Source organism: Alcaligenes sp. CHO6, from assembly GCF_037120595.1.
Classification (GTDB): domain Bacteria; phylum Pseudomonadota; class Gammaproteobacteria; order Burkholderiales; family Burkholderiaceae_B; genus Alcaligenes; species Alcaligenes ammonioxydans.
Map to the genome: position 1 here is coordinate 1419140 of NZ_JBANCI010000001.1, position 57671 is coordinate 1476810.

The 57671-nt window shown below is 57.2% G+C and carries 50 protein-coding genes (1 of these 50 cut by a window edge); 27 read left to right on the top strand and 23 right to left on the bottom strand.

Translation table 11 applies throughout. From position 1 onward, the window contains the following. From dapD to V6936_RS06680, 6 genes are all read left to right on the top strand, one after another. Positions 1-664 carry the 3' portion of a 2,3,4,5-tetrahydropyridine-2,6-dicarboxylate N-succinyltransferase gene (dapD, locus tag V6936_RS06655; RefSeq protein ID WP_003801431.1) on the top strand. Its footprint begins 155 nt before the window's first position, so only the last 664 of its 819 coding nucleotides appear in the window; the start codon falls outside the window, past its left edge; it ends in the stop codon at positions 662-664. Between the two features lie 2 nt (positions 665-666). Continuing rightward, a complete protein-coding gene (gene dapE, locus V6936_RS06660) occupies positions 667-1803 on the top strand; it encodes a succinyl-diaminopimelate desuccinylase (RefSeq protein ID WP_003801435.1) in 1137 nt (378 codons plus the stop codon). After that, positions 1797-2720 (top strand): 50S ribosomal protein L3 N(5)-glutamine methyltransferase, encoded by a 924-nt coding sequence (gene prmB / locus V6936_RS06665; RefSeq protein WP_240208809.1) that lies wholly within the window; start codon positions 1797-1799, stop codon positions 2718-2720. The genes dapE and prmB overlap by 7 nt, the downstream gene beginning before the upstream one ends. Beyond that, positions 2717-4645, top strand: coding sequence for an ABC-F family ATP-binding cassette domain-containing protein (locus tag V6936_RS06670; RefSeq protein WP_003801439.1), 1929 nt, complete (start codon positions 2717-2719; stop codon positions 4643-4645). The genes prmB and V6936_RS06670 overlap by 4 nt, the downstream gene beginning before the upstream one ends. Positions 4646-4759: 114 nt before the next feature. Continuing rightward, on the top strand, positions 4760-5146 hold the full coding sequence (locus tag V6936_RS06675) for a hypothetical protein (protein WP_219235940.1): 387 nt from the start codon (positions 4760-4762) through the stop codon (positions 5144-5146). A gap of 198 nt (positions 5147-5344) precedes the next feature. Next, a complete protein-coding gene (locus V6936_RS06680) occupies positions 5345-7291 on the top strand; it encodes an alkaline phosphatase D family protein (RefSeq protein WP_336579619.1) in 1947 nt (648 codons plus the stop codon). Positions 7292-7327: 36 nt separating this feature from the next. Here V6936_RS06680 and sorU read toward each other — a convergent pair whose 3' ends face one another. From sorU to purN, 6 genes are all read right to left on the bottom strand, one after another. Continuing rightward, on the bottom strand, positions 7328-7639 hold the full coding sequence (sorU, locus tag V6936_RS06685; protein ID WP_003801444.1) for a SorU family sulfite dehydrogenase c-type cytochrome subunit: 312 nt from the start codon (positions 7637-7639) through the stop codon (positions 7328-7330). Positions 7640-7692: 53 nt separating this feature from the next. Then, positions 7693-8913, bottom strand: coding sequence for a SorT family sulfite dehydrogenase catalytic subunit (gene sorT, locus V6936_RS06690; RefSeq protein WP_193353490.1), 1221 nt, complete (start codon positions 8911-8913; stop codon positions 7693-7695). Positions 8914-9670: 757 nt separating this feature from the next. Further along, a complete protein-coding gene (locus V6936_RS06695; protein ID WP_336579620.1) occupies positions 9671-11965 on the bottom strand; it encodes a UvrD-helicase domain-containing protein in 2295 nt (764 codons plus the stop codon). Next, a complete protein-coding gene (locus tag V6936_RS06700; RefSeq protein WP_003801447.1) occupies positions 11962-13188 on the bottom strand; it encodes a DesA family fatty acid desaturase in 1227 nt (408 codons plus the stop codon). The genes V6936_RS06695 and V6936_RS06700 overlap by 4 nt, the downstream gene beginning before the upstream one ends. Before the next feature lie 99 nt (positions 13189-13287). Then, a complete protein-coding gene (locus tag V6936_RS06705; protein ID WP_003801449.1) occupies positions 13288-14553 on the bottom strand; it encodes an RsmB/NOP family class I SAM-dependent RNA methyltransferase in 1266 nt (421 codons plus the stop codon). Positions 14554-14727: 174 nt separating this feature from the next. Continuing rightward, positions 14728-15384 carry a phosphoribosylglycinamide formyltransferase gene (gene purN / locus V6936_RS06710; RefSeq protein ID WP_003801450.1) on the bottom strand — a complete coding sequence of 219 codons (657 nt, stop codon included), beginning with the start codon at positions 15382-15384 and terminating at the stop codon, positions 14728-14730. Positions 15385-15433: 49 nt separating this feature from the next. Here purN and V6936_RS06715 point away from each other — a divergent pair, with 49 nt between their 5' ends. The 6 genes from V6936_RS06715 to rlmF all read left to right on the top strand — a co-directional run bounded on the left by V6936_RS06715 (position 15434) and on the right by rlmF (position 22628). Then, positions 15434-16399: a bifunctional riboflavin kinase/FAD synthetase gene (locus tag V6936_RS06715; protein ID WP_003801451.1), complete on the top strand. Its 966-nt coding sequence runs from the start codon at positions 15434-15436 to the stop codon at positions 16397-16399. Further along, the gene (ileS, locus tag V6936_RS06720) at positions 16389-19229 is read left to right on the top strand and encodes an isoleucine--tRNA ligase (RefSeq protein ID WP_336579621.1); all 2841 of its coding nucleotides are present in this window, start codon (positions 16389-16391) and stop codon (positions 19227-19229) included. Before V6936_RS06715 ends, ileS begins: the two co-directional genes overlap by 11 nt. After that, complete coding sequence (gene lspA, locus V6936_RS06725; protein ID WP_003801453.1) at positions 19222-19755, top strand: signal peptidase II; 534 nt, start codon at positions 19222-19224, stop codon at positions 19753-19755. Before ileS ends, lspA begins: the two co-directional genes overlap by 8 nt. 20 nt (positions 19756-19775) lie before the next feature. Then, on the top strand, positions 19776-20960 hold the full coding sequence (gene coaBC, locus V6936_RS06730; RefSeq protein WP_131071561.1) for a bifunctional phosphopantothenoylcysteine decarboxylase/phosphopantothenate--cysteine ligase CoaBC: 1185 nt from the start codon (positions 19776-19778) through the stop codon (positions 20958-20960). A 71-nt stretch (positions 20961-21031) separates the two neighbouring features. Continuing rightward, entirely contained in the window at positions 21032-21493 is a 462-nt protein-coding gene (gene dut, locus V6936_RS06735) for a dUTP diphosphatase (protein WP_003801455.1), read from the top strand. Positions 21494-21632: 139 nt separating this feature from the next. Next, positions 21633-22628, top strand: a complete 996-nt coding sequence (gene rlmF, locus V6936_RS06740) for a 23S rRNA (adenine(1618)-N(6))-methyltransferase RlmF (protein ID WP_336579622.1) — start codon at positions 21633-21635, stop codon at positions 22626-22628. A gap of 193 nt (positions 22629-22821) precedes the next feature. On the opposite strand, the gene V6936_RS06745 is transcribed toward rlmF, so the two are convergent. Together V6936_RS06745 and V6936_RS06750 are read right to left on the bottom strand one after the other, a co-directional pair. Then, positions 22822-24573 carry a diguanylate cyclase gene (locus V6936_RS06745; protein WP_336579623.1) on the bottom strand — a complete coding sequence of 584 codons (1752 nt, stop codon included), beginning with the start codon at positions 24571-24573 and terminating at the stop codon, positions 22822-22824. A 392-nt stretch (positions 24574-24965) separates the two neighbouring features. Further along, positions 24966-25643 (bottom strand): type 1 glutamine amidotransferase domain-containing protein, encoded by a 678-nt coding sequence (locus V6936_RS06750; protein ID WP_336579624.1) that lies wholly within the window; start codon positions 25641-25643, stop codon positions 24966-24968. A gap of 479 nt (positions 25644-26122) precedes the next feature. Here V6936_RS06750 and V6936_RS06755 point away from each other — a divergent pair, with 479 nt between their 5' ends. Both V6936_RS06755 and V6936_RS06760 read left to right on the top strand, forming a co-directional pair. Next, positions 26123-26812 (top strand): VIT1/CCC1 transporter family protein, encoded by a 690-nt coding sequence (locus V6936_RS06755; RefSeq protein ID WP_336579625.1) that lies wholly within the window; start codon positions 26123-26125, stop codon positions 26810-26812. 321 nt (positions 26813-27133) lie between these two features. After that, entirely contained in the window at positions 27134-28837 is a 1704-nt protein-coding gene (locus V6936_RS06760) for a DUF262 domain-containing protein (protein ID WP_336579627.1), read from the top strand. A 181-nt stretch (positions 28838-29018) separates the two neighbouring features. Here the strand turns inward: V6936_RS06760 and V6936_RS06765 are convergent, their stop codons facing one another. The 11 genes from V6936_RS06765 to clpS all read right to left on the bottom strand — a co-directional run bounded on the left by V6936_RS06765 (position 29019) and on the right by clpS (position 44226). Continuing rightward, positions 29019-29756 carry an ABC transporter ATP-binding protein gene (locus V6936_RS06765; protein WP_003801461.1) on the bottom strand — a complete coding sequence of 246 codons (738 nt, stop codon included), beginning with the start codon at positions 29754-29756 and terminating at the stop codon, positions 29019-29021. Next, on the bottom strand, positions 29753-30589 hold the full coding sequence (locus V6936_RS06770; RefSeq protein WP_003801463.1) for an ABC transporter ATP-binding protein: 837 nt from the start codon (positions 30587-30589) through the stop codon (positions 29753-29755). The genes V6936_RS06765 and V6936_RS06770 overlap by 4 nt, the downstream gene beginning before the upstream one ends. Beyond that, complete coding sequence (locus tag V6936_RS06775) at positions 30586-31569, bottom strand: ABC transporter permease subunit (protein WP_230406319.1); 984 nt, start codon at positions 31567-31569, stop codon at positions 30586-30588. Before V6936_RS06775 ends, V6936_RS06770 begins: the two co-directional genes overlap by 4 nt. 119 nt (positions 31570-31688) lie before the next feature. Continuing rightward, positions 31689-32621: a branched-chain amino acid ABC transporter permease gene (locus V6936_RS06780; RefSeq protein ID WP_003801466.1), complete on the bottom strand. Its 933-nt coding sequence runs from the start codon at positions 32619-32621 to the stop codon at positions 31689-31691. 128 nt (positions 32622-32749) lie between these two features. Further along, positions 32750-33895, bottom strand: a complete 1146-nt coding sequence (locus V6936_RS06785; RefSeq protein WP_039943347.1) for a branched-chain amino acid ABC transporter substrate-binding protein — start codon at positions 33893-33895, stop codon at positions 32750-32752. 140 nt (positions 33896-34035) lie between these two features. Further along, positions 34036-37809 (bottom strand): trifunctional transcriptional regulator/proline dehydrogenase/L-glutamate gamma-semialdehyde dehydrogenase, encoded by a 3774-nt coding sequence (gene putA / locus V6936_RS06790; protein WP_336579628.1) that lies wholly within the window; start codon positions 37807-37809, stop codon positions 34036-34038. Between the two features lie 111 nt (positions 37810-37920). Next, a complete protein-coding gene (locus V6936_RS06795) occupies positions 37921-38535 on the bottom strand; it encodes a PqiC family protein (protein WP_219235922.1) in 615 nt (204 codons plus the stop codon). Then, complete coding sequence (locus V6936_RS06800; protein WP_336579629.1) at positions 38532-40184, bottom strand: PqiB family protein; 1653 nt, start codon at positions 40182-40184, stop codon at positions 38532-38534. Before V6936_RS06800 ends, V6936_RS06795 begins: the two co-directional genes overlap by 4 nt. 10 nt (positions 40185-40194) lie before the next feature. Continuing rightward, positions 40195-41484, bottom strand: a complete 1290-nt coding sequence (locus V6936_RS06805) for a paraquat-inducible protein A (RefSeq protein ID WP_278184552.1) — start codon at positions 41482-41484, stop codon at positions 40195-40197. 3 nt (positions 41485-41487) lie between these two features. Next, positions 41488-43809: an ATP-dependent Clp protease ATP-binding subunit ClpA gene (clpA, locus tag V6936_RS06810; protein ID WP_003801478.1), complete on the bottom strand. Its 2322-nt coding sequence runs from the start codon at positions 43807-43809 to the stop codon at positions 41488-41490. Positions 43810-43902: 93 nt separating this feature from the next. Continuing rightward, positions 43903-44226: an ATP-dependent Clp protease adapter ClpS gene (gene clpS, locus V6936_RS06815; RefSeq protein WP_003801481.1), complete on the bottom strand. Its 324-nt coding sequence runs from the start codon at positions 44224-44226 to the stop codon at positions 43903-43905. A 163-nt stretch (positions 44227-44389) separates the two neighbouring features. Between clpS and V6936_RS06820 the strand changes: the two genes are divergently transcribed. Both V6936_RS06820 and V6936_RS06825 read left to right on the top strand, forming a co-directional pair. Beyond that, the gene (locus V6936_RS06820; protein ID WP_003801483.1) at positions 44390-44635 is read left to right on the top strand and encodes a cold-shock protein; all 246 of its coding nucleotides are present in this window, start codon (positions 44390-44392) and stop codon (positions 44633-44635) included. A 46-nt stretch (positions 44636-44681) separates the two neighbouring features. After that, the gene (locus V6936_RS06825; protein WP_003801484.1) at positions 44682-45152 is read left to right on the top strand and encodes a DUF192 domain-containing protein; all 471 of its coding nucleotides are present in this window, start codon (positions 44682-44684) and stop codon (positions 45150-45152) included. A 1-nt stretch (position 45153) separates the two neighbouring features. Here the strand turns inward: V6936_RS06825 and pcaF are convergent, their stop codons facing one another. Further along, a complete protein-coding gene (gene pcaF, locus V6936_RS06830) occupies positions 45154-46359 on the bottom strand; it encodes a 3-oxoadipyl-CoA thiolase (RefSeq protein ID WP_131071552.1) in 1206 nt (401 codons plus the stop codon). 316 nt (positions 46360-46675) lie between these two features. Here pcaF and bfr point away from each other — a divergent pair, with 316 nt between their 5' ends. Next, on the top strand, positions 46676-47140 hold the full coding sequence (bfr, locus tag V6936_RS06835; RefSeq protein WP_003801489.1) for a bacterioferritin: 465 nt from the start codon (positions 46676-46678) through the stop codon (positions 47138-47140). 136 nt (positions 47141-47276) lie between these two features. Here the strand turns inward: bfr and sodB are convergent, their stop codons facing one another. Together sodB and xseA are read right to left on the bottom strand one after the other, a co-directional pair. Beyond that, entirely contained in the window at positions 47277-47855 is a 579-nt protein-coding gene (gene sodB / locus V6936_RS06840; RefSeq protein WP_003801491.1) for a superoxide dismutase [Fe], read from the bottom strand. A gap of 54 nt (positions 47856-47909) precedes the next feature. Then, on the bottom strand, positions 47910-49256 hold the full coding sequence (gene xseA, locus V6936_RS06845; protein WP_039943276.1) for an exodeoxyribonuclease VII large subunit: 1347 nt from the start codon (positions 49254-49256) through the stop codon (positions 47910-47912). 426 nt (positions 49257-49682) lie between these two features. Between xseA and V6936_RS06850 the strand changes: the two genes are divergently transcribed. From V6936_RS06850 to V6936_RS06895, 10 genes are all read left to right on the top strand, one after another. Then, on the top strand, positions 49683-50288 hold the full coding sequence (locus tag V6936_RS06850) for a MotA/TolQ/ExbB proton channel family protein (RefSeq protein ID WP_003801496.1): 606 nt from the start codon (positions 49683-49685) through the stop codon (positions 50286-50288). Beyond that, positions 50288-50692, top strand: a complete 405-nt coding sequence (locus V6936_RS06855; RefSeq protein WP_003801497.1) for an ExbD/TolR family protein — start codon at positions 50288-50290, stop codon at positions 50690-50692. Before V6936_RS06850 ends, V6936_RS06855 begins: the two co-directional genes overlap by 1 nt. Next, complete coding sequence (gene lpxK / locus V6936_RS06860) at positions 50689-51768, top strand: tetraacyldisaccharide 4'-kinase (RefSeq protein WP_059317769.1); 1080 nt, start codon at positions 50689-50691, stop codon at positions 51766-51768. The genes V6936_RS06855 and lpxK overlap by 4 nt, the downstream gene beginning before the upstream one ends. Then, the gene (locus V6936_RS06865; RefSeq protein WP_003801501.1) at positions 51768-51953 is read left to right on the top strand and encodes a Trm112 family protein; all 186 of its coding nucleotides are present in this window, start codon (positions 51768-51770) and stop codon (positions 51951-51953) included. Before lpxK ends, V6936_RS06865 begins: the two co-directional genes overlap by 1 nt. Position 51954: 1 nt before the next feature. Continuing rightward, positions 51955-52719, top strand: coding sequence for a 3-deoxy-manno-octulosonate cytidylyltransferase (gene kdsB / locus V6936_RS06870; RefSeq protein WP_059317770.1), 765 nt, complete (start codon positions 51955-51957; stop codon positions 52717-52719). Between the two features lie 99 nt (positions 52720-52818). Continuing rightward, a complete protein-coding gene (gene adk / locus V6936_RS06875; RefSeq protein ID WP_003801506.1) occupies positions 52819-53475 on the top strand; it encodes an adenylate kinase in 657 nt (218 codons plus the stop codon). Between the two features lie 57 nt (positions 53476-53532). Further along, positions 53533-54297: a 3-hydroxyacyl-CoA dehydrogenase gene (locus V6936_RS06880; RefSeq protein WP_003801508.1), complete on the top strand. Its 765-nt coding sequence runs from the start codon at positions 53533-53535 to the stop codon at positions 54295-54297. A gap of 18 nt (positions 54298-54315) precedes the next feature. Continuing rightward, on the top strand, positions 54316-55869 hold the full coding sequence (gene murJ, locus V6936_RS06885) for a murein biosynthesis integral membrane protein MurJ (RefSeq protein ID WP_336579631.1): 1554 nt from the start codon (positions 54316-54318) through the stop codon (positions 55867-55869). A gap of 56 nt (positions 55870-55925) precedes the next feature. After that, the gene (gene rpsT, locus V6936_RS06890) at positions 55926-56189 is read left to right on the top strand and encodes a 30S ribosomal protein S20 (protein WP_003801510.1); all 264 of its coding nucleotides are present in this window, start codon (positions 55926-55928) and stop codon (positions 56187-56189) included. Between the two features lie 156 nt (positions 56190-56345). Then, entirely contained in the window at positions 56346-57287 is a 942-nt protein-coding gene (locus V6936_RS06895; protein WP_039943280.1) for a 2-hydroxyacid dehydrogenase, read from the top strand. Between the two features lie 58 nt (positions 57288-57345). Here V6936_RS06895 and V6936_RS06900 read toward each other — a convergent pair whose 3' ends face one another. Then, complete coding sequence (locus tag V6936_RS06900) at positions 57346-57660, bottom strand: DUF3579 domain-containing protein (protein ID WP_003801512.1); 315 nt, start codon at positions 57658-57660, stop codon at positions 57346-57348. Between the last annotated feature and the right edge of the window lie 11 nt (positions 57661-57671).

The window sequence follows — 57671 nt, forward strand, 5'->3', positions numbered from 1 at the left end:
ATGGCAGGTCAATGACTGGGTCAAGAAAGCGATTCTCCTGTCTTTCAGAATCAAGGAAAACCGCGTCATGGCTGGCGAGCCCGCTCCCTTCTATGACAAGGTGCCTTTGAAGTTTGAGCAACATGACCAGGCCGCCTTTGCCCAAGCCGGTTTTCGCGCCGTCCCCGGCGCCGTCGTACGCCAAGGTGCCTATATCGCCCCCGACGTAGTGCTGATGCCCTCTTTCGTGAATATCGGCGCCTATGTCGGGGAAGGGACCATGGTCGATACCTGGGCCACCGTCGGCTCCTGCGCCCAGATTGGCAAGCATGTCCATCTGTCAGGGGGCGTAGGGATTGGCGGAGTCCTGGAACCTTTGCAGGCCAATCCCACCATTATCGAGGACAACTGCTTTATCGGCGCCCGCTCTGAAGTGGTGGAAGGCGTAATCGTAGAAGAAAATTCGGTGCTGGCCATGGGCGTATTCCTGTCGCAAAGCACCAAGATCTACGAGCGCGAAACGGGCAAAATTTATCAAGGCCGCGTGCCTGCCGGCTCGGTCGTCGTGCCGGGTTCGCTGCCCTCGCCCGATGGCCTGTACAGCCTGGCCTGCGCCATCATCGTCAAGCGTGTGGATGCCCGTACCCGCGCCAAAACCAGTATTAACGATTTACTTCGCGCCTGAACATGAGCACTGACAATTCTGTACTTGATACCCTTAAAGCCTTGATTGCCCGTCCCTCAGTCACCCCCGAGGACGCACACTGTCAACAATGGCTGGGTGCCCGCCTGGAGCAAGCTGGCTTTAAGCTGGAACATTTGCCCAGCGGCCCGGTCTCGAACCTGTGGGCCCGCCGTGGCACCCAGGCCCCCCTGTTTGTTTTTGCAGGCCACACAGATGTGGTGCCTACCGGGCCGGAAGCGGCCTGGGATTCGCCCCCCTTCGAGCCTACCGTGCGCGATGGTCAGCTGTATGGCCGCGGTGCCGCAGACATGAAGGCCTCAATTGCGGCCTTCCTTCATGCCGTCGAGGAGTTCACCACCGCCCATCCTGCACACAAAGGCTCGATCGCATTGCTGCTGACCTCGGATGAAGAAGGTCCGGCTATCGATGGCACCGTGCATGTTTGCCGTGTTCTCCAAGAGCGCGACGAACAGCTGGACTACTGCATTGTGGGCGAACCCACCTGCTCGCGCCAACTGGGCGACACCATCAAAAATGGCCGTCGCGGCTCGCTGTCAGGCCACCTGATCGTCAAGGGCCGCCAAGGCCATGTGGCCTACCCGCAATTGGCCATCAACCCGCTGCATGTGTTCGCTCCTGCACTGCATGAACTGACCGATCGCATGTGGGACGCTGGCAATATCGATTTCCCCCCCACCAGCTTCCAGATCTCCAACATCCACGCCGGAACTGGCGCCAGCAATGTGATTCCCGGCCAGTTGGATGTCCACTTCAATTTTCGCTTTTCTACTGAGCAGACTCCTGCCGGTCTACAGGCGGAAGTGGAGTCCATCTTGCGCCGTCACGGCGTGGATTTCCAGCTCACCTGGACCTTGGGCGGCGAGCCTTTCCTGACAGAGGCCGGCCCTCTGAGCCAGGCCCTGGCCAAGGCCATTGAAGCTGAAACCGGTCTGGAAACGGATCTGTCCACCACCGGTGGCACCTCAGATGGTCGCTTTATCGCTAAAATCTGCCCTCAAGTGGTCGAATTTGGCCCGCTCAACGCCAGCATTCATCAAATCAACGAGCATGTTGCCATTGCTGATCTTGAGCCTCTTAAAAACATTTATCGCCGTACATTGGAATCCCTGCTTTGTTAAGCCCTTGCATCGATCATTCCTCCCTGCTCCACGCCCAGCAGGAGCTGCGCACCGTGCGCGACTTGTTGCGCTGGTCCGTGAGCCAATTCAACCGCTGTGAACTGGCCTTCGGCCACGGCAGTGACAATGCCTGGGACGAGGCTGCCTATCTGCTGCTGCATACCTTGCACCTGCCGCTGGACACGCTGGACCCCTATCTGGATGCCATTGTTCTGGAGTCCGAGCGCACTGCCTATCTGGCCCTGATCGCCCGTCGCTGCAATGAGCGTGTTCCCGCAGCCTACTTGACGGGTGAGGCCTGGCTGCAAGGTCATCGCTTCCGTGTCACGCCCGACACCATCGTACCGCGCTCTCCGATAGCCGAGTTGCTGGCCGAGCAGCTCCAGCCCTGGATTGCCGACCCCGATGCCATCTACAGCGCCTTGGATTTATGTACCGGTTCGGGTTGCTTGGCTATCTTGACGGCACTGGCATTCCCCCAGGCGCAGGTCGATGCCGTCGATCTGTCCGATGCCGCGCTGGAAGTGGCCCAGTCAAATATTGATGCCTTCGGACTGAACGATCGCATGAGCCTGTTCAAGAGCGATCTGCTCGACCAGGTGCCGCAAACCGCCTATGACCTGATCATTTGCAATCCGCCGTATGTGAATGAGCAGTCCATGCAGAACCTGCCGCAGGAATACCGTCACGAGCCGCAACTGGCCCTGGCGGGAGGCGATGACGGCATGGATCTGGTGCGGCGCATTCTGGAAGCCGCGCCCAATTACCTCTCCCCCGAAGGCGTGCTGGTATTGGAAATTGGCAATGAGTATGACAACTTTGTTGCCGCCTTCCCGGAGCTGGAACCGATCTGGCTAAGCACGGAAACCGCTGAAGACCAGATTCTCCTGTTAAGCCGGGAGCAGTTGGCCCCGTGATACGCGCTACTGGAATTACGCTACGTCGCGGCGTCAAAGTCCTGCTGGACAATACCGATTTCATCGTTAACCCAGGCGAGCGTCTGGGTATCGTGGGCAAGAACGGCGCAGGCAAGTCCTCGCTGTTCGCTTTGCTGCAAGGCGAGCTGGACCTGGACGGGGGCGACCTGAGCATTCCTGAGGTCTGGGAAGTGGCCAGTGTGCGCCAGACCATCCCGGACCGTGACCGCCCCGCCCGCGAATTCGTTATCGATGGTGACGAACGTCTGCGAGCCTTGCAGGAACAGCGTGCCAATACCCCTGACAGCGACGGCCAGACCATTGCTGAGCTGGAAAATGCGCTGATCGAGGCCGATGCCTGGTCGGCTCCCTCGCGTGCCGAGCAACTGCTGGCAGGGCTGGGTTTCCGTCCCGATCAGTGGATGCTGCCGGTACGCGAGTTCTCCGGCGGCTGGCAAATGCGCTTGTCACTGGCACGCGCATTGATGGCCCCCTCGGACCTGCTCTTGCTCGACGAGCCCACCAACCACCTGGATCTGGACGCCATGCTCTGGCTGGAGCGCTGGTTGGGTTCTTATCCCGGCACTGTCTTGCTGATTTCGCATGACACCGAATTTCTGGATGCAGTGGCTCGTTCGATTCTGCACGTAGACCAAGGCAAACTGGTTCGCTACAAGGGTGGCTATAACGACTTTCTGATGCAACGCGCCGAACGCGTACAGCAAAGTCAGATTGCGTACGAACGCCAGACTCGTGAAGCCGCCCGTCTGCAAAGCTTTATTGACCGCTTCAAGGCTCAGGCCACCAAGGCCAAGCAGGCGCAAAGCCGGGTCAAGGCCCTGGCACGCATGCAAACCTTGACACCCTTGCGTGACGACTCCAGCGTATCGATTCGCCTGCCCTCACCGGAGTACACCCCTGACCCACTGCTGACGCTGGATCGGGCCGACCTGGGCTACCCTGGACAAGACAAGCCTATTTTGAGCCAGGTACGTCTGATGGTGCGGGGCGGCGCCCGGGTGGGTATTTTGGGGATGAACGGTGCGGGCAAGTCCACGCTGGTCAAAACCCTGGCCGGCAAGCTGGCTCCCGTCACAGGCGAACGCCTGGAATCCAAGGGGCTCGTGATTGGTTACTTTGCCCAGCACCAGCTCGATTCCATTGATCCCGACTCGACTCCCTTGCAGCATCTGGCGCGGCTGGCACCAGATGTGCGCGAGCAGGAGCTGCGCAACTACCTCGGCTCCTTCGGCTTTAGCGGTGATATGGTCACCAGCCTGACCGCCCCCTTTTCGGGTGGTGAAAAGGCGCGTCTGGCCCTGTCCCTGATTGTTTGGCAAAAACCTAACCTGCTTCTGCTGGACGAGCCCACCAACCACTTGGATGTGGATACTCGTGAAGCCCTGGCGACGGCCTTGGCTGATTACGGTGGCAGCGTGCTGCTGGTATCGCACGATCGCCATTTGTTGCGTTCTACCGTTGATTCTTTCTGGATCGTAGCCGATGGCCAGGTTCAGGAGTTTGATGGCGACCTGGAAGACTACCGCGACTGGCTACTGGCCCGCAGTGCGCAATCACGTTCGGAAGCGCGTCAAGAAGCACGAGCGAACGATAACGGCAATGAGGGCACCGACCGCAAAACCCAACGCAGGCAGGAAGCGGAATTACGCCAACGCCAGGCACAGCAACGCAAACCCTTGGAAAGCCGCTTGAAAAAAGTGGAAGCCGGAATGGAAAAAACCCAGCAACGTCTGCACGAGCTGGATACCTTGATGCAGGACCCGGACTTCTATTCAGACAGCTACAAGGATCAACGCCCCGCCCTGATGAGCGAGCATGGCGAGCTGAGCAAAACGCACCAAGCCCTGGAAGAAGAATGGCTGGAGATTCAGGAAGCCCTGGAGGAAATCGGGCGGCAGGCTTGAGTCGACCTGATCGATAAGAGCTTTGCCCCTGCGACACTGCTGGCGACGCAGACAGAGCCAGCACGCCCCACTACGTACCTTTATCCCCTCAACCGACCACATCAGAACTTGACCATGCACCTTGCAACACAGGATTTTCCCCGTATCTGGATCTCGAACGACTCTCCTTCCAACTGGAAAGAGCAACTGGAAGCCTTGCTGGAACAGGGTCAGCGCTTTGTGCTGCTGACACGCGAGCTTCCGGGAGCTGCGTCAGACGGACCTGACAATGACGCAGAAGCATTTTCTCAATGGATCAAAGACAATCGCGATCGTCTACGCCTGTGCTGTGCGGCCAGCCTGGTGGTCGTGAACAATGCCTTGATGGCCTTTTCCCTGAATGCATTCGTCGCCCCGCTGAGCAAGAAACTGGGTTTTCCTGTTCGTGTCGTACATGAGGATGAGCTCGATTCGCAAGTCACCGCTTATTTGCAGGCCACTCCCGCCCTGGAAAACAGCTAAACCGCCGCGCCGCCAAACCCTACTCATCCTGCCCACAACAGCCCATCAGGCAGATGGTGTCCGCCATCTGCATCTCTGTGCTCAAAAGCCTACATCCGCACCCGATCCTCGCCCCCCGCACACAATGACACCGCCCAACGTGCAACTTTATGCGCATAATGCTGTCCATTGTCCTTTCTGATTCTGGCTGTAACCCGTTTGAATCTCTCCCATTCCTCCTCGAACTTGCCGCCCGTGCTGGCCGGCCCTATTTTGCGTCGTCTCGATGCGCAACGTCTGAATTTGTGGCTGGTTGGCAGCTCAGCCCTGTCGCTGGAACTGCTTCTGGAACCGCAAGGCGCCCCTGCCCATCGCATTGCACTGGATGCCGGGCAATGCCGTATCGTGCCCATTGGCAAGCACGCCTTTATCCACTTCATTGATGTGCAGCTTGCCGACCCGCTGCCCCTGGATACGCTTGTTTTCTACGACCTGATTCTGCACTCAGCGTGTGAGACGGAGCAAAACATCGCAGATTGGGCCCCTCACCTGCTGCATCAAGGCCAAACCCGACCCAGCCTGGTGCTGTCCAGCCGCGCTGACAATCTGATGTTTGGCTCTTGCCGCAAGCCGCATCACGCGTCCCGCGACGGCTTAGCACAAGCCGACCGGGTCTTGAGCGAACATATCAGCCACGCCGATATGCGGCCCGCTTTACTGATGCTGGCTGGCGATCAGATCTATGCCGACGATGTGGCAGGCCCAATGCTGGCAGCCATCCATGCACTGATTGAACGCTTGGGATTGTTCGGGGAATATCTGGAAGGCGCGGTCGTGTCCGACAGCGAATCTCTTTACCGCCACCCTGCCAGCTATTATCGGCGGGCTGATCTGCTGCCTGCCTTCAAGTCCAATGAAGATTTGCGCGAGCGCTTCTTCGGCGGTGTGGAAAAACCCATTTTCACTACCGCCAATGCACACAATCACCTGGTGACATTGGCCGAAGTCCTGGCCATGTACTTGCTGGTCTGGTCCCCCACTGCCTGGCAAATCATTGGCGAGCCCACTCCGCCAGAGCTCTCCGCTGAGCACCATCAGCGCTGGCAACGTGAATCGCGTGCCTTAGAAGGTTTTCGTCAGGACCTGCCCCAAGCGGCACGCTTGCTGGCGCATGTACAGACACTGATGATTTTTGATGACCACGACATTACCGATGACTGGAACCTGTCGGCCAAATGGGAAAGCACGGCCTACGGCCACCCTTTTTCTCGTCAGATCGTGGGCAATGCGCTGGTGGCGTATATGTTGTGTCAGGCCTGGGGCAACCGTCCTGATGTCTTTGAGCCCGTTCTGGACACCGTCAACGCCTGGACACGTTTGCCAGACGAGCATCATCGCATGGACCATGCGACCCAGGACGCCCTGATCAAAGAGCTGCTGGATTTCCGTCAATGGGACTATGTGCTGCGCACTCAGCCTACGCTGATCGTACTGGACACCCGTACACGCCGCTGGCACAACCGCCGCTTGCCCAGCCGTCCTTCCGGCCTGATGGATTGGGAATCCCTGACCGAGCTACAGCACGAGTTGCTGGATGAACGCGCTGCGGTCATTGTCTCGCCCACCCCTATGTTTGGCGTCAAACTGATTGAGGTCATACAAAGAATCTGCACGTACGCCGGTTTTGCGCTGACAGTAGATGCGGAAAACTGGATGGCCCACCGCGGAGCCGCCAACACCATGCTCAATATTTTCCGGCATTCACGCACGCCGGGCAATTACGTCATTTTGTCCGGTGATGTGCATTATTCATTTGTCTACGACGTGCAGGTGCGCCATAGCAAACATATCCCGCATATCTGGCAGGTCACCAGCAGCGGCATTAAAAATGAATTTCCGGAAGGTTTGCTCAACTGGCTGGATCGGCTCAACCGTTGGCTTTACTCGCCCCGCTCGCCGCTGAATTGGTTTACGCAACGGCGTGACTTGAGCATCACACCCCGCCTGCCCGATCAACGCCAGCATGGTGAGCGCGTCTGGAATGGGTCAGGGCTGGGCCAAATCTGGCTGGACGATCAAGGTCGTCCAGCGCGCGTACTCCATCACAATGCCAACAAAAAACCGCCTACCGAATTTCTGCCTCCTGAACAGGAGACTGAAGGGTAAGGCGGCCAGATCTGCCCCAAGGGGCAATCGCAGGTTTTACTGTCCTGCTACGGAACTGACGTAGGTCGCGATGGCGTCGCGCTCTTCGTCGCTCAAGGTCTGCGCGAACGAGGGCATGGCACCCATACCCTCTTTCATGACTTTCAGGATTTGCTCTTTCGAGGGCTGCAACTCATCCAGATCAGGGCCGATGGCACCGGCAGAACCGGCATCGGCCAAGGTATGACAAACCGCACAGGCAATAGGTTTGGCACCGCTGCTAAACAGAACTTTGCCTTGCTCATCTGCATGGGCCTGACCTGCAACAGCAAACAAACAGGCAGCAGCAACAACGAGGTATTTCTTCATGATTTCCTTCCGAACCCACCCCGACGTGTCGGGGTGGCTACAACATTTAATACTTAAACAACGGTGACCGCCAACATGTGGTCACGCCAACTATTATTCAAATAGCCATGGCTGTTAGCCACGCGCTCCTCAGGTTGAACCGTGCCGGCTTCACTGGTCGCGCGGCTGGCGATTTCATATTGACCAGGCTTCAGGTCCATGCCCACCACAAACTGGCGCCAGGCATACTTGCCCAGGTCCGGTCCAACGAACTGGGCCTTGACCCAGTTCTTGCCGCCGTCCACCGTCACTTCCACCTCCTTGGCAGCGGACATGCCGCCAAAGGCCAGGCCCTGAATCTGTACGAGTCCTGCCTTGAGGTCTTCGCCAGGCTCGCCGTTCGGGCTGGTGATCCAAGACTTGACCGGCATTTCCCACACCGATTCCTGATTCACATTGGTCTTTTCGCCCATAGGCGTCATGCGGTAGCTGTTTTGCTGAATGCTGGCAGCCGACTGGTCCTTGCTAAAGGCCAGTTGCTTGATGTATTTGACATTATTGACGCCCGTGTAACCCGGCACGATCAAACGCAATGGGCCACCGTGAGCCAGGGGAATGGGCTGACCATTGATTTCCCAGGCCAAAATAGCGTCATCAATCGCTTCCAGCGGCAGTGAGCGCTCCACCATGATGGTATTGGGGTCCAGGCCTTCTGGAATATCCTCCCCACCGGTACCCGTCATGTACTTAGCGCCGGCGTCCATTCCGCCGGTAGCTTCCAGCACAGCCTTGACAGGTACGCCCGAGAACACGACACAGCCTGCTGCACCCACGGTCCACTTGGTGCCGCTGGGTTTTTCAGGAAAGTAGGCACGGCCGTTACCCGAGCACTGCAGCACCATCGGCACGGCAACCAGACCCAGACGCTTGAGCTGGGCCACGGTCATGTCCTGTGGGTTCTTCACCCCCTTGATGGACAATACCCAGGCATCCGGATCAGCCACGATCTGCTCGGACGGAGGGGCTACATTATTGCGTACGAACAAGCGATCCAGCGGTGTAATCAAACCGGAGCCAAAGGCGCTGCGTTTAGTTTCAATCGTATTGGCGCTATGCACGATCAAACTGTCGGCATGTTTCCAGGACGCATAGGCCGGCAGAGCTTTCGCTTGCGTTTTAGCCTTTTCCTGAGCCAGAGCGGCTGACAAAGGGGTCAGACTTGCGGTACCAGCCAGGGCCATCACCCCGCCTGTCGACAAAAGCATGCGCCGACGTGAAAGATTGCTAGGTTCCATGATCGCCTCCATGTATGTTTGTTACTGTAATTAATTTAGGCTTCGATTTTATGGGGGCACCCATTTTATAACTAGAAAATATAACCCTTATATATAACGCTTGGATTGAGATTTAAGGGCAAGGACGAACGCGCGGAAACCCGCGCTAAACAAGGTTCTTTAGAAAATCGAGCAGTCGTTCATCCGTCCGAGGAAGAAGGCTAGACTTTTATCCATCCGCTTGACGTGGCGCGCTGACAGACACTAAACCGACCAGGATGGGAGTCGTATGCTCGACAAAAATGCACACTATCTGACCGTAATGGCAGAAGGTTCAAGAGTGGTCTGCCTTATCAGCACGTACAAGCTGGGCGTGACGGCTTAAACACGGGGAGCAAAGGCTGAAAATCAGCTCCAGACCCCAAGCACTGGTTCAGGCTGGGGTGAATGCCATGGCCAGGACCTGGGCCAGGCGTCAGAATGGGAGTGGGACTGGGGATGAGATTAAAGTTGCCGTCCCAGATGGGGACCGGCTTAAAGCGCATTCCGGGTTCGGTTTCAGGGTCAGGCCCGGGTTCATCGTCCTGTTCAGATGCAGACGTAGACTCGTACAGGATCAAAAAACCTGCTCATGCCCAAGGCCAAAAGAAAGAAACAAAGACGGAGATAGACTCATAGGCCAAGGTAGAGGAGCTTGCGGTGCTCCAGGCACAGAGCATTAAAAAAGCCCCCGTCATTGCGGGGGCCCCCAGTTTGCTATGGCCTGTCTGGCTCTTGCTTAGCTAACCGTATCCAGCTTGGCGATCGCCAAGGCCAGGGTCTTGCTTCCCACTTCGCGAAACTGGATCAAAGCCTGTGCATCCTCCCCCTGACCGGTCAGGTTGATGATGGTGCCTTCACCAAAACGATTGTGGTGCACGCCCTGCCCGACCCGGAAGGTCTGACCGTTCACCTCCAGAACACTGGTGTGACTACGACCGCCATAGGGCTGAGCCGAGTAGCTCTTGTCCTTGGACTCCCAACTTTGGCCACGACGGAACGCACCCGAACTGGCTTCAGACTGCATGGGCGAACTGGTGTAACGCGCCGACAACCACTTGATGTGTTGTTCCGGCAGCTCCTCCAGAAAACGAGAGCGCATGGCGTAACGCGTTTGTCCATGCAACATGCGGCTTTGCGCCAAGGTAATGTACAAACGCTGACGCGCCCGCGTAATCGCCACGTACATCAGGCGACGCTCCTCCTCGATCCCACCTGGGTCAAACAGGCTGTTTTCATGAGGAAAAAGCCCCTCTTCCAGACCAGTGATAAAGACTGCATCAAACTCCAGTCCTTTTGCTGCATGGATGGTCATCAACTGAATCGCATCCTGACCCGCCTGTGCCTGATTGTCGCCCGCTTCCAGCGAAGCATGGGTCAGGAAGGAGCCCAAGGGCGACATGGGTGCCAGTACAGAGGCTGCCGCTTGCTCCGGATTTTGCATTGCCTGTTCGGACTCACCGGACACAGCTTCAGGAACACGGCCTGCAGGCAGTTCGGCAAATCCTTCCTCACCCACAAACACGGTGGCTGCGTTCACCAGTTCCTGCAAGTTCTCAAGCCGTTCAGCGCCTTCACGGTCAGCCTGATAGTGAGCCAGCAAGGTACTGTAGTGAACCACATGCTCAATCAGCTCGGGCAAGGACAAAATCTGTGCCTGGCTGGCCATATCCTGAATCAGCGTGGCAAAACGCATCAAACTTGTTGCTGCACGCCCTTGCAGATAAGGAATGGCCCGCAGCAAACTCGTACCACGTTCACGCGCCAAATCGGCCAGTTGCTCAACAGAGCGGGCGCCAATTCCGCGCGTGGGAAAATTCACGACACGCAAAAACGCCGTATCGTCATCCGCGTTATCCATCAAACGCAGATACGCCAGCACATGTTTGATCTCCTGGCGCTCGAAGAAGCGATGGCCGCCATACACCTTGTAGGGCAGCCCCTGGGAAAAGAGCCTGTGCTCAATGACCCGCGACTGGGCATTGCTGCGATACAAAATGGCAATCTCGCGGCGCGGCTTGCCCTCGGCAATCAAGGCGCGAACTTCATCCACAATCCATTGCGCTTCCAGAGCATCGGAGGCCAGCTCGCTGATGCGCACCAGCTCGCCTTCGCCACTATCCGTCCACAGATTCTTGCCCAGACGGCCACTGTTATTCTCGATCAGCGCATTGGCCGATTCCAGAATATGACCACAGGAGCGGTAGTTCTGCTCCAGACGAATCACATTGCCACGAGCATAGTCGCGCTCAAAGTCGGCCATATTGCCCACGTTCGCACCACGGAACGCATAGATGGACTGGTCATCATCACCCACGGCGAACAAACTGGCCTGCTCACCCGCCAACAAGCGCAGCCAACGATACTGCAGGACGTTGGTGTCCTGAAACTCATCGACCAGAATGTGCTTGAAACGGCGCTGATAATGCTCGCGAATAGGGGCATTACGAGACAGGAGCTCGTAGGCACGCAACAGCAGCTCGCCAAAGTCTACGACGCCCTCCCGTTCGCATTGATCTTGATACAGCTGATAGAGCTCGATCAGACGGCGACGGTGGGGATCGTGGGCGTCCAGGTCTCCAGGACGCTGGCCGTCTTCCTTGCAAGCATTGATGAATTTCTGGATTTCCTTGGGCGGGAATTTCTCGTCATCAATATTATTGGCCTTGACCAGGCGCTTGATAGAGGCCAGTTGGTCAGCCGTATCCAGAATCTGGAATGTCTGTACCAGCCCGGCATCGCGATAATGCATGCGCAGCAAGCGATTGCACAGACCGTGGAAGGTTCCCACCCACATACCGCGGGTGTCGATGGGCAATAAAGAAGTAAGCCGCGTCAGCATTTCGCGCGCGGCTTTATTGGTGAAGGTAACAGCAGCAAGGCCGTGTGGGCTGACCTGCCCGGTCTGGATTAACCAGGCCATTCGGGAGGTCAGGACACTGGTTTTCCCGCTACCAGCTCCGGCCAGCACCAAGGCATGGCCAGAGGGTAAGGTGACGGCGGCTCGCTGTTCCGGGTTTAAGCGATCCATCATGCCGCGTAGCGGCGCAGACGCAAGGCGAACTGCTCAAGACTGTCAATGCCACTTTGCTGAGCACGCTGGCACCAGGCGCGCAGATCCGCGAGCAACTGCTCGCTCGATGCGCTGGAACTCTCCCAGATGCCGGCCAGCTCACGCTGCATGCGAACCAGAATGGACAGGCGCGAGTTACCCGCTGCCACATTTTCCAGCTCCGCACGCTGCTCAGGGGCCAGAACATCGTCGCCACGACCGATCCAGTCGTTGCAGCTTTCCAACAAGGCCCACGAGCAATTGGGATTGTCTTTGTTCACCTGTGGCTTCAAACGGGCGATCTCTTCCGATGCGGTGGTTTTGATGATGTCCGCATAGCGCGCCAAAATTTCGTAGCGGTGCGTGATCACGCCTTGCAGGGTGGACAGACTGATACTTTCCACGGGGGCATTCGACGGCACACTCGGTTCCAGACGCAGCTTGGGAGCCACCTTCTTGACCTTGGCCAACCCCAGTGCCTTGAACACCGTGATATAGCACCAGCCCAGATCAAACTCGTACCATTTGCTGGAGAACTTGGCCGATGTACCGTAAGCGTGGTGGTTGTTGTGCAGTTCCTCGCCGCCAATGATGATGCCCCACGGGAACACATTGGTGCTGGTATCGGGACTGGCAAAGTTGCGGTAACCGATCGCATGACCCAGACCGTTCACCACACCGGCTGCCCAGAAAGGAATCCAGGCCATCTGGATCGCCCAGACAGTCAGACCCAGCAGGCCGAAGAGGAACAGGTCAATACCCAGCATGATGGTAATACCCAGCATGCTGTACTTGCTGTACAGGTTGCGCTCGAGCCAGTCATCGGGGGTACCGTGACCGAAACGCTTGAGGGTTTCCGGATTGGTGGCTTCCTGGCGGTAAAGCTCTGCGCCACGGAAAAACACCTGGCCCAGGCCAAAGACAACGGGGGAATGAGGATCGCCTTCACGTTCGCATTTGGCGTGGTGCTTGCGGTGAATCGCAACCCATTCCTTCGTGACCATGCCAGTGGTCATCCAAAGCCAGAAACGGAAGAAATGCATCAGCGCTGGATGCAGGTCCAGCCCACGGTGCGCCTGACTGCGGTGAAGAAATACGGTCACTGCCACAATAGTGACATGTGTCATCGCCAAAATAACGAGAATAAGCTGCCACCAAGACAGTTGCAGCCATCCGTCAGCTAGAAAAGAAAGAAACGATTGCATAGACCCTTTTAGACCTGATTTTTGTTAAGGGAAACTGGAAAAGTGTAGCTCACCTAACCCCTTAACAATAACATTATTTAAGGACGAACTTGCTTTAAATCAAGCACTTTCCGTGATTCGTTCAAGTGCCGCACCAAAGAAACAATCTGTCTGGTGACGGTCCGTGCGCAGATTTAAATAAGGCCCCTCTAGCGCAAGGGCCGGACATTTGTCCTTCAATATTTCCCGGGCGTCCAGCAGTCGGAACTCGGGATGTTTGTCCAAGAATGCCTGCACTTGTTGCTCGTTTTCCTCGGGCAAGAAACTGCATGTTGCGTAAACCAAACGACCTCCTGGTGCAACACAAGCGGCGGCTTGTTCCAGAATGTCGGCCTGCATCTGAGTGTACTGCTCCAGAGCCTGCGGGTGTTGACGCCATTTAAGATCAGGATTTCGACGCAAAGTTCCCAATCCGCTGCACGGTGCATCCACCAACACACGGTGAGCCTTGCCATGCAGGCGACGAACACGCTGGTCGCCTTCTTCCTGAATGACCACCGGTACCACATTGGACAGACCGGCGCGGGCAAACCGCGGCTTGGCCTTGTTCAGGCGCGTGGCCGACACGTCAAAGGCGTACAGGCGGCCTGTGGAGCGCATCAGGGCTCCCAGGAGCAGGGATTTGCCACCAGCGCCCGCGCAGTAATCGATGACCATCTCGCCCCGACGGGGCTCAAGCAAGGCGGTCAGCAACTGGCTGCCCTCTTCCTGAATTTCCAGCTCACCTTTTTCATACTGTGGCCATACAGCGACAGAGGGGCGGCCTTCAATTCGGATACCCCAGGGCGAAAAAGGCATGGCAACCGGTTTGAATCGGGCCATGGGACCGTTTTGCAACTGGCGCAGCACGGTGTCGCGCTCGGCTTTCATGGGGTTGACGCGCAGATCCAGCAAAGCCTGCTCGTTCATGGCGGCCATCAGTTTGTAAGAGTCCGGAATCTCTTTCAGACGCTCTTCCAGCCACTCAGGCAGGCTCAGGCGCACGCCAACTGGCAAACCGTCTACGTTCAGGGCACGGATATGGCTCAGCCACTGACGCTCTTCTTGTGTCAGCCCCAGCGCCAGAGATTCCTGCCCCATCGCGGTAGACAGGCCAAGAATGGCCAGACGACGGGTGGACGGGCCCACGCCGCTTTCTGCCCAATTACGGTACTGGCGCAAGTGACGCAATACGTCGAAAACAGCTTCACGAATCTCGGCACGGTCACGCGAGCCCATTTTGGGGCGTGTACGGGCCCAGCGGGTCAAAGCCAGGTCGGCGGGATGCTTCCATTGCAAAACTTCACCCAGGGCACTGGAAACCTGTTCCAGACGACGCTGTGCCATCGCTCCCGGCTCGGGTGGGCCCGAGGGTTTGTCACGGCGTGCTGCATAAGGACGACCGCGCGCTCCAGACTCGTTACGTTGGTCCGTCGAGGAGGGGCGCTTGCGGTCCGAGCGGCCGCGAGATTGTTGGTGATCAGACATGAATATTCAAAAATTCCAAATAACCCGCTTAAATCAGGCGGGGAAATAAAAGCCGCGATGCGCAAGACCGGCCACCTCGACACGGCCATCGGCATGCAAACGCACGCGCCCCTCGATCAGCCAGCGTACGGCCTCGGTATAGACGTGATGTTCAGTGGCCAGAACGCGCTCTGCCAAGGTTTGTGCATCATCGTTGTGCAAGACAGGCACAATGCTCTGGGCAATGATGGGACCATCATCGAGCACAGGGGTCACAAAGTGCACCGAGCAGCCATGAAACTGCACGCCTGCGTCAAGTGCCTGTTGATGGGTATTCAAACCGGGAAAGCTGGGAAGCAAGGATGGGTGTATATTGATGAGCTTGCCTGCATAGTGCTGAACAAAATCGGTGCTCAGGATGCGCATGAATCCTGCCAGTAGAACATAATCTGGCTGGTAGCGGTCAATCACGCGCGCCAAAGCCTGGTCAAAGGCCTCGCGTGTTGCAAATTCGCGATGCGAAACGGTCTGGACAGGCAGCCCTTGACGCTGTGCCCATGCCAATCCGGGCGCATCGGCCTTGTTAGAGATGACCGCCTCGATACGGCCATTTAGGCCCGCTGTCTTGATCAGTTCGCCTATGGCTTGCAAGTTGGAGCCGCGGCCTGAAATAAGCACAACAAGGCGACAAGGTACGGTGGAATCGGTCAAAATCCTGTTTCCCGAGAAATAACGAATCCAAAATTGTAAACTCTCGCTTGTGAAATCTGATCTAAAACTCTATCGCTCTCTGCCACGGCGCAACAGCACGGCCCGCAGCGCGGTCACCATTGGTAATTTTGACGGCGTGCATCTGGGCCACCAGGCCATCTTGCACCGCGTCAATGACGTGGCCCGCCAGCAAGGTCTTAGCTCCTGTGTCATGACCTTCACCCCGCACCCACGCGCCTTTTTCGCGCAGCGCGGCCAACGGCCCGAACTGATACCGACGCAAATCAGCGGCTTGCGGGACAAGGTCGAGGCCCTGCACCAGTGCGGCATTGAACAAATTTATCTGGCCCGTTTCAACCAGGCCATGGCCGACATGTCGGCAGCAACCTTTATTGAAGACATTCTGGTTCAGGGCCTGAATACGGGCTGGCTACTGGTGGGCGAAGACTTCCGCTATGGCCACAAACGCGCCGGCGACATTGAGATGTTGCGCGAAGCGGGCAAACGTCATGGTTTTAGTGTCGAGACCTTGCACGACGTGGCCGATGCCGATGGCCGCCGCATTTCCAGCTCGGAAGTGCGCACCGCCCTGGCCGTCGGTCAACTGGACCGCGCCCGTGCGCTGCTGGGCAAACCTTTTCACATTAGTGGTCATGTCATTCATGGCCAGAAGCTGGGCCGGGATATTGGCTACCCGACACTCAATGTCCGTGTCCCTGAGCACTGTGCCGCCCGCTCGGGCGTGTACGTGGTTCGCGTTCACGGACTGGCCGGGCAGGCTCTGCCCGGCATTGCCTCCCTGGGCGTGCGCCCAACCGTCATCGACCAGGGACGGCTGCTCTTGGAGGTGCATTTACTGGACCAACGCCTGGATGCTTACGGTAAACTTGCCCGTATAGAATTTCTGGAATTTGTCAGGGACGAAGAAAAATTCCCTGACCTCATCACAATGATCGCTGCCATCGACAACGATGCACAACGCGCTCGCGACTACTTTGCTTCAAATGGACTATAAAAACTCTCTCAATTTGCCCGACACGCCTTTTCCCATGCGTGGTGATCTCGCCAAACGTGAGCCGGGCTGGATTAGCCAGTGGGAAGAAAACAAAGTCTATGCAGCAATTCGGCAAGCCAGCGCCGGTCGTCCCAAGTTCATTTTGCACGACGGCCCGCCCTATGCGAACGGTGACATTCACATCGGGCACGCGGTCAACAAGATTTTGAAAGACATCATCGTCAAGAGCCGCAACATGGCTGGCTTTGACGCGCAATATGTGCCTGGCTGGGACTGCCACGGCATGCCCATTGAAGTTCAGATTGAAAAGAAGTACGGCAAGAACCTGCCTGTGGCCGACGTTCAGGCCAAGGCACGTGCCTACGCGCTGGAACAGATCGAGAGCCAGCGCAAGGACTTCAAACGTCTGGGCGTGCTGGCGGACTGGGAGAATCCCTACCTGACCATGAACTTCAGCAACGAAGCCGACGAGCTGCGCGCGCTGTCCAAGATCATGCAAAAGGGTTTCGTCTTTCGTGGCCTGAAACCGGTGAACTGGTGTTTTGACTGTGGCTCGGCCCTGGCAGAAGCCGAGGTTGAATACGCGGATCGCACCGACCCATCCGTGCATGTGGCTTTCCCCTTCGCCCAGAAAGACAAATTGGCGAGCGCTTTTGGCGTAAGCAACGTGGACGATGGCGCCATCGTCATCTGGACCACCACTCCTTGGACCATCCCTGCCAACCAGGCGCTGAACGTCCACCCCGAAATCCGCTACGCCCTGGTCAAACTGGACACGGCACGCGCGACTGGCTCCATGCTGATCGTAGCTGAGGATCTGGTTAAATCCTGTCTGGAACAATGGGGGCTGACCGGCCAGATTGTTGCCACCACGACGGGTGAAGCCCTGAACCTGATCGAATTTGATCACCCGCTGGCCAAGGTGGATGCTGGCTATCAGCGCCGCTCCCCCGTGTACCTGGGCGACTATGTCACCCTGGACAGCGGTACTGGCGTGGTTCACTCGGCCCCTGCCTACGGTATTGAGGACTTTATCTCCTGCAAAGCCCACGGCATGAAGGACGACGATATGCTCAAACCCGTCATGGGCAATGGGCACTACGCTGACAATCTGCCTCTGTTTGGCGGTCAGCTGATCTGGAAGGCCAACCCACAAATCGTGGAAACCTTGCAAAACGCTGGCACTTTGCTCAAGACCGAGCAACACCCACACAGCTATATGCACTGCTGGCGCCACAAAACCCCCATTATCTACCGCGCCACCAGCCAATGGTTTGCCGGCATGGACAAGGAAAACAGCAGTGGCCGCACGCTGCGCGAGATGGCGCTGGAAGCCATTGACAACACCGAGTTCTACCCCTCCTGGGGTCGCGCCCGCCTGCATGCCATGATCGCCAACCGCCCTGACTGGACCTTGTCGCGACAGCGTCAATGGGGTGTACCCATGGCGTTCTTTGTACACAAGGAAACGGGTGAGCTGCATCCGCGCACGCCCGAGCTGATGGAACAAGTCGCTCAACGCATCGAAAAAAACGGTATCGAAGCCTGGCAGAACCTGGACCCGCGTGAGCTCTTGGGCGACGAGGCCGATCTGTACGAGAAAAACCGCGACACGCTGGACGTGTGGTTTGACTCGGGCACCACGCACGCCACCGTTTTGGGCGGCAAGGATCACACCACGCACGGTTCGCACGCCGACAAGCTGCAATGGCCTGCCGATCTGTACCTGGAAGGTTCGGACCAACACCGTGGCTGGTTCCATTCCTCCTTACTGACTGGCTGCATGTTGTACGGTCGCGCACCGTACAAAGCCCTGCTCACTCACGGCTTCGTGGTGGACGGCAATGGCCGCAAGATGAGCAAATCGCTGGGCAACATCATCAAGCCGCAAGAGATTGCCGACAAGATGGGCGCCGAAATCATGCGCCTGTGGGCCGCCTCCACGGACTATTCGGGCGAGCTGTCCATCTCCGATGAAATTCTGAAGCGTGTTGTGGAAGGCTACCGCCGTATCCGCAATACCTTGAAGTTTCTGCTGGGTAACCTGGCCGACTTCGATGTCACCCAACATGCAGTGCCTGTTGATCAATTGATCGAGATCGACCGTTACGCCCTGCAAATGACCGCCGACATGCAGGCCGACCTGCTGGAGAACTACAAGCGCTACGAATTCCATCCTATCGTGGCCCGCTTGCAAACCTTCTGCTCTGAAGATCTGGGGGCTTTCTACCTGGATATTCTGAAAGACCGCCTGTACACCACCGCTAAAGAGGGTCAGCCCCGCCGCTCGGCTCAGACCGCGCTGTATCACTTGACCCAGACACTGCTCAAGCTGATGGCCCCTATCCTGTCCTTCACGGCGGAAGAAGCCTGGCGCGACATGCACGGTGGTTCGGTTCCTAGCGGCACCATCTTCACCGAACTGTTCCATGCCTTGCCCGAGCAAGGCGAGCAGTCGGCACTTAGCGCCAAATGGCAGCGTCTGCGCGCCATCCGTGCCGACGTGATGCGTCGTATTGAAGATGTACGCAGCACCGGCGCCATCGGTTCGTCCCTGGCTGCCGAGATCGACATCTACGCCCAAGATCAGGATCTGGAATTCCTGCGCTCCCTGGGCGAAGACTTGCGCTTCATGCTGATCGTTTCCCGTGCCGACGTGCACGCTGGCGAAGGCGACTTGCGCATTGATGTCACCCCTACCGAACAGGCCAAGTGCGAGCGCTGCTGGCACCATCGCCCTGACGTAGGCCAAAGCGCCGAGCACCCCACCCTGTGTGGTCGTTGCGAGGACAATCTGTTTGGCGAAGGCGAAGTGCGTCACCATGCCTGATCAGGACATGGCCTCTTCTCCCGACCAGGCCCGACTGCCCTCCCGGCAGTTCTGGGCCTGGATTGGTCTGGCCGCCTTGATCGTAGGCCTGGACCAGTGGACCAAGCAGTATTTCGACAGCAACCTGTTCTATCAGGAACGTTGGAACATCCTGCCTTTTTTTGACTTCACCCTGCTCTACAACCCCGGGGCTGCGTTCAGTTTCCTGGCCGGCGGCCAGGGCTGGCAACGCTGGTTCTTTGTCGGCATTGCCGCCATTGCCACGGTGTTTATCGTGACCATGCTGCGTCGATCCGCCAAACAGCCCTTGTTCTGCCTGTCACTGAGCCTGATTCTGGGCGGGGCCGTAGGTAATGTGGTCGATCGTCTGATGCATGGTCACGTTGTGGATTTCCTGCTTTTTTACTGGAATCAGTCCTACTTTCCAGCCTTCAACATTGCCGACGTCGCCATTAGCTGCGGCGCTGCCTTGTTGGTGCTGGATGAGTTTCTGCGCATGCGCCGCAACAAACGACAGCGCTCCTGAGTCTGTAAGGATCATGTCCTATGCTTAGCAATAAAAAACTGGTGTTTGGCATCACCGGCGGCATCGCTGCTTATAAAACCGCCGAACTCTTGCGTCGCAGCCAGGACCTGGGCGCCCGGATTGATGTCGTGATGACCGAATCGGCCACGCGTTTTATCAGCCCGGTCACTTTTCAGGCCTTGTCGGGCCGCACGGTCTATACCGATCTGTGGGATGCACGTGTACCTAATAATATGGCCCACATCCAGCTCAGCCGGGACGCAGACGCCATTCTGATTGCGCCGGCCAGCACCAACTTCATGGCCAAGCTGGCCAATGGCCTGGCCGACGACTTGCTCAGCACCTTGTGCATCGCCCGTGGTCATTGCCCGCTACTGCTGGCCCCGGCCATGAACCGGGAAATGTGGCTGCATCCGGCTACCCAGCGCAATGTGGAACAACTACGCCGCGACGGTGTGCATATTCTGGGCCCCGGCACAGGGGACCAGGCCTGTGGTGAAACCGGCGACGGGCGCATGCTGGAACCGGCCCAACTGCTTGCTGAGCTGACGGCGTTCTTTCAGCCCAAACTGCTGGCGGGCAAACGCGTGCTGATTACCGCTGGCCCTACCAGTGAGCCGATTGACCCGGTGCGCGTCATCAGCAACCGCTCCTCTGGCAAGATGGGCTACGCCATTGCACGGGCGGCTCAGGAGGCTGGTGCACACGTCACGCTGGTCTCAGGGCCGGTTGCACTGGAAACGCCTTACCAGGTGCGTCGCATCAACGTGGAAACGGCCCGCCAAATGCACGCCACCGTCATGTCTCAAGTGGATGATGCCGATATCTTCATCAGCGTTGCAGCGGTGGCCGACTGGTACGTCAGCAATGCCAGCGACATCAAGATTAAAAAGACGTCTGAGCAAGCCACACCAAACCTGCAATTCAGCCCCAATCCCGATATTCTGGCCGAGGTTGCCGCACTGAAGAACGGTCCTTTCTGCGTCGGCTTTGCCGCCGAGACAGACAATTTGATCGAGCACGCCCAGGCCAAGCGCCAGCGTAAAAATGTGCCTTTGCTGGTTGCCAACCTGGCCCAGCGCGCCATGAACGCCGACGACACCGAACTCGTGCTATTTGACGAGCAAGGCCATATGCACTGGCCTGCCCAGGATAAACTGCTGGCTGCACGTCAACTGGTACAAGATATCGCCCAGCGGCTTTAACGCTTTTTCTCTTTTATGATTGCGGGCAGCGCCAAGCGGATGCGCTGCCTCTTTTTTTCAGGATACCGTCTATGCATCGCCGTATTGAAGCTCGCATCGTCAATGATCTGTTGGGCACGACCATTGAAGCCCCCAGCTACGCCACGGACGGCTCTGCTGCCATGGACCTGCGTGCTTGCCTGAGCGAAGCCGTCACCCTGCCCGCAGGCGGCCGCACACTGGTTAAAACCGGACTGGCCATTAATATGATGGACCCTGGTCTGGTTGCCATCGTCGCCTCACGCTCGGGCCTGTCCCTCAAACACGGTGTGCGGGTTGCACAAGGCATTGGCGTGATTGATGCCGACTACCACGGCGAGATCGGGGTGATTCTGGCCAACGACAGCGACCAGGACTATGTCATTCAGCCCGGCGAACGTATCGCTCAGCTCATGTTCCAGCCAGTCGTGCAAGTTGCGCTGCAGTTGGTAAGCGAGTTCTCTACTGAGACAGAACGTGGCACAGGCGGCTTTGGCAGCACAGGCAAGCATTAAGCCTTAAGGCGAGAGAAGGACGCGATGCACACCCGCCTGACCACAACAGCAGGCATCGCTCCTTTACAGCCCTGACACGATGCTCTACACGCGTGCCAGCGCCACGATTCAGACTGACCCAAGCCATTTTCGGACTTCAATGCCCTCTCACAAAACAGGTAGTTCCAACGCTGAACGAGCCACATCAAACAAAACAGCGGCTCAACTCCATCCGCGTAACCGCCATCAGGGCCGTTATGACTTTGACACCCTGATCAAAGAGACACCCGAACTGGCAGCTTTCGTTTTCGTCAATCCCTACGGCGATCAAAGCATCAACTTCGCAGATCCGAATGCCGTCAAAGCCCTGAATCGCGCCCTGCTCAAGAGCTTTTACGGCATAGCACATTGGGATATTCCGGCCAATTACCTGTGCCCTCCTATTCCTGGGCGTGCCGATTACGTGCACTACTTGGCCGATGTGCTAGCCAACAGCAATAAGGGGAGCATTCCCCGCGGTGAAGCAGTGCGTGTCCTTGATATTGGCGTCGGCGCAAATGCCATCTACCCTTTGATTGGTCATGCCGAGTATGGCTGGCAGTTTCTGGGCACGGACATTGACGCAAGTGCCTTAACATCGGCGCGCACGATTATTCATGCCAATCCCGGCCTGTCGGCTGCCATCAAGTTACGTCAACAGAAATCGCCCGCCCATATTTTTAAAGGGGTCCTGGGTGCAAATGACTACATTGACCTGACGCTATGCAACCCGCCCTTTCATTCATCGCTCGATGAGGCCTTAAGCGGCAGCCAGCGCAAATGGCGCGGACTGGGCAAGGCGGTGCCTAAACAACAGGCGCCTGTGCTGAATTTCGGTGGGCAACATGCAGAGCTATGGTGTGAGGGTGGTGAAGCACGCTTTATACGCCGCATGATAGAAGAAAGCACGATTGTAGGCCGGCAAGTGCTATGGTTCAGCAGCTTGGTGTCCAAAGCGTCGAACTTACCTGGAATCTTGTCTGCTTTGAGGAAGGCCAAGGCCTTCAAGATACAGACAGTTGAAATGACGCAAGGTCAAAAGCAAAGTCGGTTTGTAGCCTGGACGTTTCTTGACGCTGGGGAACAAGAGGCTTGGCGCAAGGCGCGTTGGCAGTAGGCTCGTAGCAAACGCTGGACGAGATACAGCCAGATAAACAGCGCTTGCGCTGCTAAGGAAGTCTTAGGTGACACAACGCCAACGAGAACACTAGGTCCACACGGTTTCGACCTACCGTACTCTCACGCGCCGCGCCCTCGGAGGCTGCCCGGCTCAATGACGTCACTCCCCCACCACCCAGCAACTCAAGCCTTCAGGCCGTAGGCTTGCCCCTACCGTCCAAATGGCCAGAATTGTCGAGGAATGCTTGATTGCGACCGCTGACTTTAGCCTTATAGAGCGCCGCGTCAGCACGCGACACAAGTGTGATCTCGGGTTGAGGATCGCGTGTGTCGAGACAGGTGACGCCCGCACTGATTGTGACAAACCCGATGGGTGAGTCCGAATGCGGGATGTCCAAGGATCGCACGGTGGTGCAAACGGCCTTTGCCAGCTCCAGGGCTTTAGCGCATGGAGTTTCAGGCAAAATAATCGCGAACTCTTCACCCCCGTAGCGGGCCACAAAATCGCTCGAGCGTCGGCCCACCCTCTTGAGGGCCTGCGCCACAGCTCGCAGGCAGTCATCACCGGCTTGATGACCATAGCGATCATTGAAATGCTTGAAAAAATCAATGTCCAGCAGGATTAGCGCAAGAGGATGAGAATGACGACGAGCGCGTGCAATTTCTTCCAGCAAGATTTTGTCGAACTGGCGTCGATTGGCTAAACCCGTTAAACCATCTGTGGAGGCGAGCGACTCCAGCTTCCTGTTCGCTTCTGTCAGGTCGGCGGTTCGAGCCAGCACCTGAGACTCAAGCGACTGATTCAGGTCTTGTAGCGCTGTTTTGCGCGTTATCAGCGTATGCGTCATGCCAGCAAGCGACAGGCTCAAGGAGTCGAGTTCGCGGATTCCACTGGATTTAACAGAAAAATTGACGTCCTCTTTGCCCGCGTTGATCTGAGACGCGGTTCTTTCAATGTCTTGCAACGGCCTGCTGAACCGGACAGCGGCCCGGTCAGCCAGCACGACCAGCAGCAGGGAAAGACCGATTCCGAGCCATAGCATCTGCTGGTGCAGGATGCTGACGCTGGCAAGTGCAATCTCGCGTGGCTGGCGCACGACAATCGACCATCCAAGGTCTTCCGAGCCTGGGCCGACGATGGCGGCACGAGCTGAAATGTATTCCTTGAACATGTCCTCAGTTAAGGTGAGGTTGAGTGCACCGCTGGCAGATGAGGTACCGAATAGCTCGACTTCACGCGTTCTTGAAAGTGTGTACAGTACTTGCCCTGCCCGATCGACAAGAAAGACATCAATCTGATGACTGGTATGCTCCTGGCTGACACTTTCCTTGATGACCGCTTCGATCCACGTCCAATGCGCGTGTGTCGCAATGACTCCAATTATTTCGCCTTGGCTGTTGCGGACCGGGGCGGCAAAGTCAATGAAACGCAGAGGCTCAGACGGGGATGCGGAGGGCTGAAGATGACGAGCCAGAAGTAGGGCTTCATGAACGTCGCCCGTAAACAAGCGTTCTTTACCCCTGATGAACCAAGGGCGAGCACTGACATCAACGCCTTCAAGCAGACCGTCGGAGGCCACAATGACACGACCGTTGATGTCGCTTAGCCCCATCCAGGCGTAAGGCCGATAGCCTTGTTTAACGGCATCAATAATGGTCCGTACAGACTCGGTTTGCCAGTCCTCAAGAGTCAGGGTTGGCAAGCGGCTGATAAGATCGATCTCACGGCGGCGTTCTACCAAACTCTGGGACATCACCCTGGCAATTGAGCGAGAGATTTCTTCCAGCTTGTCTTGGCCGAGGGATGTTAAGGTCTGTGTGGCTCTATTCTCGATCACGACGGAGGACACAAGCCCCAACAGCAGCGAAACTCCACCGAAAATCATGATCAGCCGCTGACGCAAGCTGCGTGTCACTCGTCGCATCGCGAAGCGTCCCAGCATATAGATTAGGTTTCAAGAATTTTACATTGTAGCCTCGAGCGACGTTTTCAGCTGCTTTGTCACGCCATTTGGATGCATTGCTGCTCATTGCCCCTCAGTGTCAGGCAAAGGGCATACAACTTGAGTTGCAGGGCCACACACATGGCCGGTCTCATAAGCGTGAGGCTGGCGCAACCACGAGCGCACTGGATATTCAGGCCTGCCGCCGCAACGGCCCGCAGTAGCGCGATCGCCGTGAGCAGTTAAAGGTACAACTGACCACCCAAGCACCGTTAGCTGTCTCAACGTCCAAAAACCATGGCTGCCCGAACAATTGAACGTACCTCGTCCCTACCAGGCGCAAGAACCACCGCAGCAACGATGCTGCGCACAGCATCGTTGGCTAGGCTGGGTCAGCCCAAGAGCTTCAGCAAGGCCTGGGCGGCCGGTTTGGACGAGGCCGGGTTCTGACCAGTGATCAGCAAGCCATCGCTGGCCACATAGGGTTGCCAGTCACCGCCTTTGCTGTAATTACCGCCGTTCTCTTTCAACATGTCTTCCACCAGAAATGGCACAACATCGGTCAGGCCGACAGCCTCTTCCTCGCTATTGGCAAAACCGGTGACGGATTTACCCCGAACCAGCGGCGTGCCATCAGGCGCCTTGACACGACGCAATACGCCGGGTGCATGGCAGACCGCAGCGACCGGCTTGCCGGCGCTCAGCATGGTTTCGATCAGCGCAATGGATAAGGGGTCTTCGGCCAAGTCCCACAATGGCCCATGGCCACCGGGATAAAACACAGCATCAAAGTCGGCGGCGGCAACCTCCTTCAGTTGATGCGTGTTGCCAAGCAAGGCCTGGGCGGCGGGATCTTCCTTGAAACGGCGTGTGTCATCGGTCTGCGCCGCAGGATCGTCGCTCTTGGGGTCCAGTGGCACCTGCCCACCCTGTGGCGACGCGACCGTGATCTGCGCCCCCGCGTCCTTAAAGACGTAATAAGGCGCAGCGAACTCCTCCAGCCAGAAACCCGTTTTTTGACCTGTGTTGCCCAGTTGATCGTGCGAAGTCAGAATCATCAAAATCTTCATGGAGCACCTTCTTTGAATGGAGGACAGAGAAACAAGCAATCGCGCCAGCAGGACCTTACTCACTGGTGATGCCAAGTACCAGCTTACCAAAACCGCTGCCGCTGAGCATGCCAATCATGGCCCGAAGTGGCTGTCACCGACGGTGCTGAGTGATACCCCCGACTCACTCCCCTACCACATTCATTCGCTCGCCCACGCGCTAGCCCACCAACAGGATCATGTCTTGCCGCAGTCTTCACAGACTTGTGTATGCTTTGCTTGTAAATAAGTGGTGCAGGGGGGCATGTAGATTCACCACGGTTTCACGCGAAGAACGGCACGCAGACAACCATACTGGCGTCAATATCGCATGACTGTTGATCCTGATGATGGTTAATTACATGCCGGGACTGACAGCGCGCGCTTCATGCTTCACTTAAACAGGCCATACGTCATACGACCGCCACCGTACGCAACCACACACCAATCTGGTGCTATCTATGAGACATACTGAAAGACACAAGACGCACCGTACAGGCTGGCTTCGAGCCGCTGTTTTAGGGGCGAATGACGGGATTGTCTCGACAGCCAGCTTGGTCTTGGGGGTGGCGGCCACAGGAGCAAGTGCCAAGAGCATTCTTGTTGCAGGCGTTGCCAGCCTGGTCGCTGGTGCCATGTCCATGGCGGCCGGTGAGTATGTATCAGTCAGTTCACAAGCCGATACAGAGAGCGCAGATCTGGCCCGCGAGAAAGCAGAACTGGCGAAGAACCCTGAGCAGGAACATGCCGAACTCACAGCCATTTATATCAATCGGGGCCTGGATGAAAATCTGGCGTCACATGTCGCGACCCAGCTCATGGCCCACGACGCACTCGGGACCCATGCGCGAGACGAGCTTGGCATATCAGAGACCTTGGCGGCCAAACCGGTACAGGCCGCACTGGCCTCGGCTGCGACATTTGCCGCAGGTGCCCTGCTGCCTTTGCTGGTGGTTCTGCTGCTGCCGACGGCTGCACTCATGTGGTATGTCGCAGGCAGCTCGCTGCTCTTTCTTGCCCTTCTAGGCTTGATCGCCGCCAAGGCAGGTGGCGCTCCGCTATTCGTCTCGACCGCCCGCGTGACCTTCTGGGGGGCATTGGCGATGGGGCTAACGGCTGGCGTCGGTGCTTTGTTTGGTGTGGCTGCTTAATTGCAGGACCTTCTTTGACAATGCCAGATGGATATCCCCAGTAGAACGATAGCGTTCAGCTCATCAAGGCTGCTTTCGGCCTTGAGCAGTCGCTGGCCATCCAATGCGGATTGCGTTCATCAAGACAAGAGAGGCCTACTGTATGCCAGATTGATCGCATCTACCCCTAAGGCTGTTGACTACAGCTATTCCTGCCTTACTATCCCATCTTGCTCATGTTTTGTTTTTCTAAAAAGACACTTGTTGGGCAAATTCTCAGGCATTCCAATGTTACGCGACGGAGATGTTGCCAGAAAACAAAGTTAGGCAAGGAGAGGCTAATTGGAATATATACCCGTTAGGGTCAGCGACATCATCCGGCAGGTAAATCGGGATATTTACCTGCCGGCCATTCAGCGGGAATTCGTGTGGGGGACCGACCGCATCGAACGGCTGTTCGATTCGATTATGGCGGACTTCCCCATCGGTTCGTTCCTGTACTGGAAGTTAGAGCAAAAGAATAAAGACGAGTGGCCGATCTACGAATTCATCCGAGACTTCGACGGCGAGTCGTCGCACAACCCACTGGCGAACATGGCGGGGATCACCAGGGACGTTACTCTCGTCCTCGACGGCCAGCAACGCATCACATCACTCCTGATCGGCCTGAAGGGTTCGTACCGTTACTTCTACTACCGTTGGCGCCAGACCAGCCTCTATCTCAATCTGCTAAAGCCTCCGACGCCGAACGAGGACAACCCGGAGGAGTTGACCTACGGTTTCGCCTTCCGTGAGAGCGGCGATCCTAGTGGCAAAGCCCCGCAGCTTTGGTATCCCGTGGGCCGCATCCTCGACTTCGAGGACGCTGAAGACGCGAAGGCCGACATGAAATCGAAGCTGGCTGAGCTACCGGAAGACCTGCGTGATAACGCCAACAGGCTGATCGGCCGTCTGCACAACCGAATCCACACAACCCTGGTGGGCAACTACTACCAGGAGAAATCTCAAGATTACGACAAGGTATTGCAGGTGTTTGTCCGGGCGAACTCGGCGGGCCAGCCGCTAGAATACTCGGATCTGCTGCTCGCCACAGCGACAGCGAAGTGGGAGACACTGGATGCCCGAAAAGAAATCCATGAGTTCACCGACTCACTCAACGACATCGGGACCGGCTACGGATTCGGCAAGGACTTCGTACTGAAGGCTTGTCTGTACCTGACTGAAGACCTACCCATCCAATATAGGGTGAAGAACTTCTCTCGGAGTAATTTGCGGAAGATCGAGGAAAATTGGGGCGACATCAAGGAGGCCCTGACAACAACCGTGCGGCTGATCTCCCGCTTTGGTTTCAACTCCAAAAACGTCGTTGCCCCTCTGGCACTGCTGCCGATTGCCCTTTACCTGCTTAAGCGGGGCAACCGGACCTTCGACATGTCCTCAAAGGTCGAGGACGCCGAGGCCCAAATCGCCATTCGACAGTGGTTTATCTTCTCGACCCTGAAGAACGCTTTTGGCGGATCGTCGGACACCACGCTGAACCGCCTTCGGGAGTTGTTGAAAGATGCAGGCCCCGATACACCGTTCCCAGCCGACGACCTTTACAAGTCTCTGGAAATTGAGCCAAGGCTCACCGATGCTGAGATCGAGCGCATACTCACCTACCGCTACCAGGGCCGCTATACGAACCTGGTTCTGTCACTGCTCTACCCCGACCGGGACTGGAAGGACGCCGTATTCCACGAGGACCATATATTCCCTCAGTCGGAGTTTCAGATTCGACTCTTAAAACGACGTGGTTACGCTGAATCCAAAGTGCAATCGTATATCGCTAAGTACAACCTGCTCGCTAACCTGCAATTGCTTACCGAATCCGAGAATTTGTCGAAAAACGCTACGCCATTTGAGGAATGGATCAAGACGCGCGATGCTTCTTTTCAACGGCGGCACCTCATACCAGAAATGACATCCTACGTATTTGATGCGTTTGACGAGTTCTACGAGAAGCGCAAAGACAGCATAGTAAAGGCCCTGCAAAGGCTGACCTGATGCACACCACCACTAAGTGAAAAGCGTTGAACAACAGCTTTCCTGAAAGCTCAATGGCGGCAACGGGTCGAGAGCGGCCCCCTCAAGATTAGTATGCGTGACTTATAAAACCCAGCACAAAAATCAAAAAGCCAATCAGCTCTGAGCTGATTGGCTTTTTTTTTCTAATCCTAAATCCTACTTACGCAGCAAAATCCTCTTCCCCCAGATACGCGGCTCGTACCTTGGGGTCATGCAGCAACTGCGCAGCCGGGCCTTCCAGAATAATCCGCCCCGACTCCATCACATAGCCCCGATCTCCCAGTTCCAATGCCAAGCGCGCATTCTGCTCGATCAGCAAGATCGTCACGCCTTCTTTGGCAATGGTCTGGATCAGCTCAAAAATCCGCTCAACCATGATCGGGGCCAGCCCCATCGACGGCTCATCCAACAGTAGCAAGGACGGCCGTGAAATCATGGCGCGTCCCATGGCCACCATCTGCTGTTCCCCACCGGACAACGTCCCGGCCGATTGTTTTTTACGCTCAGCCAGTCGCGGAAACAGGGTGTAGATACGTTCGATATCCTGGCGTACTTCGTGATGATCCTTGCGGGTGTATGCCCCCATGGCCAGGTTTTCCTCAATCGTCAGTTGAGGAAAGATGCCCCGCCCTTCCGGCACCATGACCACACCACGGCGCACGAGCTGGTGTGATGGCAGGCCGACTATGCTCTCGCCCCGGTGTTGAATCTGACCGGCAGCCGCCGGAACCAGTCCGGTAATAGCACGCAAGGTGGTGCTTTTACCAGCACCGTTAGCACCAATCAGGCAAACCAGTTCGCCTTGCCCGACTCGCAGGTCCAGGCCGCGTACCGCCCGGATGCCACCATAAGCCACGTCCAGGCCCCGAATATCCAGCATCAACGGTTCTGTGCTCATGCCTTTTCCTCTTCAACGGTAATACCCAGCTCTTTGGCAGCACCCGCACCCAGATAGGCTTCAATCACACGCGGGTTATGCTGGACTTCGGCAGGTTTACCTTCGGCCAATACTTTGCCGTATTCCAGCACCAGGACTCGGTCACACAGGCCCATGACCAGCTTCATATCGTGTTCGATCAGCAGGACAGTAATGCCGTCACCACGGATTTTTTCAATCAGCTGGCGCAGGACGACGGTCTCGGACGGGTTCATCCCAGCGGCCGGTTCGTCAAGGGCCAGCAACATGGGATCGGTTGCCAAGGCGCGGGCGATTTCCAGGCGGCGCTGGTCACCGTAGGACAAGGACCGGGCAATCTCGTTAGCGTGCTGGGCGATGCCCACGTAATCCAGCAACTCGTAGGCACGGGCCTCGATCTGCTCTTCTTCCTGACGAGTAGCGCGGTTACGCAGCACCGCGCCCAGCACGCCCGCGCGGGTGCGGACGTGGCGACCAATCATGACGTTTTCCAGGGCAGACAAGCTGCCAAACAAACGAATGTTTTGGAAAGTACGCGCAAAACCGGACTCAGCAATTTGATGAGGCTTGCAATCGGTCAGATTGCGACCCGCAAAGGTGCAGCGGCCCGACTCGGGGATATACAGGCCCGTCATCACGTTGAACAGCGTAGTTTTACCTGCGCCGTTCGGGCCGATCAGACCGTAAATGTCACCTTTGCGAATGCTGAAACTGACATCGGACAAGGCCTGCAAACCGCCGAAGCGCTTGGACAAGCCCTCTGCCTGCAACAGCACCTCGCCCTCTTTTACGTGTTGGTTCATGGTCACACTCATGCTTGCACCTGCTTCATTTTGCGCTCACGACGGCGCACCGCGGAGGGCCATAGCCCTTCGGGGCGGTAGATCATGACCAGTACCAGAGCAAAACCAAACAGGAGCATACGGATGCCGTCCGGGTCCAGAATCACGTCGCCAAACACGCTTTGCTGCAAGGGCACCACGACGGAGCGCAGCAACTCGGGGAAGACGGAAAGCAGCAAGGCGCCCACGATCACTCCGGGGATATGTCCCATCCCTCCCAACACAACCATGCACAGCACGGCGATCGATTCGGTCAGGCTGAAACTCTCTGGGCTGACGAAGCCTTGCATGGAAGCAAACAGACCGCCGGCCACGCCACCAAAGGTTGCACCCATGGCAAAAGCCAGCAGTTTGACGTTACGGGTATTGATACCCATAGCCTTGGCCGCAATTTCATCTTCACGAATGGCTTCCCAGGCGCGCCCAATACGGGAGTGCTGCAAGCGCACGCAGATGAACACAATCAGCAGGGTGATCAGCAAAAGCAGATAATAGTACTTTTCCGGCCCGGTTATCCGTATGCCAAACAGGGTTTCCGCTTTACCGAAGATGAAATCACCAATCTTGAAGGTATCGACCCGATTGATCCCTTGCGGGCCGTTGGTGATGTTGATGGGCGCATCCAGATTGTTCATGAAGATGCGGATAATCTCACCAAACCCCAAAGTCACGATGGCCAGATAGTCCCCACGCAGGCGCAGCACCGGAAAGCCCAGCAAAACGCCAAATACCGCTGCCAGGGCAATACCGGCTGGCAACACCATCCAGAAGGGCAAATGCAATCCAAAATGTGGCGAGGCCAACATAGCCCAGACATAGGCGCCCACCGCATAGAACGCGATATAGCCCAGATCCAGCAGGCCGGCAAAACCCACCACGATGTTCAGGCCCAGTGCCAGCATCACATAGAGCAAGGCAAAGTTCAGGGTACGGACCCAGCTCTGACCGGCCATGCCCAACACAAAAGGCAAAATGGCCAGCACCACCCCGATCAGCAGCGCGCCGACCCAGACTTTGGCGGGTGTTGCAGGACGCGGCTTCGAGCCCGATCCACCCCATGTTTGATTCAGACTCATGCGCGATCTCCCACACGCTCACCCAACAGGCCCGAGGGACGGAAAATCAGCACCAGGATCAGCACGATGAACGAGAACACATCCTGATAGTTGCTGCCAAAGACGCCGTTGGTCAGGTCACCGATGTAACCGGCACCCAAGGCTTCGATCAGGCCCAGCAGCAAGCCACCCAGCATGGCGCCGCCCAAATTGCCAATGCCACCCAGAACGGCGGCGGTAAACGCTTTCAGTCCCAGCATAAAGCCCATGGTGTATTGAGCCACCCCGTAATAAGTGACGATCATCACACCGGCCACGGCAGCCAGGGCCGAACCGATGACAAAAGCGGCGGAAATCACCGTGTTGATGTTCACCCCCATCAAGCCCGCCACTTCCCGGTTCTGGGCAGTGGCGCGCATGGCAGTGCCCAAACGGGTACGATGCACCAGTACCATCAGACCGGACATGATCGCGGCGGCACCGACAATAATCAGAATTTGCAGCAAGCTGATGCGCGCATCGCCCACCTGGAAAACCATGGGCTCAATAATGTGCGGAAAACTCAGATAATTGCGGCCCCAGATCATCATGGCCAAGTTCTGCACAATAAAGGACACACCAATGGCGGTAATCAGCGCCGCCAAACGAGGCGCACGACGCAAGGGCCGATAGGCATAACGTTCGGCGGTCCAGCCTATGCCCATGCAAACAGGGATGGCGGCCAACAAAGCCAAGCCGACCATCAGCCAGGCAGACAAGCCTGCCGGGTCTGCGCCTACCAGCGACAACACCACTGTCGTGGCCAGCATCGCCCCAACCATGACGACGTCACCATGCGCAAAATTAATCAGGCCAATAATTCCGTACACCATGGTGTAGCCGAGCGCCACCAGGGCGTAGACACTGCCCACGGTCAGGCCATTTATTAGTTGTTGTATCAGGATTTCCATAGATTGGGACTCGTGGTCATTGCCCCCTGCCCCGGCGCATGACGATAGAACAGGGAGCGTGGGCCTGCCAGACACAGGCCACGGTAAAGATGAGCCCCGAGGGGCTCAAACTGCAGGCTCAGAAAGGCTTAGTTCGCCTGGCTGACCATGGTTTTCACCATCGTCCACTGGCCATCTTTGACCTCGTAGATGGTGACGGCAATTTCTTTCAGATCACCGTTCTGGTCGTAGGCGATGTTGTTGCTGGTCGCACCATTCCGTTTCAGAGCAGCCAGCTTGGGCAGATAGTCTTCAGCCTTGGACGAACCGGCTTCTTTCATGGCCGTAATCATGTTCCAGGCACCGTCATACGCGTAAGGCGCGTAGACACCCGGCTCTGCCTTGAAGCGCGCCTGATAGTCCTTGGCAAACTTCTCGCCAGCAGCCATGGTGGACAAAGGCACACCAGCCAGAGAGGCGTAGGTCCCGTTGGCCGCCCCGCCTGCCAGACGCAAGAAGGTGTCACTGCGGGTCATTTCACCGGATACCAGTGGCGCTTTGATATCCAGCGTTTGCATCTGACGCTTCATGGGGCCGGACTGCGCATCCAAACCACCAAAGAAGATGGCGTCAGGCTGCTTGGACTTGATGTTGGTCAGAATGGAGGTAAAGTCGTTGGCTTTGTCCGTGGTGTACTCACGCGCCACAATCTGACCACCTGCTTTTTCCACGGCACGGGCCACCTGATCCGTCAGACCCTGGCCATACGCGGTACGGTCGTCGATCAGGGCCACTTTCTTGGCGGCCAGATCCTTGACGATGAACTGACCCACGGCAGCGCCCTGCTGAGTGTCGCTGGTCATCATGCGGAAGGTATTGTCGTAACCCTGCTGGGTGTACTCGGGCGAGGTGGCCATGGCGATCTGGGGGATACCCGCGTCGTTGTACACACGCGAGGCAGGAATGGTGGTGCCCGAGTTGAAGTGTCCCAACACGCCATCCACACCCTCGTCCACAATCTGCTGGGCGACCTGAACTGCCGTGCGCGGGTCAGCCTGGTCATCTTTGGCGACCAACTCGAAACGGGCGGTCGCGCCATCAATTTCAATGTTCTGGGCATTGGCCTCTTCCAGCGCCAGCACCAGGCCATTGCGCATGTCTTCACCGTAGTGCGCCTGAGGGCCCGTCAAGGGGGCGGCAAAACCCAGCTTGATGACCTTGTCAGCGGCCAACGCCGGACCTGCTGCCAATGCCCCAAAAACCGCTGTCGATACCAAGGCCAATTTAAAGCTCATGATGGACTGCATATTGTTCTCCTTCGTTTTTTAATATAGCCGCACTACAAGTGGGCCCGTGCCGTGAGAAAGAACGCAGGGCCGCCGCTCCAGGTGAAATGTGCGACCAAACGTGTGCATAAAAACAGGTGCCTGCCAGATCAACCAACCATCATCAAACTGGCATTACCCCCAGCTGCCGCTGTATTGGTACTGACTGAGACTTCACGCAGCAAACGCTCGACCACGTAGGTTGCGCCCCCCTCCAATTCCTGTGTCAACAAGCCCTGAACCCCGACAATCGGACCGGGGCGCTCAGCCACGTAACCCAGTACCAGTCGAAGTTCGTCACTGTCGCCTTCAAATAAAACAGCATCATAATCTGCCTCACCCAAATCGGACATGGCAATTTGTTCGGCAGGCGCATCCTGCCACGCTCCCAGACCCAGACGATCCAGCAAGACGGGCTGATTACCACTGCGAGTGCAAGCCTCACGCTGCGCCTGCCAGCCCTGCGCACTCACAGGCATGCACAGCACACGCCCACGCGGGTGGAGCTGGTACAGATTGGATTCGCCGGTGGGACCGGGCAAGACCATACCGTGCTGCTGCCAGCTCTGCAAAGGCAGGTTTTGGGGACAGCGACTGAGCAGACGGCGCAGATACAAAGGGCCACCCGCTTTGGGGCCAGTACCGGACAAGCCTTCGCCACCAAAGGGCTGCACGCCGACCACCGCCCCCACCATATTGCGGTTCACATACACATTACCCGCCCGAATGCGTGAGACTACGCGCTCTACGGTTTCGTCCAGCCGGGTGTGAACACCAAAAGTCAGGCCGTAACCACGCTCGTTGATCTGGTCGATCAGGCCATCCAGCTCACTACGCTTAAAGCGCATCACATGCAGTACCGGACCGAAGATTTCGCGCTCCAGATCCTTGACCTGCTCAATCTCGATAATCGTTGGCAATACAAAGGTACCGGTCAGGCTGCGGCTTTGCTCGCTTTGGGTAACACGGAAGCCTGCTTCACGCATCGCCGTAATGTGCTCTTCGATACCGGCACGGGCCTCCTCGTCAATGACGGGGCCTACGTCGGTACTGAGCAGATCCGGATTGCCCACGCTCAGTTCCTGCATGGCCCCGTTGAGCATGTTCAGCACGCGGTCGGCCACATCTTCCTGAATACACAACAAGCGTAAAGCCGAACAACGCTGGCCTGCCGAGTCAAAGGCCGAATTCAGCACATCAAACACAACCTGCTCGGCCAGAGCAGAGCTGTCGACCACCATGGCGTTCAGGCCACCGGTTTCGGCAATCAGCGGTACTGCCCGCCCGTCGGCCGTCAGGCGCTGGGCTAATTGACGATTCAAGCCCAGGGCTACCGCTGTCGACCCTGTAAACATGACAGCGTTAACCTTGTCGCTGGCGGCCAATGGGGCACCTACGGATGGGCCATCACCGGGCAAGAGCTGCAAGGCACCGGGAGCAATCCCCGCCTTATGAAGCAGCTCTACAGCCGCCGCCGCAATCAGGCAAGTTTGTTCGGCCGGTTTGGCCAGAACCACGTTACCGGCGGCCAAGGCCGCCGATACCTGCCCCAGAAAAATAGCCAAAGGGAAATTCCAGGGGCTGATGCACAGCACCACGCCTACAGGACGATACTCATCGTTATCGAAGTCACGCAGCACCTGTCCGGCGTAGTAGCGCAGAAAATCTACCGCTTCGCGCACCTCGGCAATCGCATTGGCGTAGGACTTCCCGGCTTCACGCACCAGCAAGCCCATCAAATCCTGCATATTGTCTTCCAGCAATTGAGCCGCCTGCTGCAAAGCGGCGGCGCGCTCCTGCACCGGCGTTGCCTGCCAGATCGGCGCATAATGACTGGCAGCCTCCAGAGCCTGCTCCACATCCTGCGAAGTGGCATACATGACCTGCCCCACCACGTCCTGATGATTGGCCGGATTGCGCACCCATATCGCTTTGGTTTCGTCCCAGACCGGATTGCCCTGACCCAATACAGGCTGAGCCTGGCGCGGCAAGGCAGCTGTTTGCATCAAGGTGGCAGCCAGCGAACCCAGGCGATGCTCATTGCTCAGGTCCAAACCGGCCGAATTCAAGCGCTGCTCGGCACTCCAGTAAAGCTGGCGCGGCAGGGGAATCTTGTCGTGGGGACGCCCCAATGGTTGCAGGCTCAAGGCCTGGGCCACGGGATCGGCAATCAGTTTATCCAGATCCACATCCGCGTTGCCGATCTGGTTCACAAAGGAGGTATTGGCGCCATTTTCCAGCAGACGACGCACCAGATAGGCCAATAAGGTTTCGTGGGAGCCGACCGGGGCGTAAATACGACATGGACGGTTCAACTTACCCTCTTTGATCGGGCCAACCACTTCCTCATACAAGTCCTCACCCATGCCGTGCAGGCACTGGAACTCATACTGACCCGTGTAATAATTCTGGCCTGCCATCACATAGATTGCCGCCAGCGTTTGCGCATTGTGCGTTGCAAACTGCGGGTATACAGCGTCGGGGGCCTGTAAAAGCTTGCGGGCGCAGGCCAGATAGGACACATCCGTGTGAACCTTGCGCGTGTAAACGGGATAATCTTCCAGTCCATCGACCTGGGCACGCTTGATCTCCGAATCCCAGTAAGCGCCTTTGACCAGACGCAGCATCAGGCGATGGCCACTGCGACGGGCCAGATCAATCAGGTAATCAATCACAAAAGGTGCGCGCTTCTGATAAGCCTGCACCACAAAGCCAATGCCATTCCAACCGGCCAGCGAAGGATCAAAACACAGCTTGTCCAGCAAATCCAGAGAGACTTCAAGACGATCTGCCTCTTCCGCGTCTATGTTCAGACCCACATCGTAGTGATGAGCCAGTTGCGCCAGGGACAATAGGCGCGGATAGAGCTCGCGCATGACACGATCGCGCTGGGCCCGGCTATAACGCGGATGCAAGGCTGACAACTTGATGGAAATACCAGGCCCTTCGTAAATCCCACGTCCCTGACTGGCCCGGCCAATCGCGTGGATCGCCTGCTCATAGGCCTGGTAGTAGCGCTGGGCGTCCTCCGCCGTGGTGGCGGCCTCGCCCAGCATGTCGTAGGAATACCGGAAACCCTGTTCCTCAAACTTTCGACTATTGGCAAGGGCCGACGCAATGGTTTGCCCAGTCACAAACTGCTCGCCCATCATGCGCATGGCAACGTCCACGCCTTTGCGAATCAGGGGTTCGCCACCTTTACCGATCATGCGAGTCAACGCAGAGGACAAGTTCTTTTCGCTATTGACGCTGACCAGCCGGCCGGTCAACATCAAGCCCCAGGTGGCGGCGTTCACAAACAAGGAGGGTGACTCGCCAACGTGCGCACGCCAATCGCCATGGCTGATCTTGTCGCGAATCAGAGCGTCACGGGTGGCACGATCGGGGATGCGCAGCAGGGCTTCGGCCAGACACATCAGCGCCACCCCTTCCTGACTGGACAGAGAGAACTCCTGGATCAGACCTTCGACCCCGCCGCCACGACGCTTGGCACGCAACGCCTTGACCAGACGCGCTGCCAGTTCCTGGGCGCGGGCACTTTGCGATGAACGCGCTGCGCTAAGCAGCAAGGGCAGGCAGTCGGTTTCAGGACGGCGGTACGCCGCGGTAATCGCGGCACGCAGGACACTTTGGGGTTGCACATCTTGGGCAAAACCATAGAAAGGAATGGCCGGCATGACGACGCCATCTTCGGCCAGTTCCGCATCGCCCCCACTTAACAGAGCCAGCTCACTGGGCAGCACACCTCGTTCTATCCCTTCGATATACGACAGCAGCGCTTGTTTATGCAGCCAATGCGGAGTGCATTGCAATTGATCCGCCGCACGCCGCAAACGCTCGCGCAGCTCTATATCGACTTTAATCCCTAAGGTTGTGCTGGCCATGCTTCTTATCCCGGTTACGCTGTATTGACTGCGATATGCCGAAATAATACTGACGGTTAACCTAAATCTGTATTCAGGTTAACCCGCAACAGAACGGGTTAACCTTTTATCTTATGCGGCGCACAGCATAGACTTGCCCAGGTTAACCGGGATAGGTTTACCTTGCATCTGAGCAGCCAACGCATCCGCCCAACGCTGCTGCAATTGACGGTGGGCCGTCACTAATTCAGTAATGCCAGTGGCAGGCTCGGAATCGAGCCAGCGGCACTGCCGAATGGGTGCCTCAAAACCCAGGGGCGTCAAGGTCCAACTCAGTTCCAAGGTGGCACGCTCGCCATACACCGAATCAAAACGTTGAACCAGGACATCAATCTGCCAACGGGGCGTGTTGGTTGCTGCGCTGGCCAACTGGGGCACGCCCAGGCGATTTTGCAGACCGGACACCAGCGCCAAGGACATTTCATCGGGCAAAGGCGATGCCCACTGGCTATCGTTCAGCAGCTTGACCTGCCCCCCTGCCGCTTGCGTCAGCACCAGAGAACGACGGTCCAACTGCGCCGGTACATCCAGGCGTCGCAACTGAAACCCTTTCCAGGGCTGTGCGGAAACCGCCTTGTCTGCCGGGACTGCCTCTGGGGCCTGCAAGGTGTAATAAGTTGGCGTGCTCGAGGCACAGGCGGTGAGCAAACTGGCAATCGCCACAGGAATCAGTAAACGGGACATCATGGCGCGGGCTCCGGCAACACGTCAGGGGAACGACCTCGCAATACGGCAGAGGGCTGACTTTGCAAGGTATCGCTTAAATCACGCAAGGATCGCAAGGAGCGCTTGAGCTCACTTAGCGTTTGATCGACAGAGGCATTGAAGGCGGAATCCGAATCGAGCATGGCACCCAGCTTCTGGACAGCCGCATCCATGGATTTAAGGGCTCCATTCAGTTGCGGTACGGTGGTCTTGTCCAACTGCTTGAGCACTTGTCCCAGCTCGGTCAACCCGCTTTGCAGATTCTTGCCAATCTGGTCAAAAGGAACCGCCGCAATCTTGGTGACAATATCGCTGACCTGCTCTTGCAGGCGATCAAAATCGCCAGCAATAACGGGTACTACCAGGGGTTTGGTGGTGTCATCCAATTCCGCGGCAGGCGCTTTGTCAAAGAACTCCAGAGCAATATATTGCTGGCCGGTAATCAGGCTGGCCGGCCGCAATTGGGCACGCAGACCACGTTCAACCATCGGTTTGAACAAGGCGCTGACCGGGTCCTTGTCGTCCGGACGATTCTCCACCACCTGTTCATACAGATGACCGAAGCGCTGCGGATAAATACGCGCTTTCACCAGGGCAAAGAAACGTTTGCGCTCAAAGTCAAACTCCAGATCCACATCATAGACCTGCCCCAGCTCCAGCCCCCGGAACTCCACCTTGGAGCCGGGCACCAAGCCACGCACGGACTGATGGAAATGGAAACGCAGCTCGACGGCCGGGCCATCAGGCTCGGCCATGGCGCGCTCCTGCGTGGGAAACAGCTCGTATTGAGTGTCCGCCTTCGCCACCTCCAAGGGTTCGCCTTCCATCTGATCAAACGCCAGGCCCCCGGCCAGCGCCGAAACCAGCGAATGCGTACGCACATTGAAGCCAGTGGAATCCAAGGACATATTGACACCGCTAACATTCCAGAAGCGTGATCCCTGCGTCACGAACTTATCATTAGGAGCGTCCACGAATACCTGTATGCGCACCCCATTGCCGTCCTCATTCAGCTCATAGCTGCTGACCTGCCCCACCTGGATGCCCTTGTAGTACAACGGTGAGCCCAAATCCAGCGAACCCAGTTCGGGCGCGGTCAACACATAGCGTTTTCCTGCCCGGCCACTGGTCACCTCGGGCGGACTTTCCAGACCCACAAAATCCAGTTGCTCGGCCTTCTTGTCGACCTCAAAAGGGGCATCCACACCGATGTATACCCCAGACAGCAAGGTGCCCAACCCCGACACGCCACTCAATCCCAAACGAGGACGCACCACCCAAAAGCGTGTTCCTTCCTGAGTAATGAACTCCGAGCCGTCGCGCTCCAATTGCGCCGTCACCAGCACCCCTTTTCGGTCTGGTGATACCTGAATGTCCGAGATTGTCCCCACATCCACTTCGCGGTAACGCAGCTTGGTCTGGTCCACGGCCAGCCCTTCGGCCGAGTCAAAACTGATCGTGATGCGAGGTCCGGTCAGCATCCAGTTACGCAGCACCAATGAGGCACCGACCAGCGCCGCAGCAATGGGCAAGATCCAGATCCAGGAGAATCGGGATTGCTTGGAGGGAATCAGTTTAGGTTGTGCAGGCTCGGTCTGGCCGTCAGGCTGATGTGTTTTTGATTCTTGCACCTTGTTTCCTTCAGGAAGTCGCCTGGGTACCAGGCGGAGACGGCTTTGGTCGCGGTTCTATGAGTAACTCTTCTCGAGGGTCCAGATCCCAGCCCTGGCGAGGGTCATAACTTAACGCGGCCAGCATGGTCAAGACAACAACAATGCCAAAACTCAAGGCCCCCGCGCCGGGAATGATCTGCGATAAGCCCGGAAAGTTCGCCAAGGCTGCCATGAGCACCACGACGAATACGTCCAGCATGGACCACTGCCCGATCAGCTCGACCATATCGTAAATGCGGTTGCGTTGCCGCTGCACCTCATTGCCTCGCCAGCGCCGTCCTATCAGCAGAATCACCAGGGCCAAGAGCTTGGTAATGGGAACGACAATACTGGCAATAAAAACAATCAGGGCCAAGTCCCAGGAGCCCAATTGCCAAAGCTGGATCACCCCACCCAAAATAGTGTGGGCACTCGTGCCCATAATGCTGCGCAGTTCCATGACGGGCAGGACGTTGGCCGGAATGTAAAAGACACAGGCCGTCAGCACCAGCGCCGCCACCCGCGCACGGCTATTGGGTTTGCGTTTGTGAACGGGCGCTGCACAACGGCCACAACGTGAGCTCCGGCTGGACTGGACAAACCCGCAATGGGTGCAGGCGCTCCAGGCCGGATACGCTTTCAAGTCCTGGCGGGTTGCAATCGGAACCAGATCACGATCCTCGGCCCAACGCCAAAGTCGGCCTGCCGTAATACGGCTCAGGCCGGTCAGCAAAAAGGTCAGGGCAAAAAATGCATACAAGCCCGGCGCCACCGTCAAATGCCCTATTCCGGCAAACTTCACGATAGCCACGATCAGCCCCAGGAACAACACGGCTGTCATGGACCAGTGCTCAAGATGACTCAAGGCTCTGAGCCCCACTCCGAAATCCGCGGGCAACGGTTTTTCACGGGCGATCAGACCCAAGGCCCAAAATTGAAAGATCAACTGGAACAAGGGCAGCCAGAACCCCACCAGCCCGGCCATCACGGACAAGCCCCAATACCCTTGCTGCCAGATCAGCAACAAGGCCTTGGGAAAGGTGGGAGCCACCGTTTTTCCCGCCATGCTCAGATGGACGACAGGAAACAGGTTGGCAATCAGAAAAAGAATGAAAACTGCCAAAACCAGCGCTTGCCATTCACGTGGTGAAAAGCGGCTGTGGCGGTACAGTTCGGTATCGCAACGTACACAACGAGCGAGCCCCGCTCCTTGAACGGGGACTCGCTCGTGTACGGTGTCACAATGCGTACAGACGATCAAGGGGCGCGATGCCCTCACGGCTTAGTCGACTAATTCCGGCTCGGGACGCGAAGAAGCCTTGCTGCCGGGCTCATCAGGTCCTGAAGAAGGATATTCCAGTACCACTTCACCGTTCTCGTCCAGATCGACCTCGACCTGTCCCCCATCGACCAGACGGCCAAACAAGAGCTCGTCAGCCAGGGCGCGACGGATGGTGTCCTGAATAAGCCGATGCATGGGGCGAGCACCCATGGCAGGATCAAAGCCCTTGGCAGCCAGATGATCGCGCAAGGCATCCGAGAAGGTCACTTCCACCCGCTTCTCGTGAAGCTGGTTTTCCAGTTGCATCAGGAACTTGTCCACCACGCGCAGGATGATATCGCGCGACAATGGCTTAAAGCCAATAATGGCATCCAGACGGTTGCGGAACTCTGGTGAGAAATGACGCTTGATATCCTGCATTTCATCGCCCGAGCGCTGAGCCTGCGTAAACCCGATACTGGTCTTGTTCAGGGCCTCGGCCCCCGCATTGGTGGTCATGATCAAGATAACGTTGCGGAAATCTGCCTTGCGGCCATTGTTATCCGTTAGCGTACCGTGATCCATCACCTGCAGCAGGATGTTATAGACATCCGGGTGCGCTTTCTCGATTTCGTCCAGCAAGAGCACACAGTGGGGCTGCTTGGTGACCGCTTCAGTCAGCAAACCACCCTGATCAAACCCCACATAGCCGGGAGGCGCACCAATCAGACGCGATACGGTGTGACGCTCCATGTACTCGGACATGTCAAAGCGCAGTAACTCCACGCCCAGCACAAAGGCCAATTGACGAGCCACTTCAGTCTTACCCACACCGGTCGGGCCGGAAAACAGGAAGGAACCGATAGGCTTGTCGGGCAACCCCAGGCCAGAACGGGCCATCTTGATGGCGGCAGCCAGGGCATCAATCGCCATGTCCTGACCGAACACCACCGATTTCAGATCGCGTGCCAAGGTTGCCAGCTTATTGCGATCGTCGCTGGATACGGTCTGAGGCGGAATGCGGGCAATGCGCGAGACCGTTGCCTGGATATCGGCCTTGCCAATAACTTTCTTCTGCTTGGAGCGCGGCAACAAACGCTGCGCGGCTCCGGCTTCGTCGATCACATCAATGGCCTTATCCGGCAAAAAGCGGTCATTGATGTAGCGTGCAGACAACTCTGCAGCCGCAGTCAGGGCGGCCGCCGAATAGCGCACGCCGTGATGCTCTTCGAAGTTGGCTTTCAGTCCACGCAAAATCTGGATGGTCTGCTCAACCGTCGGCTCGGCCACATCGATTTTCTGAAAACGACGCGACAGGGCGTGGTCTTTTTCGAAAATACCGCGGTACTCCGAATAGGTCGTCGCCCCCAGACACTTGAGCTGACCAGAAGACAAGGCAGGCTTGAGCAGATTGGACGCATCCAGCGTACCACCCGACGCCGAGCCAGCGCCGATCAAGGTATGGATCTCGTCGATAAACAAAATAGACTGGGCCGTTTCCTTGAGCTGCTTGAGCACGGCTTTCAGACGTTGCTCAAAGTCGCCACGGTACTTGGTGCCAGCCAGCAAGGCACCCATATCCAGCGCATACACACGTGCCTGGCTAAGAATGTCCGGCACATCGCCACGCTGAATACGCAAGGCCAGGCCTTCGGCAATTGCGGTCTTGCCCACGCCGGCCTCGCCCACCAGCAAGGGATTATTCTTGCGGCGACGGCACAGCACCTGGATGACACGCTCCACTTCCTTCTCGCGGCCAATCAGAGGGTCAATACGACCCAGGCTGGCTTCGGTGTTCAGGTCGGTGGCGTACAGATCCAGCGGCGACTTCTGGGCATCCGAACGAGTATCGGTTTCCGAAGCGGCGGCCGGTTTGGGTGGCTCGGGAGCGGCAGGCTCCGGATTGGCCTTGGTAATGCCGTGAGAGAGGAAATTGACGACATCCAGACGCGTGACACCTTGCTGCTGCAGGTAATACACCGCGTGCGAATCTTTTTCCCCATACATCGCCACCAGCACATTCGCTCCGGACACCACATTTTTACCGGAGTTACTGGACGATACGTGCATGATGGCACGCTGAATCACACGCTGAAAGCCCAACGTGGGCTGGGTGTCGACCTCGCCCTCGCCAGGAAAAGTGGGCGTATTTTCGTTGATGAATTTACGCAGGTTCTGGCGCAGTGCATCAATATCGGCAGCACATGCTTTCAACACTTCCAGTGTGGAGGCGTTATCGAGCAGGGACAACAGCAGATGCTCTACCGTGATGAATTCATGGCGCGCGGCACGAGCCTCGACAAAGGCCATGTGTAGACTGACTTCAAGTTCTTCGGAGATCATGCTTCCTCCTACACGGCAAGAGTAAAACTAGGGGTTAAGGCTATTCTATGACTAATTTGCCTGATCTGAACAATACGGTAAACCATTAAATGGTCAAGCATCAGGCACCGGTTCCATCACGCACTGCAAAGGGTGCTGTCGCGACTGCGCCAGTTGTCGCACAATTTCCACCTTGGTGGCCGCGATGTCGCGCGGATACACCCCACAGACAGCCCGACCTTCGTAATGTACTTTAAGCATAAGCTGTTCGGCCTGCTCCGGGGTTTTGGCAAACACCCGCTCCAGTACATTCACCACAAACTCCATGGGCGTGTAGTCATCATTGAGCAAGATGACCTGATACATGGGTGGTGGGGCAAGCCGCGCGGATTGGCGCTCTACCGTTGTGGCGCCTTGCTTATCGATCTCAATGGCCATAATACAGAACTAGGTGCTTTCCATAGGTTGACTGGGGGGAACAAAATTCAGCATCATCCGACTGATCGTGTCAACTTCATAAAAAAATGGAGTACCGCGATCACAGGCCCAGGGAGGGGCCGCAAAAAGTATCAACCATACACTAAGTTGAGAGGCAGCAAGCATGTCGGAAACTACCACCACCGCAGGCACTGGAGACAATCAAAAACTATCCGGGACCGTTAAGTGGTTCAATGACGCCAAAGGCTTTGGGTTTATTACACCCGATAACGGCGGCGAAGATCTCTTCGCTCATTTTTCATCCATTCAGATGAACGGGTTCAAGACGTTGAAAGAAGGCCAGAAAGTTCTGTATGAAGTTGCCCAAGGCCCCAAAGGCAAGCAGGCACTTAATATTACTTCGCCTTAAGATTTCTTGCGCTCTCGATTCTAACAAAAGCAGGTTCGCAACACACATGCAGTATCGCACGACGACTACGGGGCCTGCGCGCCCTGTTTTTTTTGCCTGTCTTCTGGCCGCGTTTTGCATCAGCGCCCCGGCCCTGGCAAATGAGACTCTTCCCACCCTGACACTGAAACTGGGTTCCAAACAGATCCAGGCCGAAGTGGCTGATCGCGATGAGACGCGTGCACAAGGTTTGATGCATCGAGAAAGCCTGCCCCCCGATCACGGCATGTTATTTGTATTCGAACAAACCGGAATGCCTTGCTTCTGGATGAAGAATACGCCTTTGCCGCTGGATATTGCCTTCATTACGGATGACGGCACCATTAGCAATATCGAGGCCATGCAACCCTTTGATCTTCAATCCCACTGCCCGGTGCAACCCGTACGCTACGCCCTGGAGATGGAGCAGGGCTGGTTTAAGCAGGCCAATAAAAAGGCCGGTGAGAAGATCACCGGCCTGCCTGCTCTAAAACCCTAGCTTAGACGCGCTCAAGAATCAAAGCCACGCCCTGACCGACGCCAATACACATGGTGCACAGGGCGTAGCGGCCACCAGTACGATGCAGTTGATTGATAGCTGCAATCGCCAAACGCGCGCCACTGGCACCCAGCGGGTGGCCCAACGCAATTGCGCCCCCATTCGGGTTCACGCGAGGATCATTGTCGGCCAGGCCCAGCATGCGCGTGACCGCCAGACCCTGCGCGGCAAAGGCCTCGTTCAATTCAATCACATCCATTTGATCCAAGGTCAGTCCGGCCAGGGCCAGGACTTTCTGGCTGGCAGGAGCGGGGCCAATACCCATGATGCGGGGCTCCACGCCGGCAAACGCCATGGCCACCACACGCGCCCGAGGTGTCAGACCATGCGCCTGCACGCTTGCCTTGTTGGCAACCAACAGTGCGCAGGCCCCATCGTTCACCCCAGACGCATTGCCAGCGGTGACGGTCCCATCGGCACGCACGACAGGTTTCAAACGAGCCAGAGACTCCAGCGTCGTAGCACGGGGATGCTCATCCTTGTCCACCACAATGGCATCGCCTTTGCGCTGCGGAATAATTACAGGCGTAATTTCCTCAGCCAGAATGCCGGCCTCCTGAGCAGCGGCCGCACGCAACTGACTGTTGAACGCAAACAGGTCCTGGTCTTCACGCGACACGTTGAACTGCTGCGCCACATTCTCAGCCGTTTCGGGCATGGAATCCACCCCGTACTGCTCTTTCATGGCCTTGTTGATGAAACGCCAGCCGATCGTGGTGTCGTACATTCCTGCGCTGCGGGAAAAAGCTGTTTCCGCCTTGCCCACGACGAAGGGAGCACGGCTCATGCTTTCCACACCACCGGCCAGGATGAAGGAGGCATCGCCGGCGCGAATCGCGCGAGCGGCCGAACCAATCGCGTCCAGGCCCGAGCCACACAGACGGTTCAGGGTCACACCGGGCACGTCCACGGGCAAACCAGCCAACAGCGCAGACATGCGCGCAACGTTACGATTGTCTTCACCGGCTTGATTGGCGCAACCGTACATCACGTCATCGAGCTTGCTCCAATCGACTTGCGGATTGCGCTTCATCAGGGCTGCGATGGGCACTGCGCCCAGGTCATCCGCCCTCACAGCGGACAGCGAACCACCATAACGTCCGAAAGGCGTACGAATTGCGTCACAAATAAAGGCGTCCTGAGTCATGAAAATCACCCTGATAACTGGAATAAAATGAGGTGAGCGCCCTCTACAGAACGCTCCAAATCTACTGTTTTGATAGTAGCGCCTGAGCATCACGGGTATTTTCCCCGTCCCTGCGGCTGTCCACACCGTGGTCATTTTAACAGAGTGACTTCCGATGCCCCGACCAGCCAACTACGCCCCCCTTGCCAGACCGACCCGCCACAAGACCCCGTGACAGGCTGTCTGGTCACCTTGCTCCGCGGCCCCGGCACACGTCCCGCAATTTCGTTGCGCATGGCATACTTGCCACGTCGACACCCCCTACAGGCTCATCATCATGCTAGGCAACCCCGAAGTCATCAATTATTTGAATCAATTGCTACGCGGCGAACTGGCAGCACGCGACCAATACTTTATCCATTCCCGGTTTTATGAACATCTGGGCTTTACCCGGCTCTACGAGCGAATGAACCATGAAATGGAAGAAGAAACCCAGCATGCCGACGCCCTGATCCGCCGGATTCTGATGCTCGACGGCATTCCTGACATGCGACCTACCGCGTTTGAGCCCGGGCATGACGTAGTGAGCATGCTGCGCAAAGACCTGGATCTGGAATACGAAGTGCGTGCCGCATTGCGCAAAGGGATTGAACTGGCCGAATCCGCCAGCGACTTCGTGACGCGCGACATCATTCTGGCTCAACTGCGTGACACAGAAGAAGACCACGCCTATTGGCTGGAAAAACAATTGGGCTTGATAGAGAAAGTCGGCCTGGAAAATTATCAGCAATCACAGATGTAAAAACCAGCAGACCCCTGCCAGGCTCAAGCCGCGCTTTCCTGAGCAGTCTCAAGGCCAAAAAAAACCGCCAGCATGCGCTTGGCGGTTTTTTATTAGTGGGCAGTCCTCTGATGAGCACTGCCCTTCCCTAAAGCGTTTAGCCCAGGTTCTTGGCCGCAAAATCCCAGTTCACCAGGTTCCAGAAAATTTCCAGGTACTTGGGACGGGCGTTGCGGTAGTCGATGTAGTAAGCGTGTTCCCAGACGTCACAGGTGATCAAGGCAACATCATCGGAGGTCAGGGTCGTGCCAGCGTTGCTGGTGTTGACGATATCCAGGGAACCGTCGGCCTTTTTGACCAACCAGGTCCAGCCCGAACCGAAGTTGCCAACAGCAGACTTGGTAAAGGCTTCTTTGAAGGCATCGAAGCTGCCCCATTTTGCATTGATGGCGTCAGCCAGCTTACCGGTAGGAGCGCCGCCGCCATTGGGAGCCAGGCTGTTCCAGTAGAAAGTGTGGTTCCAGACCTGAGCAGCGTTGTTGAACACGCCACCGGAGGATTTCTTGACCACATCTTCCAGGGAAGCATTTTCGAATTCGGTGCCAGCAACCAGATTGTTCAGGTTGGTGACGTAAGCCTGATGATGCTTACCGTAGTGATACTCCAAGGTTTCTTTGGAGATGTGTGGCTCAAGGGCGTTGAGTTCGTATGGAAGAGCTGGAAGAGTGAATGCCATTTCAATTCCTTCTAAAAAAAAACCGTGTTTGGTATCCAACAAGGACGACGCAGCCTAAAGCAGATCGTGCGTGCGCACCACATCCACCGTCACATGACCGCGACTCAACTCGACATCGAGTCGTTCACCAATCTTTAAGTCTAACGCATTTTTTACAACTTTCCCCTCGCTATCCCTGACTATGGCATATCCACGATTGATGATAAGGCGAGGCGACAAGGCCTGAAGCGTTTGCTGGGCCGCCGCCAGACGCTGGCGACGCAGAATCAGGGCATGAGCCAGGCTTTTTTCCAGCCGCTGGAAAAGCAAGTTCAGACTTTGCTCTCGTGCAGCTACCTGAGGAATGCTGCGCACCAGCCGCGCCTTAAGCGTAGCCAGACGCAACGCCGCCGCCTCGGGAGCTCCTCGGGCCACTCGCTGCAGCCTTTGTGTCAAGTGATCCAGCCGCTGTTGCTGTTGAACCAGCCGCTGATGCGGAGAGACCAGCTTGGCAACGGCGCGATCCAGGCGCAAAGAGGCACGATCCAGGTGACGCTGCACGCCATGACTTAAGGCCCCCAGGCGGGCGAACACCTGCTCGAGCAGTTGATCGCGACCCAGACAGGCCAGCTCAGCCGCGGCCGTCGGGGTGGGCGCGCGCAAGTCCGCCACAAAATCAGCAATCGTAAAGTCTGTCTCGTGCCCCACCCCGCTAATCACAGGGATGGGACTGGCAGCAATCAAACGCGCCAGCCCCTCATCGTTAAACGCCCAAAGATCCTCCAGGCTGCCACCACCTCGCACCAATAGCAGCGTATCAACCTCGGAGCGCTCAATGGCCGTTTCCAGCGCCTGCCGCAACCGGCCGGGCGCGTCAGCACCCTGTACGGGCGCCGGGTAAATAATAATGCGTACATGCGGAGCGCGTCGCTCCAGCGCGGTTAATACATCCCGCAGCGCGGCAGCCGCCAGTGAGGTGATGATGCCGATGCTGCGCGGCAAGCTGGCGATCGGGCGCTTGCGCTCCGGCTCAAACAGCCCCTCACTTTGCAATTGGCTTTTCAGACGCAAGAACGCCTCATGCAAGTCACCCAAGCCGGCGCGCCGCATCCCCTCGACCTGAACCTGAAAGTCCCCACGTGCCTCATACAAGGTGACTGAGCAACGAAACTCGAACCGTTCACCCGCCCGCGGCACAAAACCCACAGCCTGGGCCCGCCCCCGAAACATCACCGCACGCACGGCGGCCTTGTCGTCCTTGATGGAGAAGTACCAGTGTCCGGAAGCAGCCTGAGTAAAGTTGGACACTTCGCCACTAACCCACACCACTGGCATATGCTCATCGAGCAGTTGACTGACGCGGCGGTTCAACTGTGCCACTGTCCACACGACAGGCGCTCTAGATTCTTGATAATGCATCATATTCTTTATTTTTGTTTCGCCCCAAACCACTTTTCCACCGATTCGTATCCACAACTGTCATGTGTTTGTCAAATAGACGCCAAGACAATAGCTTCCGTTCAACACTTGATGCGAAACTTTATGGAAATCCAATAAGTCATTGAAAACAAAAAGCATTTGAGAAAACATACAGATGGTCGAAAATTAGCCAGGGAACCTCTAAACCACCGCCCGAGCCACTATGGGACATTTTATACACAGAATTATCCACAGTTTTTGTGGATAGTTTTAGAACTCCATCTATGACTTCACATACATCAGCGGCGTACCTGCGTCGGGGGAAGAAAAGATCCTAAAGTGTACTCCGGTCACACCGGAACATTCCCGCAATCCAAACGGGGGCTCTACAATAAGCACTGGTTTACTTCGCGACCGGAAACTCCACCTGTGCTTACTTTGATCCATGCCGCCGGCTGGCCCGTCTGGTTCTTGCTGGCCTGCTCTATTCTAGCCCTGGGACTGATCCTGGAACGCCTGCTGGCCCTGCGCAGCAAACGTATCTTACCGGACGGCCTGGCCCGCCAGATCACTGAGCTGACCGCCCAAAACCGCATACAGGACGAGTCCTTAGCCCGACTGTATGACAACTCCCCCTTGGGCCGTGTGCTGGCTACTGTGCTGAGCAACCGGCATCAGCCTGCCGCTGTGCGCGAGGCGGCGGTCGAGGCGCAAGGCAGAGAGGTCAGCTACCAGTTGAACAAGTACATCCCGGCACTGGGCACCTTGGCCGTGATCGCCCCGTTGCTGGGCCTTTTTGGTACTGTGATCGGCATGATCGACATTTTTGCCGCCTACGACCCCAGCGGTGCCGACCCCAGTCTGATCGCTCGCGGCATCTCCGTTGCGCTCTACAACACCGCTTTAGGGATTCTGATTGCTGTTCCAGCCATGATCTTTCATCGCTACTTCCGTAGCCGTGCAGACTACCTGCTGCATTGTCTGGAATGTGAGGCTGGCGCACTGAACCGCCTGCTAATTCAGAGGGCTGGCTGATGCGCTTTCGCCGAGCACAAGATCAAGACACCCTGGAGCTGAATCTGGTGCCTCTGATTGATGTCCTGCTGGTGGTGCTGATTTTTCTGGCCGCCACCAGCACGTTTGTTCGCTACCGCCAACTGGATGTCTCCTTGCCCCAGGCTCAGGCCCAGGTGTCCCAGGAAGCCGAACTTTTACTGGCCATCAGCCAGGACGGACGGTATGCCCTGAACGGCCTGTGGCTGGATGCCAGTAGCGGCGCCCCACTTCGCCAAGCCCTGACGGGCGAGAAAATGGATCAAAACACCAGTCTGCTGATTCTGGCCGATGCACAGGCTCCGCACTTTACGGTAGTCCAGGCCATGGAGGCCGCTCGTGAAGCGGGCATCCACCGTATTCACTTTGCCACCCAGGCGCCATGAGTGTGCGCGTGCGCCTGACCAACTGGCTGCATCGCCAGTGGCAGAAGAAAGGCTGGTTCAGCGTTTTAATGCGTCCACTGTCCGTCTTGACCGGTTTTTTTGTCCGACGCAAGCGGCAGCGTTATGAGAACGATCCTCACGCCTCTTACCGCAGTCCGGTGCCGGTGATAGTCGTGGGTAATATCATCGTGGGCGGTGCTGGCAAGACACCCGTCGTAATGGCCCTGACCGAACAATTGCGCGCTTTGGGATGGACACCCGGTATTGTCAGCCGCGGGTATGGCGTAGACATCGGCCCGGCCCCTCGCGTTGGTCAAGGTCAATTAGCCGCAACGCAATTTGGTGACGAACCGGCTCTGCTCGCCACCCAGACCCAGGCACCGATCGCCGTTCATCCTCGCCGCGCTCTGGCCACCCAGGCTTTGCTCCAGACTTTCCCTGCCGTCGATCTGATTATTTCGGACGACGGCCTGCAACATCTGGCCCTGCAACGCGATATGGAAGTCGTGGTCCAGGATGCTCGCGGTGTCGGGAACGGCTTGCTGCTACCGGCCGGCCCTCTGCGCGAAGGCCCCGAGCGTCTGCACCAGGCAGACTGGCTGATCAGCCAGGTTGTGGCCGACCAGCCCCCGCCCGCTATGCCTCAAGCTCCTGAGTCAGGCCGGTCCCTGACCATGAGCCTGCGTCCCTATCAAGTGGAGCATCTCGCCTCAGGTCGTCGCATGGACTGGGCCGCCTGGCTAACAGAGTACCGCCATCAGGATCTGCAAGCGCTGGCAGCGATCGGCCAGCCTGCCCGCTTTTTCACCATGCTGCGCGCCTGTGGTCTGCAATTAAGCCGGACTTTCCCCCTGCCCGACCATGCCGCCTTGCAAGCACAGGACTTTCAGGGCTTGCATGAAGGGCCAGTACTCATTACGCGCAAAGACGCCGTAAAATGCCAGCACCTGAATGACCCACGGCTGTGGGTTGTCGATGTCCAGCCCGTGTTCTCACGCCCAGACTGGATTGCTGAACTGGATAGCCTGCTGCGCGAACGGCGCTCAACCTCACCCTCATTACCCGGAGTTCAATAATGGAAGCTCGCCTACTCGAAGTGCTGGTCTGCCCCTTGTGCAAAGGCCCGCTGCGCCACGACCGCGAACAGCAAGAACTGGTCTGCAAGGCCGACAAACTGGCCTTCCCCATTGTGGACGGCATTCCCACCATGCTGATCAACGAAGCGCGTCAACTAGACGCGCAGGAACCTGCCAGCCGCTGATATGACCTTTTCCGTCATCATCCCGGCCCGCCTGGGCTCAACCCGCCTGCCCAACAAACCGCTGGCCGATATTGCAGGCCAACCCATGATCGTGCGTTGTGCTCAACAGGCAGCGCAAAGCGCGGCGCGTCAAGTCTGGGTCGCGACCGACTCGCCGCAGGTGCTGGAGGCGGTTCAGGCCCATGGTTTCCATGCCCTGCTGACCGATGCCGAACACCCCACTGGCACCGACAGACTGGCCCAGGCGGCAAGACTGCTGGACCTGGCCGAAGACGAAATCGTGGTCAATGTGCAAGGGGATGAACCACTGATCCAGCCTGAGCATATCAATGCGGCTGCCCAGCTTCTGGCCCGCAGCGGACAGGCTGACATTGCCACCTTGGCGGCTCCGATCACCAACGCCGAGACGCTGTTCAATCCCAATGCCGTCAAAGTCGTGTGCGACCTCAACGACCGCGCTCTGTATTTCTCTCGCGCCCCCATTCCCTGGGCGCGTGATGCCCTGGCCCAGGGAGACCGGATATTGGCCGACGAGCTTCCCGCATTGCACCATATCGGCCTGTACGCCTACCGAAATCGCTTCTTGCAGCAATACGCCCAGTTGCCGCGTGGGCCGCTGGAGCATTTTGAGTCTCTGGAGCAGCTCAGAGCCCTGGAAAATGGCTTCCAGATTATGGTTCACCGCCTTCGGGAGATTCCTGCTGCAGGCGTGGACACCGAGCAAGACCTGGAAAGAGTACGCGCTCACTTCGCAAATCGGTTATAAAAGATCTTTTTTCTGCGCTTTCCGAATAAAAAATGCGCTAAATATGCTGCAACGCATCATCAAGCGAGAATCGGATCGACGCATTTCCTGGAGGAATTCATGCGACTCATACTGCTCGGGCCCCCTGGTGCCGGCAAAGGCACTCAAGCTGCTTTCATTACCGAGAAATTTGGTATTCCACAAATTTCCACGGGCGATATGTTGCGTGCCGCTGTCAAAGCCCAATCCCCGCTGGGTGTAGAAGCCAAAAAAATCATGGACGCCGGCGGCCTGGTCTCCGATGACATCATCATCGGGCTGGTTCGCGACCGTCTGAAAGAAGCAGACTGTGAGCCCGGCTACCTGTTTGACGGTTTCCCTCGCACGATCCCCCAGGCCGACGCCTTGAAAGATGCCCAGGTCAAACTGGACTTCGTGATCGAGATCGACGTGCCCGAAGAGAGCATTATCGAACGCATGAGTGGCCGCCGCATCCATGCAGCCAGCGGTCGTAGCTACCACGTCACCTTCAATCCGCCCAAGACCCCCGGCGTGGACGATGTGACCGGTGAACCCTTGCTTCAGCGCGACGATGATCGTGAGGAAACCGTCCGCCACCGCTTGTCTGTCTATCGCGAGCAGACCCGCCCTCTGGTCGATTACTACTCGCAATGGTCAGCCACCGGCGACCCACACGCTCCGGCCTATCGCAAGATTTCCGGCGTGGGCAGCGTCGATGAGATTCGCCAGCGTATCCTGGACGCCCTGGCAAGCTAAGCCAATATTCAACCGGCCCCCAGGGCCGGTTGTTCATTATTCAAGGGAGACAAGCTCATGCAAATCAATAACAAGACTTTTATCGTGACGGGCGGCGCATCCGGTCTGGGCGCAGGCACTGTGCGCATGCTGGTGGAACACGGTGCGCGTGTGGTGATTGCCGACATTCAGGATGAAGCCGGGCAGGCGCTGGCCCAAGAGCTGGGCCAAGATTACCTGCATTGTGACGTCACCTCGGAGCAAGACGCCCAGGCCGTCGTGGATCTGGCTTGCCAGGACAGTGCCCGCCCCCTGTTCGGTTTGGTCAACTGTGCTGGCGTGGCCCCTGCCTCGCGCACCGTAGGACGTAATGGCCCACACACGCTGGAGCTGTTTCAGAAAACCGTCATGATCAACCTGGTCGGCACCTTCAATATGTGTCGTCTAGCCGCCGCTGCCATGAGCAGCAATACCCCCGAAGCCTCGGGCGAGCGTGGCGTGCTGATCAATACGGCTTCGGTTGCCGCCTACGACGGGCAGATCGGACAAGCCGCTTACGGTGCCTCCAAAGCCGGCGTCGTGGGCTTGACCCTACCCCTGGCTCGCGATCTGGCCCAGACCGGTATTCGTGTCATGACGATTGCTCCCGGCATCTTTGGCACCCCCATGATGTTTGCCATGCCCCAGGAAGTTCAGGACTCCCTGGCAGCCAGCATCCCTTTCCCATCACGTCTGGGTCGCCCTGAAGATTTCTCCCAACTGGTGCAGAGCATCATCAATAATGAAATGCTCAATGGCGAGACCATCCGTCTGGATGGCGCCATTCGTATGGCACCAAAATAACTTTCTGCATCGGCTCCAATGGGTTTGTTTCGCTCGGCGGCCACGATTAGTGGCCTGACACTGCTCTCGCGCATTACCGGACTGGCACGCGATATTCTGATTGCCCGCGCCTTTGGGGCGGGCCCGCTTACCGATGCGTTCTGGGTAGCCTTTCGCATTCCCAACCTGCTGCGGCGTTTGTTTGCGGAAGGCGCGTTTTCGCAGGCTTTCGTTCCCATTCTGGGGCAGGTACGCAAAGAGCACGAGCAGGACAAGGTCCAGCAGTTGCTGGACCGCGTTGCGCTGCTGTTGACCTTTGCCGTAATGCTGGTGACCATCATCGGTATAGTGGCGGCGCCGTGGGTCGTCAGCGCCATGGCCAGTGGCTTGACCTCGCCCGAGCGGCACACCGAATTTGGCGCCGCCATCACCATGACCCGCTTGATGTTCCCCTACATCATCTGTATGTCACTGGTGGCGTTTGCTTCTGCCGTACTCAATACCTGGAGTCGCTTTGCGATTCCTGCCTTCACGCCTATCTTGCTGAATCTGTCCATGATTGGCGCCAGTCTGTTTCTGGCCCAACACATGGAACCCCCCATTTATGCCCTGGCTATCGGGGTGATGGCCGGTGGTCTGGCCCAACTGCTGGTGCAGTGGGCCGCCCTGGCTCGCCTGGGACTGCTGCCACGATTTTCGCTACGGCTGGGAGAAGCACGCCGCGACCCCATCGTGCAACGCATTCTCAAACAGATGCTGCCCGCCATCCTGGGGGTATCTGTGGCGCAGATATCCTTGCTGATCAATACCAATATTGCTACCTGGCTGCAGTCGGGCAGCGTCACCTGGCTATCCTTTGCCGATCGCCTGATGGAGTTTCCCACCGCACTGCTCGGGGTGGCGCTGGGTACCGTCCTGTTGCCCAAGCTGTCTGCCGCCCATGCCGGTCAGGATGACAAGAACTACAGCGCCCTGCTTGACTGGGGCCTGCGCCTGGTCCTGTTGCTGGGTCTGCCTGCTGCACTGGGCATGGCCTTGCTCTCGGATGGTCTGGTGGCCACCCTGTTTCACTACGGGGCCTTTGCCGCTGCCGACGTCGCTCAGACCCGCCTGGCGGTGGGAGCGTATTCAGTCGGTCTGGTCGGCCTGCTGGCCATCAAAATCCTGGCACCCGGCTTTTACGCTCGCCAGGATATCCGCACTCCCGTCCGTATCGCCATTGCCGTTCTCATCATTACCCAGCTCTTCAATCTTGTGCTGGTACCTGCCTTCGCCCATGCGGGACTGGCGCTGTCCATCGGACTGGGGGCCACCGTCAACGCCCTGACCTTACTGGTGATGCTGCGCAAACGCGGCATTTACCAGCCCCATCCCGACTGGTTGCGTTTTTTCCTGAGAATCATTCCGGCCTTGCTCGCCTTGGCCGCGATCCTCGTGCTGGCAGACCGCCACATCGACTGGATCAGTCTGGGGGCAAGCCCCTGGCTGCGTGTACTGGCCCTGAGTGGGGTGTTGGCTGCCAGCGGCATTTCCTATTTCGGTATGTTGTTTATCGTGGGCATTCGGCCCTCTTACTTTACAAAGCGCACTTAGTATCCTAGAATATTTGTCTTTGCCGATTAAACTTTAAAACTTAGGCTTTATTAAAAATGGCTAATACCGCACAAGCACGCAAGCGCGCCCGCCAAGCAGTGGCTCGCAACAAACACAACGCCAGCATCCGTTCCATGCTGCGTACCGCTATCAAGCGCGTTCGCCAGGCTATCGAAGCAGGCGACAAAACTGCTGCTAACGAAGTATTCCGCAAAGCGACCAGCATCATTGATCGCGTTGCCGACAAGAACATCATTCACAAGAACAAGGCTGCCCGCCACAAGAGCCGCCTGTCTGCTGCTATCAAGGCACTGGCCTGATTGCTGAAGATTTTTAATGGTTTAATCGGCCCTGGCCTAAAAACCAGTTAAAAAGGGGTGCTTAGCACCCCTTTTTTATTAGCCACAAAACCATTGCCTGAACGTGCAGGCCAATCATGCTAAGTTATGGATTTGCGTTTTCATGAGCGAGTCCCCATGACACGTCCCATCGTGCTGCAACTGGCATCTTTGGCCCAGCACCCCTATTTTGACGATATCGACCGTCATTTCGAGCGCATCTCCCTTCAAGACCTGAATCAGCTCTCTGACGAGCAGATTGCACGCGTCCAGGTATTGTTAACCAGCGCTGTCACCGCCACCCCCGCTTCCTTGATGGAGCGCCTGCCTGCGTTGCAAGCAATTTGCAGTGTAGGGGTAGGCTACGACTCTATCGACGTCCAGGCGGCCAGGCAGCGCGGGATTCAAGTCAGCACCACCCCCGACGTTCTGAACGACTGCGTGGCCGATATGGCCTGGGCCTTGCTGCTGGACGCGGCTCGCCGCGTCACTGAATCCGATCGCTATGTGCGCGCTGGCCACTGGGACCGACCAAATGGCTTCGGGCTGGGCACGCGAGTGAGCGGCAAGAAACTGGGTATTGTGGGGCTAGGCCGCATTGGACAGACTATTGCCCGCCGAGCCGGCGGCTTTGATATGGAGCTGCGCTATCACAACCGCCGTCCGCGCCACGATGTGCCCTGGCACTATGAACCGTCCCTGATCGAACTGGCCTATTGGGCAGATTTCCTGGTGATCGCCGCCGTGGGCGGTGATGAAACACGGGGACTGATCAATGTCGACGTCCTGAACGCCCTGGGCCCGCACGGGATTCTGGTCAATATTGCCCGAGGCAGTGTCGTCGATGAAACGGCATTGATTGCCGCCTTGCAACAGGGACGGCTGGGCGCGGCAGGGCTGGATGTCTTCGAAAAGGAACCCCAGGTTCCTGCGGCCTTGCGCGATCTGAACCAGGTTGTCCTGGCGCCGCACACCGCCAGCGCCACCCGGGAAACACGCGAAGCCATGCTCTCGCTGACACTGGAAAACATCTTGCAGTTTCAGAAAACGGGCAAGGTACTGACGCCGCTGACACTATAAAAAAACAAGTCGCCTGCCGTTTAACGGGGGCGACTGAGCAGACTGCGCAAAATCAGGATCAGGACTCAACAGGGTCCATATTCTCGGGATCGATACCGCTGATTTTCAAATTATTGTCTTGCGCAAAGCCACAGACGAATTTCCAGGCCAAAGGCTCGAGCTCTCGCAGACGAGCATCCACCACCACGCAGCGCACGCCGTCAATCAGCCGCGGCACCACATAGGGCGAGTAGGTCAAATGGCCACCCATCGCCCCAGCCGGGCGAAACTGGGACATTACACCGGCCAAGCGTTCTGCCCAGTCGCTGGGACGAAAACGCTGATCCTGCCGGGTCACACCATGGATTACAAGTTGCTTCACTGGCTCTGTCATAACAATTAATC

Coding starts and splice junctions, on each gene's coding strand:
- V6936_RS06705 (WP_003801449.1), bottom strand. CDS start 14,553: ATGGCACAGCGTCGTCTGGAACAGGTTTCCAGTGCCCTGGGTGAAGTT.
- V6936_RS06700 (WP_003801447.1), bottom strand. CDS start 13,188: ATGCAATCGTTTCTTTCTTTTCTAGCTGACGGATGGCTGCAACTGTCT.
- putA (WP_336579628.1), bottom strand. CDS start 37,809: ATGGCCAGCACAACCTTAGGGATTAAAGTCGATATAGAGCTGCGCGAG.
- V6936_RS06755 (WP_336579625.1), top strand. CDS start 26,123: ATGAGACATACTGAAAGACACAAGACGCACCGTACAGGCTGGCTTCGA.
- V6936_RS06895 (WP_039943280.1), top strand. CDS start 56,346: ATGACACGTCCCATCGTGCTGCAACTGGCATCTTTGGCCCAGCACCCC.
- V6936_RS06750 (WP_336579624.1), bottom strand. CDS start 25,643: ATGAAGATTTTGATGATTCTGACTTCGCACGATCAACTGGGCAACACA.
- V6936_RS06900 (WP_003801512.1), bottom strand. CDS start 57,660: ATGACAGAGCCAGTGAAGCAACTTGTAATCCATGGTGTGACCCGGCAG.
- murJ (WP_336579631.1), top strand. CDS start 54,316: ATGGGTTTGTTTCGCTCGGCGGCCACGATTAGTGGCCTGACACTGCTC.
- sorU (WP_003801444.1), bottom strand. CDS start 7,639: ATGAAGAAATACCTCGTTGTTGCTGCTGCCTGTTTGTTTGCTGTTGCA.
- lpxK (WP_059317769.1), top strand. CDS start 50,689: ATGAGTGTGCGCGTGCGCCTGACCAACTGGCTGCATCGCCAGTGGCAG.
- V6936_RS06775 (WP_230406319.1), bottom strand. CDS start 31,569: ATGGCCGGTCAGAGCTGGGTCCGTACCCTGAACTTTGCCTTGCTCTAT.
- V6936_RS06770 (WP_003801463.1), bottom strand. CDS start 30,589: ATGAGTGTGACCATGAACCAACACGTAAAAGAGGGCGAGGTGCTGTTG.
- V6936_RS06825 (WP_003801484.1), top strand. CDS start 44,682: ATGCAGTATCGCACGACGACTACGGGGCCTGCGCGCCCTGTTTTTTTT.
- clpA (WP_003801478.1), bottom strand. CDS start 43,809: ATGATCTCCGAAGAACTTGAAGTCAGTCTACACATGGCCTTTGTCGAG.
- dapE (WP_003801435.1), top strand. CDS start 667: ATGAGCACTGACAATTCTGTACTTGATACCCTTAAAGCCTTGATTGCC.
- V6936_RS06765 (WP_003801461.1), bottom strand. CDS start 29,756: ATGAGCACAGAACCGTTGATGCTGGATATTCGGGGCCTGGACGTGGCT.
- dut (WP_003801455.1), top strand. CDS start 21,032: ATGCATCGCCGTATTGAAGCTCGCATCGTCAATGATCTGTTGGGCACG.
- bfr (WP_003801489.1), top strand. CDS start 46,676: ATGCTAGGCAACCCCGAAGTCATCAATTATTTGAATCAATTGCTACGC.
- V6936_RS06780 (WP_003801466.1), bottom strand. CDS start 32,621: ATGGAAATCCTGATACAACAACTAATAAATGGCCTGACCGTGGGCAGT.
- sorT (WP_193353490.1), bottom strand. CDS start 8,913: ATGGAACCTAGCAATCTTTCACGTCGGCGCATGCTTTTGTCGACAGGC.
- V6936_RS06855 (WP_003801497.1), top strand. CDS start 50,288: ATGCGCTTTCGCCGAGCACAAGATCAAGACACCCTGGAGCTGAATCTG.
- xseA (WP_039943276.1), bottom strand. CDS start 49,256: ATGATGCATTATCAAGAATCTAGAGCGCCTGTCGTGTGGACAGTGGCA.
- coaBC (WP_131071561.1), top strand. CDS start 19,776: ATGCTTAGCAATAAAAAACTGGTGTTTGGCATCACCGGCGGCATCGCT.
- V6936_RS06820 (WP_003801483.1), top strand. CDS start 44,390: ATGTCGGAAACTACCACCACCGCAGGCACTGGAGACAATCAAAAACTA.
- V6936_RS06880 (WP_003801508.1), top strand. CDS start 53,533: ATGCAAATCAATAACAAGACTTTTATCGTGACGGGCGGCGCATCCGGT.
- V6936_RS06675 (WP_219235940.1), top strand. CDS start 4,760: ATGCACCTTGCAACACAGGATTTTCCCCGTATCTGGATCTCGAACGAC.
- pcaF (WP_131071552.1), bottom strand. CDS start 46,359: ATGACTCAGGACGCCTTTATTTGTGACGCAATTCGTACGCCTTTCGGA.
- ileS (WP_336579621.1), top strand. CDS start 16,389: ATGGACTATAAAAACTCTCTCAATTTGCCCGACACGCCTTTTCCCATG.
- clpS (WP_003801481.1), bottom strand. CDS start 44,226: ATGGCCATTGAGATCGATAAGCAAGGCGCCACAACGGTAGAGCGCCAA.
- V6936_RS06745 (WP_336579623.1), bottom strand. CDS start 24,573: ATGCTGGGACGCTTCGCGATGCGACGAGTGACACGCAGCTTGCGTCAG.
- V6936_RS06795 (WP_219235922.1), bottom strand. CDS start 38,535: ATGATGTCCCGTTTACTGATTCCTGTGGCGATTGCCAGTTTGCTCACC.
- adk (WP_003801506.1), top strand. CDS start 52,819: ATGCGACTCATACTGCTCGGGCCCCCTGGTGCCGGCAAAGGCACTCAA.
- V6936_RS06695 (WP_336579620.1), bottom strand. CDS start 11,965: ATGATGGATCGCTTAAACCCGGAACAGCGAGCCGCCGTCACCTTACCC.
- V6936_RS06785 (WP_039943347.1), bottom strand. CDS start 33,895: ATGAGCTTTAAATTGGCCTTGGTATCGACAGCGGTTTTTGGGGCATTG.
- rpsT (WP_003801510.1), top strand. CDS start 55,926: ATGGCTAATACCGCACAAGCACGCAAGCGCGCCCGCCAAGCAGTGGCT.
- kdsB (WP_059317770.1), top strand. CDS start 51,955: ATGACCTTTTCCGTCATCATCCCGGCCCGCCTGGGCTCAACCCGCCTG.
- V6936_RS06865 (WP_003801501.1), top strand. CDS start 51,768: ATGGAAGCTCGCCTACTCGAAGTGCTGGTCTGCCCCTTGTGCAAAGGC.
- sodB (WP_003801491.1), bottom strand. CDS start 47,855: ATGGCATTCACTCTTCCAGCTCTTCCATACGAACTCAACGCCCTTGAG.
- lspA (WP_003801453.1), top strand. CDS start 19,222: ATGCCTGATCAGGACATGGCCTCTTCTCCCGACCAGGCCCGACTGCCC.
- rlmF (WP_336579622.1), top strand. CDS start 21,633: ATGCCCTCTCACAAAACAGGTAGTTCCAACGCTGAACGAGCCACATCA.